This is a genomic window from Streptomyces sp. A1277, from assembly GCF_004795015.1.
GTDB lineage: Bacteria > Actinomycetota > Actinomycetes > Streptomycetales > Streptomycetaceae > Streptomyces.
In genome coordinates this window covers 56780-114260 of the sequence record NZ_SSBI01000022.1, presented here as the reverse complement: position 1 = coordinate 114260, position 57481 = coordinate 56780, and the positions used below count along the sequence as shown (strand labels likewise).

At 70.5% G+C, this 57481-nt stretch carries 43 protein-coding genes, 3 tRNA genes and 6 pseudogenes (1 of these 52 only partly in view); 29 read left to right on the top strand and 23 right to left on the bottom strand.

What is annotated here, in order from left to right; translation table 11 throughout:
• Positions 1-165: 165 nt before the first annotated feature.
• A pseudogene (locus E6R18_RS35385) lies at positions 166-597 on the top strand (Tn3 family transposase); the annotation flags it as partial.
• Between the two features lie 277 nt (positions 598-874).
• On the opposite strand, the gene E6R18_RS17115 reads toward E6R18_RS35385, so the two are convergent.
• Positions 875-1738, bottom strand: coding sequence for a LysR family transcriptional regulator (locus E6R18_RS17115; RefSeq protein ID WP_136317751.1), 864 nt, complete (start codon positions 1736-1738; stop codon positions 875-877).
• 93 nt (positions 1739-1831) lie between these two features.
• Here E6R18_RS17115 and E6R18_RS17110 point away from each other — a divergent pair, with 93 nt between their 5' ends.
• The 4 genes from E6R18_RS17110 to E6R18_RS34900 all read left to right on the top strand — a co-directional run bounded on the left by E6R18_RS17110 (position 1832) and on the right by E6R18_RS34900 (position 6879).
• Positions 1832-2716 (top strand): aldo/keto reductase family oxidoreductase, encoded by an 885-nt coding sequence (locus E6R18_RS17110; RefSeq protein ID WP_136317750.1) that lies wholly within the window; start codon positions 1832-1834, stop codon positions 2714-2716.
• Between the two features lie 465 nt (positions 2717-3181).
• A complete protein-coding gene (locus tag E6R18_RS17105; RefSeq protein WP_136317749.1) occupies positions 3182-4621 on the top strand; it encodes an MDR family MFS transporter in 1440 nt (479 codons plus the stop codon).
• Positions 4622-4746: 125 nt separating this feature from the next.
• Complete coding sequence (locus E6R18_RS17100) at positions 4747-5967, top strand: amidohydrolase family protein (RefSeq protein WP_168712378.1); 1221 nt, start codon at positions 4747-4749, stop codon at positions 5965-5967.
• A 336-nt stretch (positions 5968-6303) separates the two neighbouring features.
• Positions 6304-6879: a hypothetical protein gene (locus E6R18_RS34900; RefSeq protein ID WP_240799765.1), complete on the top strand. Its 576-nt coding sequence runs from the start codon at positions 6304-6306 to the stop codon at positions 6877-6879.
• Between the two features lie 781 nt (positions 6880-7660).
• On the opposite strand, the gene E6R18_RS17090 is transcribed toward E6R18_RS34900, so the two are convergent.
• From E6R18_RS17090 to E6R18_RS17075, 4 genes are all read right to left on the bottom strand, one after another.
• The gene (locus E6R18_RS17090) at positions 7661-9565 is read right to left on the bottom strand and encodes an ABC transporter ATP-binding protein (protein ID WP_136317747.1); all 1905 of its coding nucleotides are present in this window, start codon (positions 9563-9565) and stop codon (positions 7661-7663) included.
• Positions 9562-10089 carry a redoxin domain-containing protein gene (locus E6R18_RS17085; RefSeq protein WP_168712377.1) on the bottom strand — a complete coding sequence of 176 codons (528 nt, stop codon included), beginning with the start codon at positions 10087-10089 and terminating at the stop codon, positions 9562-9564. Before E6R18_RS17085 ends, E6R18_RS17090 begins: the two co-directional genes overlap by 4 nt.
• 55 nt (positions 10090-10144) lie before the next feature.
• Complete coding sequence (locus E6R18_RS17080; protein ID WP_168712376.1) at positions 10145-10693, bottom strand: MauE/DoxX family redox-associated membrane protein; 549 nt, start codon at positions 10691-10693, stop codon at positions 10145-10147.
• A gap of 96 nt (positions 10694-10789) precedes the next feature.
• Positions 10790-11005, bottom strand: coding sequence for a hypothetical protein (locus E6R18_RS17075; RefSeq protein ID WP_136317744.1), 216 nt, complete (start codon positions 11003-11005; stop codon positions 10790-10792).
• A gap of 317 nt (positions 11006-11322) precedes the next feature.
• Here E6R18_RS17075 and E6R18_RS17070 point away from each other — a divergent pair, with 317 nt between their 5' ends.
• The 7 genes and pseudogenes from E6R18_RS17070 to E6R18_RS17040 all read left to right on the top strand — a co-directional run bounded on the left by E6R18_RS17070 (position 11323) and on the right by E6R18_RS17040 (position 19518).
• Positions 11323-14151 carry an FtsX-like permease family protein gene (locus tag E6R18_RS17070; protein WP_136317743.1) on the top strand — a complete coding sequence of 943 codons (2829 nt, stop codon included), beginning with the start codon at positions 11323-11325 and terminating at the stop codon, positions 14149-14151.
• 38 nt (positions 14152-14189) lie between these two features.
• Complete coding sequence (locus E6R18_RS17065) at positions 14190-14963, top strand: ABC transporter ATP-binding protein (RefSeq protein WP_240799764.1); 774 nt, start codon at positions 14190-14192, stop codon at positions 14961-14963.
• Entirely contained in the window at positions 14960-15472 is a 513-nt protein-coding gene (locus E6R18_RS17060; RefSeq protein ID WP_136317741.1) for a S26 family signal peptidase, read from the top strand. Before E6R18_RS17065 ends, E6R18_RS17060 begins: the two co-directional genes overlap by 4 nt.
• A gap of 98 nt (positions 15473-15570) precedes the next feature.
• Positions 15571-15867, top strand: a pseudogene (locus E6R18_RS17055) (transposase); the annotation flags it as partial.
• Positions 15868-17483: 1616 nt separating this feature from the next.
• Positions 17484-17945, top strand: coding sequence for a helix-turn-helix domain-containing protein (locus E6R18_RS17050; protein WP_136317740.1), 462 nt, complete (start codon positions 17484-17486; stop codon positions 17943-17945).
• A 3-nt stretch (positions 17946-17948) separates the two neighbouring features.
• Positions 17949-18506, top strand: coding sequence for a PIN domain-containing protein (locus tag E6R18_RS17045; RefSeq protein WP_136317739.1), 558 nt, complete (start codon positions 17949-17951; stop codon positions 18504-18506).
• 64 nt (positions 18507-18570) lie between these two features.
• Entirely contained in the window at positions 18571-19518 is a 948-nt protein-coding gene (locus E6R18_RS17040; protein WP_168712381.1) for a transposase family protein, read from the top strand.
• A gap of 987 nt (positions 19519-20505) precedes the next feature.
• On the opposite strand, the gene E6R18_RS17035 is transcribed toward E6R18_RS17040, so the two are convergent.
• The 4 genes from E6R18_RS17035 to E6R18_RS17020 all read right to left on the bottom strand — a co-directional run bounded on the left by E6R18_RS17035 (position 20506) and on the right by E6R18_RS17020 (position 21769).
• On the bottom strand, positions 20506-20796 hold the full coding sequence (locus tag E6R18_RS17035) for a hypothetical protein (protein WP_136317738.1): 291 nt from the start codon (positions 20794-20796) through the stop codon (positions 20506-20508).
• 582 nt (positions 20797-21378) lie between these two features.
• Positions 21379-21452 (bottom strand) — tRNA-Ile (locus tag E6R18_RS17030).
• 166 nt (positions 21453-21618) lie between these two features.
• Positions 21619-21691: transfer RNA gene (locus E6R18_RS17025), tRNA-Asn, on the bottom strand.
• 5 nt (positions 21692-21696) lie between these two features.
• Positions 21697-21769 (bottom strand) — tRNA-Asn (locus E6R18_RS17020).
• 180 nt (positions 21770-21949) lie between these two features.
• Between E6R18_RS17020 and E6R18_RS17015 the strand changes: the two genes are divergently transcribed.
• From E6R18_RS17015 to E6R18_RS17000, 4 genes are all read left to right on the top strand, one after another.
• Complete coding sequence (locus E6R18_RS17015) at positions 21950-22249, top strand: YtxH domain-containing protein (protein WP_136317737.1); 300 nt, start codon at positions 21950-21952, stop codon at positions 22247-22249.
• A 69-nt stretch (positions 22250-22318) separates the two neighbouring features.
• Positions 22319-23764, top strand: coding sequence for an FGGY family carbohydrate kinase (locus E6R18_RS17010; protein WP_136317736.1), 1446 nt, complete (start codon positions 22319-22321; stop codon positions 23762-23764).
• Positions 23765-23901: 137 nt separating this feature from the next.
• Positions 23902-25635, top strand: a complete 1734-nt coding sequence (locus tag E6R18_RS17005; protein ID WP_136317735.1) for an ABC transporter ATP-binding protein — start codon at positions 23902-23904, stop codon at positions 25633-25635.
• Complete coding sequence (locus tag E6R18_RS17000) at positions 25635-27566, top strand: ABC transporter ATP-binding protein (RefSeq protein ID WP_136317734.1); 1932 nt, start codon at positions 25635-25637, stop codon at positions 27564-27566. The genes E6R18_RS17005 and E6R18_RS17000 overlap by 1 nt, the downstream gene beginning before the upstream one ends.
• 45 nt (positions 27567-27611) lie before the next feature.
• On the opposite strand, the gene E6R18_RS16995 is transcribed toward E6R18_RS17000, so the two are convergent.
• The 7 genes and pseudogenes from E6R18_RS16995 to E6R18_RS16965 all read right to left on the bottom strand — a co-directional run bounded on the left by E6R18_RS16995 (position 27612) and on the right by E6R18_RS16965 (position 34958).
• Positions 27612-28805, bottom strand: coding sequence for an RNA polymerase sigma factor (locus E6R18_RS16995; protein ID WP_240799763.1), 1194 nt, complete (start codon positions 28803-28805; stop codon positions 27612-27614).
• Between the two features lie 102 nt (positions 28806-28907).
• Positions 28908-30815: a DNA primase gene (gene dnaG, locus E6R18_RS16990; RefSeq protein ID WP_136317733.1), complete on the bottom strand. Its 1908-nt coding sequence runs from the start codon at positions 30813-30815 to the stop codon at positions 28908-28910.
• A gap of 115 nt (positions 30816-30930) precedes the next feature.
• Positions 30931-32190 (bottom strand): FAD-dependent oxidoreductase, encoded by a 1260-nt coding sequence (locus tag E6R18_RS16985; protein ID WP_136317732.1) that lies wholly within the window; start codon positions 32188-32190, stop codon positions 30931-30933.
• A 92-nt stretch (positions 32191-32282) separates the two neighbouring features.
• Positions 32283-33608 carry a deoxyguanosinetriphosphate triphosphohydrolase gene (locus tag E6R18_RS16980; protein ID WP_136317731.1) on the bottom strand — a complete coding sequence of 442 codons (1326 nt, stop codon included), beginning with the start codon at positions 33606-33608 and terminating at the stop codon, positions 32283-32285.
• A gap of 36 nt (positions 33609-33644) precedes the next feature.
• Positions 33645-33890: pseudogene (locus E6R18_RS34895) on the bottom strand (sirohydrochlorin chelatase); the annotation flags it as partial.
• A gap of 33 nt (positions 33891-33923) precedes the next feature.
• Positions 33924-34262: a divalent-cation tolerance protein CutA gene (cutA, locus tag E6R18_RS16970; RefSeq protein ID WP_136317730.1), complete on the bottom strand. Its 339-nt coding sequence runs from the start codon at positions 34260-34262 to the stop codon at positions 33924-33926.
• 72 nt (positions 34263-34334) lie between these two features.
• Complete coding sequence (locus E6R18_RS16965; RefSeq protein WP_136317729.1) at positions 34335-34958, bottom strand: NAD(P)H-dependent oxidoreductase; 624 nt, start codon at positions 34956-34958, stop codon at positions 34335-34337.
• 89 nt (positions 34959-35047) lie between these two features.
• Between E6R18_RS16965 and E6R18_RS16960 the strand changes: the two genes are divergently transcribed.
• The 3 genes from E6R18_RS16960 to E6R18_RS16955 all read left to right on the top strand — a co-directional run bounded on the left by E6R18_RS16960 (position 35048) and on the right by E6R18_RS16955 (position 37552).
• Positions 35048-35542, top strand: coding sequence for a DUF5990 family protein (locus E6R18_RS16960; RefSeq protein ID WP_136317728.1), 495 nt, complete (start codon positions 35048-35050; stop codon positions 35540-35542).
• 371 nt (positions 35543-35913) lie between these two features.
• Positions 35914-36831 (top strand): hypothetical protein, encoded by a 918-nt coding sequence (locus tag E6R18_RS34075; RefSeq protein WP_168712374.1) that lies wholly within the window; start codon positions 35914-35916, stop codon positions 36829-36831.
• A 97-nt stretch (positions 36832-36928) separates the two neighbouring features.
• Positions 36929-37552, top strand: a complete 624-nt coding sequence (locus tag E6R18_RS16955) for a class F sortase (protein WP_136317727.1) — start codon at positions 36929-36931, stop codon at positions 37550-37552.
• Positions 37553-37561: 9 nt separating this feature from the next.
• Here E6R18_RS16955 and E6R18_RS16950 read toward each other — a convergent pair whose 3' ends face one another.
• Positions 37562-38350 carry a TSUP family transporter gene (locus tag E6R18_RS16950; protein WP_136317726.1) on the bottom strand — a complete coding sequence of 263 codons (789 nt, stop codon included), beginning with the start codon at positions 38348-38350 and terminating at the stop codon, positions 37562-37564.
• A gap of 342 nt (positions 38351-38692) precedes the next feature.
• Between E6R18_RS16950 and nirB the strand changes: the two are divergent.
• From nirB to E6R18_RS16935, 3 genes and pseudogenes are all read left to right on the top strand, one after another.
• Positions 38693-40388 (top strand): annotated as a pseudogene (nirB, locus tag E6R18_RS16945) (nitrite reductase large subunit NirB); the annotation flags it as partial.
• Positions 40385-40744, top strand: coding sequence for a nitrite reductase small subunit NirD (gene nirD / locus E6R18_RS16940; RefSeq protein WP_136317725.1), 360 nt, complete (start codon positions 40385-40387; stop codon positions 40742-40744). The pseudogene nirB and the gene nirD, both read left to right, overlap by 4 nt.
• A gap of 89 nt (positions 40745-40833) precedes the next feature.
• A pseudogene (locus E6R18_RS16935) lies at positions 40834-41756 on the top strand (oxidoreductase).
• A 1-nt stretch (position 41757) separates the two neighbouring features.
• On the opposite strand, the pseudogene E6R18_RS16930 reads toward E6R18_RS16935, so the two are convergent.
• The 4 genes and pseudogenes from E6R18_RS16930 to dusB form a co-directional block, all read right to left on the bottom strand.
• A pseudogene (locus tag E6R18_RS16930) lies at positions 41758-42002 on the bottom strand (VOC family protein).
• A gap of 161 nt (positions 42003-42163) precedes the next feature.
• Positions 42164-43156, bottom strand: a complete 993-nt coding sequence (locus E6R18_RS16925; RefSeq protein WP_206308303.1) for a helix-turn-helix domain-containing protein — start codon at positions 43154-43156, stop codon at positions 42164-42166.
• 515 nt (positions 43157-43671) lie between these two features.
• Complete coding sequence (ppdK, locus tag E6R18_RS16920; protein ID WP_136317723.1) at positions 43672-46383, bottom strand: pyruvate, phosphate dikinase; 2712 nt, start codon at positions 46381-46383, stop codon at positions 43672-43674.
• A 549-nt stretch (positions 46384-46932) separates the two neighbouring features.
• Positions 46933-48081, bottom strand: a complete 1149-nt coding sequence (dusB, locus tag E6R18_RS16915) for a tRNA dihydrouridine synthase DusB (protein WP_136317722.1) — start codon at positions 48079-48081, stop codon at positions 46933-46935.
• A 142-nt stretch (positions 48082-48223) separates the two neighbouring features.
• On the opposite strand from dusB, the gene bla reads away from it, so the two are divergent.
• Both bla and E6R18_RS16905 read left to right on the top strand, forming a co-directional pair.
• On the top strand, positions 48224-49180 hold the full coding sequence (gene bla, locus E6R18_RS16910; RefSeq protein WP_136317721.1) for a class A beta-lactamase: 957 nt from the start codon (positions 48224-48226) through the stop codon (positions 49178-49180).
• Between the two features lie 15 nt (positions 49181-49195).
• Complete coding sequence (locus tag E6R18_RS16905; protein ID WP_136317720.1) at positions 49196-50677, top strand: MFS transporter; 1482 nt, start codon at positions 49196-49198, stop codon at positions 50675-50677.
• Between the two features lie 180 nt (positions 50678-50857).
• Here the strand turns inward: E6R18_RS16905 and E6R18_RS16900 are convergent, their stop codons facing one another.
• Positions 50858-51151 (bottom strand): DUF6243 family protein, encoded by a 294-nt coding sequence (locus E6R18_RS16900; RefSeq protein WP_136317719.1) that lies wholly within the window; start codon positions 51149-51151, stop codon positions 50858-50860.
• Positions 51152-51468: 317 nt separating this feature from the next.
• Here E6R18_RS16900 and E6R18_RS16895 point away from each other — a divergent pair, with 317 nt between their 5' ends.
• Both E6R18_RS16895 and E6R18_RS16890 read left to right on the top strand, forming a co-directional pair.
• On the top strand, positions 51469-52482 hold the full coding sequence (locus E6R18_RS16895; protein WP_136317718.1) for an aldo/keto reductase: 1014 nt from the start codon (positions 51469-51471) through the stop codon (positions 52480-52482).
• 83 nt (positions 52483-52565) lie between these two features.
• Entirely contained in the window at positions 52566-53153 is a 588-nt protein-coding gene (locus E6R18_RS16890; RefSeq protein ID WP_136317717.1) for a TetR family transcriptional regulator, read from the top strand.
• A gap of 230 nt (positions 53154-53383) precedes the next feature.
• Here the strand turns inward: E6R18_RS16890 and E6R18_RS16885 are convergent, their stop codons facing one another.
• Positions 53384-54766 (bottom strand): glycine--tRNA ligase, encoded by a 1383-nt coding sequence (locus tag E6R18_RS16885; protein ID WP_136317716.1) that lies wholly within the window; start codon positions 54764-54766, stop codon positions 53384-53386.
• 232 nt (positions 54767-54998) lie between these two features.
• On the opposite strand from E6R18_RS16885, the gene E6R18_RS16880 reads away from it, so the two are divergent.
• The 3 genes in view from E6R18_RS16880 to E6R18_RS16870 are tightly spaced (at most 56 nt apart) and all read left to right on the top strand, a layout consistent with a single transcriptional unit that may run on beyond the window.
• The gene (locus tag E6R18_RS16880; RefSeq protein ID WP_136317715.1) at positions 54999-55967 is read left to right on the top strand and encodes a metal ABC transporter substrate-binding protein; all 969 of its coding nucleotides are present in this window, start codon (positions 54999-55001) and stop codon (positions 55965-55967) included.
• Positions 55968-56023: 56 nt separating this feature from the next.
• Positions 56024-56806 (top strand): metal ABC transporter ATP-binding protein, encoded by a 783-nt coding sequence (locus E6R18_RS16875; protein WP_136317714.1) that lies wholly within the window; start codon positions 56024-56026, stop codon positions 56804-56806.
• 2 nt (positions 56807-56808) lie between these two features.
• Positions 56809-57481: the 5' portion of a metal ABC transporter permease gene (locus E6R18_RS16870; protein ID WP_136317713.1), read on the top strand. 221 nt of this gene lie beyond the right edge of the window; the window shows 673 of its 894 coding nt (coding positions 1-673); its start codon is at positions 56809-56811; its stop codon lies off the right edge, out of view.

Here is a 57481-nt window from a genome sequence, read left to right as displayed (position 1 = left end):
GCATCGCCACCCGCTACGACAAGTCCCCCGAGAGCTACGACGCCGGACTCCACCTCCGGGCCTCCCTGATCTGGATCAACGACCTCTTACCGACGACCGAATGATCACGACCTCACACAGGCCCTAGCCGCGGACACACAGCCAAGCGGTGACCTCGCGACGTCCGCGCACGACGTCATCCGGATCCTGTCGCGGCACGGGCGGCCGGCCCCGCTGGGGGACGCGATCGCCCACTACGGGCGGACCGCCAAGTTTCTGCACATCCTTGCGTCTGGCCGACAAGCCCGGCTGCCGGCGCCAGATCTAGGCGCAGGCCAAGCTCCGGCGGGGCCCACGCGCTCGCCCGGAAAATTGTGGAAGACCAGGTCGGCGCGCTCGGACTCGTACTCAGCGTGGTGCTGTTCAACACACAGTGTTTGGACGCTGCAGTGAACCGGCTGCGCGCTGACGGCTTCAATACCCGCGACGAAGACGTCGCCCGCCTCCCACCGTTCGTACGGCACCACATCAACATCTCGGCCGGTATTCGTTCCAGCTCCCCGAGCGCCGGGCGGCCTGCGCCCGCTGCGCGCCAAGGACGCCACCCAAGACGAGTGATGTGGCAATGCCGTACGGCTCGTCTGCTCGTCGTGGTCGTAGACCAACTAGACCAATGCCTACCTGCTGGTCAGCGACCCAGAAAGGATTCCGAGAGCCGCCTCGCCCGCCGGGGCCGTGACGGCTTCGCGGACCCCCCGTCCCGTGGGCGGCCCGGGGCGCCTTCTGCCGACGCAAAGGCCGACAGCACACGGAGTCACGGTGGCGCCCGTGGGCGACGGCCGGGTGGGGGCCGGCGGTCAGGCTGCGTGTCGCGGCGGTGGAAGGCGAGGGCGGGTCATAGCCGTGTAGCCGTGCGGATCAGCCCGGCGAGGGCGAGGGAGCGGCTGTGCGCGGGCCAGGCGATGTGGGTGACGACGGGGGGCGCGTCGGTCAGGGGGACTGCGGTGTGATCCGCCCACAGCCAGGCGCGGGCTGAGTCGGGGAAGACGGCCACGGTGCGTCCGAGAGCGATCAGCTGCGCCAGCTGCGTCTGGTCGTGGATCTCGGGGCCCGGGCCGGGTGGGTATGTGCCGTGGCGGGACCAGCGGGCGAGCGGAAGATCGGGGATGTCGCTGACGTCGGCCAGGGACAAAGTCCGGCGCGCGGCAAGAGGGTGCCCGGCGGGCAGGACAGCGACCTGCCCCTCGGTCATCAGTTCCTCGCTGTCGAACCCGGCAAGGGAGTTGAACGGGGCGTGCATGAGCGCCACATCAGCGCGGCCATCGCGCAGCATCCCTTCCTGCTCACACGTGCCGCTCGGCAGCACCTCGATCTTGGCGGCGTCAGGCTCGGCCGCATAGGTGTCGAGGAGCTTGTGCAGCAACTCGTGAGACGCGCCGGCTTTCACCACCAGCACCAGGCGGTTGCGGGGGCCGCCCGGACTGTCGGCGCCACCGGCGCGGCGGGTGCGGCGAGCGGCGGCGGTGGTCGCGTCGATGGCCGCGCGGCCTTCGTGCAGCAGCATCTCTCCGGCACCGGTCAGGGAGACGCCGCGGCGGTCGCGTTTCAGCAGGCAGACGCCGAGGCGTCGCTCGAGTTGCTGAATCGCCCGGGACAGCGGCGGCTGGGCCATGCCGAGGCGTTCGGCGGCGCGACCGAAGTGCAGTTCCTCGGCGACGGCCAGGAAGTACCTCAGCTCGCGGATCTCCAAGGCGTCCACGGCCACAGCATAACCCGGTGATACCTACCGGGTATGACAGGGCGCTGTATCGGTATTGGATGCGCCGGTTGTCCGCGAGCGAGTATCGACGGCATGAGCGAAACCATCAACACCCCCTCCGCGTCACTGCCCGGCGGCACCTGGAACCTGGGCGATCTGAACGTCACCCGCTTCGGCTACGGCGCCATGCAACTCGCCGGTCCCGGGGTCATGGGCCCACCCGCCAACCACGACGGCGCGATCGCCGTACTGCGCGAGGCTGCCGGCCTCGGGATCAGCCATATCGACACTGCTGGCGCATACGGACCACGCGTCACCAACCAGCTGATCCGTGAAGCGCTGCACCCCTATACCGAATCGCTGCACATCGTGACCAAGGTCGGCGCGGTCCGCGATCAACAGGGCGGCTGGCTCCCTGCCCGGCAGCCCGAAAACCTGCGCCGCGCCGTCAACGAGAACCTTGCGGACCTCGACCTCGAATCGCTCGACGTGGTCAATCTCCGCCTCGGAGATGCTCAGGGTCCCCGGCCCGGCTCGCTCGCCGAGCCCTTCGAGGCCCTCGTGCAACTCCAGCAGCAGGGCCTGATCCGGCACCTCGGAGTGAGTAACGCGACGGCGGAACAGGTCGCCGAGGCGCAGGCGATCGCACCGATCGTGTGCGTGCAGAACATGTACAACCTCGCATACCGTCAGGACGACGAGCTGATCGACGAACTCGCCGCCAAGAACATCGCCTATGTGCCCTTCTTTCCTCTCGGCGGATTCACCCCGCTGCAGTCCATGACCCTTGACGCCGTGGCCACCCGGCTGAATTCGACACCCATGGCAGTCGCCCTGGCCTGGTTGCTGCGGCGGTCGCCGAACATCCTGCTCATTCCCGGCACCTCGTCGATAGCGCACCTGCGCGAGAACGTCGCCGGCGCGGGACTCTCGTTCTCGGACGAGGAATTCGCCGAGTTGGACAAGGTCGGTCACTAGCAGGACGCCGGCCAGCCCCCAGCAGGACCAAGAGGCAGTGGCGGATGGCGTGATGCATGCCTCATCGTGGGGGACCGAGGAACGTGTTCACCCATGCTGCTGTGCGGTGGCGCCGCCGAGGCGGCTCCACCGCGCCAGGGTTGAAGTTCGGCGATAGGGACGGGCTCCACACGCCGGGCTGGGTCGCGGACGGCGGTCAGGATTTCAGCTGGTCGCACAGGAACGCGACGACGGAGGTACTCAAGCCAGGGCCCCTCGGCGGGGCGCTGTGAAGCAACAACATCGAACGAACTTGTTCGCTGCGAACACGTTCGTTACGCTGATGTGGTGCCTCTCGATGCACGCCCGTTCTCCACGCTTCTGCGAAAGGGGTGATCCGTCGTGCCACCTCCTGCCTCCCGCCAGGCCGCTGAGACCGACGCCATCGCGGTTCCCAAGAACATCCGCTGGGTTCTGCTCGGTGTCATGCTCGCCCTGCTGCTCTCGATGCTCGACAGCCTGATCGTCGGCACCGCGATGCCAACCGTCGTCGCCGACCTCGGCGGCCTCGATCACATGTCCTGGGTGGTGACCGGCTACACCCTGGCCACCGCCTGTTCCACCCCCGTGTGGGGCAAACTCGGCGATCTCCTCAATCGCAAGCACATGTTCCTCAGCTCGATCGCGCTCTTCCTCGTCGCGTCCGTGGCGTGCGGCATGGCCCCCTCGATGAACACGCTGATCATCTTCCGAGTGGTCCAGGGCTTGGGCGCGGGCGGTATGGGCGCCGGCGCCTTCGCGCTGATCGGAGCCCTGCTGCCGCCGCGCGAGCGCGGCAAGTACCAGGGCATGGTCGCCGGAGTGATGGCGGTCGGACAGCTCGGTGGTCCTCTCGTCGGCGGCTTCGTCACCGGCCACCTCGGCTGGCGCTGGGCCTTCTACATCAACGTGCCCATCGGCCTCATCTGCATGATCTGGTGCCAGCTCCTCCTGCACATGCCCGCGCTGAAGCGCCGGGGCAAGGTCTCCATCGACTGGCTTGGCATCACGTTCCTCACCGGGGCGATCTCCGCATTCATCCTGGCCGCGACCTGGGCGGGCAGCACCTACGACTGGGGGTCGTGGCAGATCATCGGCCTGGCCCTCGTCGCCCTCGTCCTGCTGGCCGCTTTCATCGTCACCGAGAGCCGGGCCGAGGAGCCGCTGATGCCGCTGCGCATCTACGGCGGGCACCGCAACTTCCCTCTTTCCGCGATCCTGCTGACCGTCATCGGTGTCGCCACGTTCGGCGCAACCCTCTATCTGCCGCTCTACCAGCAGGTGGTCCAAGGGGCCTCGGCCGCCAACTCCGGCCTGCTGTTGCTGCCGATGATGATCGCCACGCTGATCACGGCAAACATCTCCGGCAAGGTGATGTCGGCGACCGGAAGGTACAAGATCTTCCCTGTGACGGGCTCCGCCCTCCTGGTCGTGGGCCTGGGACTGCTCTCAACCATGGGCACCGACACCACGCGCCTCCTGACGTCGCTCTACATGGCGGTCGTCGGGGCCGGAACCGGGTTCTGCATGCAAATGGCCAACACCATCGCGCAGAACGCTGTCGGACTCCGCGACATCGGATCCGCCTCGGCGGCCACCAACCTCTTCCGCAACCTGGGCGGCTCTGTTGGGATCGCCGTGTTCGCTTCCCTGTTCGCCGGCACCGTCAGCTCCGCGCGCATACCCGGCGAAGGATCCACGACTGCCCACACCACCGAGCAAGCGCCATACCTCCAGGACGTGGCCCATGCCACCCACCTCATCTTCCTGACCGGAGCATGCATCGCTCTCGCGGCACTGATCGCCTCGCTGCTCATCGAGGAGGTGCCGCTGCGCGGCAAACCCGGCGCAGCACCGCTGGCCAAGGCCGAAGCCGAGACCGCCTGACCCACCTCATCCTCCCGACCGACGCACGCGTCTCGCAGCACTGATCCCGCGCGGTCGAGGATGCCTGCGGATCTGGTGGCCTGGCCGGCGCCGCCTCAAACTCCCAAACGAACCTCAAGGAACACGTGATGACCACATACATCGCCCACGCCCGCATCTTCGACGGCGAGAAGCTGCTCGATGCTCAGAGCCTCACCCTCAATGGCGAGATCGTCACAGCTATCGGCGGTGACACGGCACCTGCCGGAGCCGAGATCGTCGATGCCCAGGGTGCCACCCTGATGCCTGGATTCATCGACAGCCACGTGCACACCTCCGTCGAGTCCCTGCGCGAGGCACTGAAGTTCGGTGTCACCACCGAACTGGAAATGCAGGGTTACTGGACCCCGCAGCAGCGCACGGAGGTGAACAACGACGACACGCTCGCCGACGTACGCTCCGCCCTCATCGCACTGATGGCCAAGGGCGGACACCCGAGCGAGCTCATGAAAGATTTGGGCGAACACGACCCCGCCGCCGGAGAGAGCAAGGGCTGGGTCATGCCTTCGGTGAGCACCCCCGACGAAGCCCGCGCCCACGTCAACGCTTTCGTCCAGCAAGGCGCCGATTACATCAAAGTGATGATCGAGGAAGGTACCGTCATGGGCCGCCCCGACCTCCCCCAGATGAATCCACAGACCATCAGAGCCGGCGTAGAGGAAGCTCACGCACTCGGGAAAAGGGTCATCGCCCACGCCATCACCCTCGACGCCACCCGCCAGGCGCTGGAAGCCGGAGTCGACGGCCTGGCTCACCTGTTCATCGACCGGAAGGCCGACGCACAGATCATCGTCGCCCTCGCCGATGCGGATGTCTTCGTCACCCCCTGCCTGGTCATCAGCTCCTCCCTCATGGGGAACGCCGCCACCGCCCTGGCCGACGACCCCCGTGTCAACAGCCGCTTGCCCCAAATATGGCTCGACACCCTGCGCGGCCGCTTCAACACCTACCCCGAGGGCAACTTCCAGCACGTTCTGGACAGCGTCGCCGCCCTGCACTCCGCCGGAGTGGACATCCTCGCCGGCACCGACGCCAGCGTCCCCGTCGCCTCTCACGGCGGTGTCGCACACGGCGCCAGCCTCCACCACGAACTGCAGTACCTGGTTCAAGCGGGGCTGACCCCCTCCGACGCCCTCGCTGCCGCCACGTCCGTGCCCGCCCGCCGCTTCAACCTCATCGACCGCGGCCGCATCGCCCCCGGCCTGCGGGCCGACCTCCTCCTCATCGACGGCGACCCGACCACCAGCATCAACGACACCCTCGACACCCGCGCCATCTGGCGGCGCGGCACCCGACTCGCCGCCTGACCACCACCGACGCCCAGAGCGACCAGAGCGCCCCGGGCGCCGTGCCACTCACGAAGCTGGTGCACGATCACCTGAACGCCGTCGTGTAGACGGCAAGGGCTGCCGCGAGGGAGCCTCCCGCGAGCAAGCCGCGCGGACAGATCGGCTGCGGGACCCCGTGATCTTCTTTGCGGTCCTGCAATGGGGCGCTAGCCTCCGGGCCCAGCATGGCTGTTGCCCCCTGTCGAAAACGTGACCTGAGGGGTGTCATCGGGCCCGGAAGGTGCCGCCTGCGACGCTTCGCCTCATCGCCCTCAACTGCTTCACCGTCTCCTCGGTCCGTTGGTCGGGTGCCTCATGGTCCGCACCACCCCCGGACTGCTCCTGGCCGTCGGCCTCGCCGCGGGCGGCACCGGCGCCCACCTCGTCAACACCTTCGACGCGTCCACCGGTGTCGCCGTCTCCGCCGCGGTCATCGGTGCCCTCGGCATAGGCATCGCCCTGGCCACGGCCCCCATCACCACCATTGCCGTGACCAGCCTGCCCCCCGACTCGCCCCCACCGCTGGCGCCGCCAGCAGCGCCCTGCACCAGATCGGCCGCACACTCGGCCCTGCGGACTTCGGTGTTCCTGAGCACTCTGCCGGGCCATCTCGCGGCCTCGGGCCTCGGCACTCCCGACCGGAGGCACGAACTGAGCATGGTCTCCGACGCCGGCATCCAGGCCGGTGCCTTCCTTCGCCTCTCCACCGGCCCGGCCACGGCCGAGGCCCAGGCTGTCTACGGAGCCAGCTTCACCCACGCGCTGCACACCTGCACGCTCGGGGGCATCGGCATGCTGGGCGCCGCCGCCGTGGCCCTGGTCGCCATCGCGGTGTGCCAGACCGCGCACAACGCCGCCGCCGGCTTCTGGCCGTTCCGGCTCAGTCACTGATCGAGTCGTCGTTGCCTGCACTGGGACCGAAGCCGGTGGCCAGTCGTCCGAGGGCGCCGCGCACCGGCATCCCCCCGCAGCAGCTAATCCGTCCAAGACAGACAGCGAACCGACGACCACAAGCGACGTACAGAGAAACGAAACCAATGGTCTGGGGCATCTCCCCAAACGGTCGCGGGATCATTCCCCGACGTTCCCACGGAGGCGACGCTGCAAAACCCCAGCTCAAAGGAGCTCTAGCTCTCACCCTGCCCTTGAGGCGCAAAGGCTTCCGTTCGCCGCACACCGTGAGGCGTTTCACCGCACGCGAAACACCCCCGGAAAACGCGTTTCCCCAGGTCAGAACGATTTTGCCTGAGGAAACCCGGTGGGGCGGGTGGGACTCGAACCCAAACCGGTGACGCGTCTCACCTGCAGTTTTCTCAGAGAACGGATATACCGCCCTGTTTCCATCCCGCTGGCTCCCCCTCGATCCGGCTCCGGCGGATCTGGTGCAGCGTTCGCTGCACCAGTACGACAGGCGCAGGAAGCCGCGTCCAGCTCATCCGATCAGGAGCTTCCCGGACGATATCGAGCAGGGTCCGCTTGTCGTCGGCGTGTGGGCCTGTCGATCCGAGCAAACGGATCGATCCACAGGCCGCCTGCCGTGACTTTAAGTAGTGAAAATGGCGGGCCCCAGCGCCCCCTGGGGAGTATCCGCAAAGTATCGTCGTCCGCCCGAAGGGCGGGTCCAGCGGTGTCCCGGCCGGGTGGGTTCCCGCCGATAGGGCCTACGCCAGGCCTACGCCGGCTCCGGCGCCGCCCGGTATCCGTCGGCCTGGAGGGTGAAGAGCTCCGCGTAGATCCCCTTGGCAGCCAGCAGGCTCCGGTGGTCGCCCTCTTCGGTGACGCATCCGCCGTCCAGGACGACAATGCGGTCGGCGTCCCGGACCGTGTTGAGGCGGTGAGAGATCAGCAGACTGCTTCGCCCCCTTCGCAGATGCCGAAGACTCCGGTGTATGTCGCTCTCCGCCACCGCGTCGAGACCTGACGACGGCTCATCGAGAATCAGCAGGTCGGCGTCGGTCCGGAGCATGGCGCGGGCGATGGCGAGCCGTTGCCACTGTCCACCGGACAGGAGGACGCCGGTCTCGGGCCGCGTGACGGTCCGGGCCGCTTTCCTGCCCCGCCCGGTGCGGGCTGCCGGCTCCTCGTCGTCAGGGATGAACATGCGGCTCAGGAGGGTGTCATACCCCCGGGGAAGCGCGGACAGCGCCGAATCGACACCTGCCCTTCGTGCGGCTTCGCGCAGACGCTGCGTGTCCCCGGCCCGACGGAGATCACCGACGGCGATATTGTCCGCCGCGGACATCTCGTAGCTCATGTGGTCCTGGAAGACCACGCCGATCCGGGCGCGCAGCCGGGCGATGTCCAGAGTCCGCAGGTCGGCCCCGTCCCAGGTGATGGTGCCCCGAGTGGGTTCGTACAGTCGGCAGAGCAGTTTGGTGAGCGTGGTCTTGCCCGCACCGTTCAGTCCCACCAGGGCGACCGACTCGCCGGGCCGGATGGTCAGGTTCACCCCCTTGAGGATCCAGTCGTGGCCCACGTCGTAACGGAACCACACGTCGGTGAGTACGAGTGCCTCGCGCAGCGGGTCGACTTCGCCCGTGGCGGCGGGCCCAAGCCGCCCGGCCGGGTCGCTCCGCCGGCGAGTGATGCCGATGTAGTGCGAGAACAGGACCAACATCTGTGAGGCGTCCGCGATCTGCGCCAAGGTGCTCGCCACGGTCAGCTGCACGGTGGCGAGCGCGCCGGTCAGCACGCTGATGTCACCCACGTTCCCGTGCCCGCTGTCTATCCGGACGGCCCCCGCGACCAGAACCGCTCCGGAGACCATCGCGGTCAGCAAAGACAGCGAACCCTCGGTGCCCAGCGTCGCCCGGTCCACGCCCCGTTCGCCCCGCTGGGCCGCGTCGAGCTCGTCGAGCATGCGTCCGCGGAAGAAGTCCCCGAGCCCGAAGAGCCGGATCTCCTTGGCAGCGCGTACATCCATCAACAGCATGGCGTAGAAGATCTGCCGTCGCGTACGCGGAGTCGTACGGAGCAGCATGTCGGTCCGAGCGCGGCTGAGCCTGAGCTGTGCCCAGAGCGTGGGGGCCACCGAGAGCAGGACCAGGAAAGCCGCCAGCGGGGAGACCGTGATCAGCACACCGAGGAAGCCGGCCACGGTCAGCGCCGACTGTGCGGTGACCAGGATCGCGCCGACGAGTTGCTGCGGCCCGCCGTGGCTCGACTGCTGGGCGAGGCGCAGCCGGTCCTGAAAGGCCGGATTCTCCAGATCGCCGATGCCCTGCTCGCGGGTGACCGCGGCGAACAGCTCTCCCTGGGTACGCAGCGTGACCCGGCGGCCGATCTCGCCGTCGGCGTAGGTGACCAGGTGCTGCGCGAGGGCTGTCACCGCACCGGTGAGTGCCAGGGCCAGTGCGGTGACCCATACTTCGGGGCCCCGGTGACCGGCCAGCCGGTCGAGCAGCATCTTGGTGAACCACGCGAGGGCGACGGGGGACAAGCCGGAGACGAGCGTCATGGCGATCCGGGCCGCCGCGGCGACCGGGGCGGCCCGCACGTAGAGAGCCACAGCGGCGGCGGCGAGGCGCAGCGGGCCGAGCTGTGGTTCCTCGGCCGGCCGGCCGCTGTCCGGGGTCATACGGCGTGAGCCTGCAGGCACTCGCCGAGGCTGCTTCCGTTGCGCAGGACGCTGCCCTGCGGACCGACCAGGAAGTAGGACGGCGTGCCCTGCACCCGGAACAGCTCCGTGAGTCCCCCCGGTCCCGACTCGTTCATGAGCTGTCCGACGCCTTCCAGCACGGACGAGAGCCCGTCGGGAGTGTCGGGGCCGAGCAGGACCGGGACCACGGCCACTCCTTCGGCCGCGAGAGCGGCGGAGCGGGCGGCGAGTTCCGGAGCCTGGGTCCGGCAGTCCGGGCACGAGGAGGAGTAGAAGGCGAACAGGGTCGTACGTCCCAGCAGGGCTTCCCTGGTGAGCCGGGTGCCGTCGGCCGACTCGACGGTGTAGTCGGGCACGGGAGCTCCTGCCGGGAGCCCGTGATCGGCGGCCGGGCCGGCCGGCGCGGTCAGCCGCGTCATCCTTCGGACCACGGCGGCGAGCACGGCCAGGTTCAGCAGGGTCGCCGCCGCGAGCACGATGACGGCGACAGTGAGCAGAGCCATGAGGGTGTTCCTTCGGAGCAGGGCCCTGCGGGCCTGTACGGAACGGAGGGGGACGTCAGCGGTGGCCGGACGCGGCCGGGGCGAGAAGACCGGCGAACTCGTCCCAGAGCGCGAAGCAGATCGCCAGTGTGAGGGCTGCCCACAGACAGAGCGCCACGCCCGCGACCGGCACCGGCACCGGCCCATGGGGCGGCGCGGTCATTCCGGCCGCCAGCCCGGACAGCGCGATGGTCAGCAGCGCGGCGTTACGGAAGAGCTGCACCCGGCCGACCGGGCGGTTCGAAGGACCGAAACAGCCACAGGGCACAGGCACGGCCCGGCTGACCGCACGCCGCAGGACGACGGTGAACACGGTGAGCAGCAGGATGGCCAGAGCCAGCGAGACCTTCGCGGCCGCCGGCACCAGGAGGCCGCCCGCCAGTGCCGCCTCCGCCGTGACGAGCGCGTGGGGCGCCCAGGAAGACCACGGTCCCGGCACCCTTGCGAGTACCGCGACGGACCGTTTGAGCGTCGTGAACGTCGCAGGTGAGAAGAGCTTCGCCGCTGCCGACCAGGTGAACACGAGGGCCAGCACCAGCTGCGCCTCGAACTGAATCCAGTACACCGCGCCCCTCCTCCGGCCGCGCCACCGAAATGCGAGATGATCCGGGTGACTGTGTGGGGGCGAATTCCAGTCGCCCCCACACAGTTCAACCAACAGCTAGCAGCTGATGGAGTAGATGGAGCCATAGCTGTTGACCCGACACTGCTGAGCACCGTTGCAGCTGTTGGTACGGCGCTGCTTCACGATGTTCCCCTGGTCGGTGACCCAGATGGTCGCCCAGGCGCCCCAGCCGCACGCCTTGGCTTCCTCTGCGGGGAGTACGGCGCGCAGCAGCCGCTCCCCCACACGCTCCAGTGTGGAAATGGAAAGCATTATTCCGGAACCCTTCCTCAAGACGGTCATTCCCATGGCACAGCACTGCGCCCTCTGGTTGACCGATGACTGCAAACTACCTACAAGACTGACGCAAGTACTCAATTTTTCAAGACTTATTTCTGACTCCCCCATAACTACGCAGGTCAGAGCTTCGCCACGAAGAACCTTCATCGAAAGCCTGTTCAGTGCGTTGACACTCTTTGCAGGACCGTGCAAAGGTCCCGCACCGAGGGTGGTCGTGCCTGGCGCTGCGAACGGCAGCACCGCACCGCCGATGCCGACTACAGCCGCCGGGGGGCGCCGTGTGGAATCTGGTGTTGTCTCAACTGCGCTACCGGCCTGGAAGGGCACTGGCCCTGGTTGCCGCACTTCTGGTGGCCGTGACCTCGTTCTCGGTGCTCACCGCCACCGCGCGCACCCAGCGCCTGGACGTCGTCGGCAAGGTGGCAGCCAACGACCGCGGCGCTTACGACCTCCTGGTACGTCCGGCAGGGGCCCGCTCCGCGCTGGAGTCCAGGGCGAATCTGGTCTCGTCCACCGCCCTGGCCGGATTGTCCGGGGGGATCACCTCGCGGCAGTGGCAGCAGGTGCTGCACATCCCGGGCGTGGACGTCGCCGCGCCGGTGGCCGTCGTCGGGTACGCCCTGCAGACCGTGCAGCTGCCGGTCGACCTGACGGAGCATCTGAAGCCCGGAGACGGACCACAGTTGTTCCGCGTCTCCACCACCCAGACATCGGAACGGGGACTGACCGAGATCCCCACCGGTGAGTCGTACGTCTACGTCACCGACCGGCCGCTGCACGACCGGAAGAACCGCAGTGAAGGCGACCCCGTCGCCCAGTCGGCGCCGGACGGTTCCGTCATCCAGATCTGCGGTATGTCGGACAACCCGAACCCGGTCGACCCGAAGACCAACCGGTACGCCCGCCCGGTAGCCACTCTCGCGTGCGGGTCCACCAACCAGGACAACACCTACAACGCGGCAGGGGCCGCCTCCCCCGCCGCGCGTCCCACGAACAAGGGCACCCCGGCAGCGGGGACCACCCTGGTCCCATGGTCCATGCCCTTCCTCGTCCAAGCCGTCGACCCGGTCCAGGAAGCCCGGCTGGCCGGGCTGGACCGGGCCGTCGACAAGGGCCACTACTTCGCCCCCGGGCAAAAGCCGGTGGCGGAGAGCCAGGAAGGTTCCTCGGAGCCGTTCACGAAGATCCCGGTCCTCCTCGCGGGCCGCACCGCCATCGAGGAACAACTGCACGTGAAGGTGAGCGAACTCCCGGCCGCCGCCGCGGCACGCGTGGCAGCCGGCCAGGACACCGAGGTCCTCGGATCGGCCCTTCCCCGCGCAGCGGGCACCCCCGTGTCCCGGACCGCGTTCGCCGCACAGGACGCACATCGCCGGCTGATCGACTCCCTCAACTCGTCCTCGACCGGCACGGCCGGCGGAGCCACCGCGGACACTCAGATCTGGCAGTACCTGAGCGCCCTCCCGGTCCGGTACACCGACGGCGGCGACCGCCTGGCGGCAGGCCCGGTACCCGCTTCCCGGATCCCGGACACCAGCATCCACTTCGGGGCCGGCCTGCTCTCCGACACCGGCGACACGGGCGACACCGCGGTGCGCCCGCTGACCCGGCACCCGGTACAGGAGATCGCCGACGTGTCCCCGCCCGCACCGCAGCTCCAGGTACTGGGCGAGTTCGACCCGGACCGGCTGACCGCCGCGGCGACCGGGCTGGGCGCCGTCCCGATGGAGACCTACTTCCCCGCCACCGCGTCAGGAGCGGACAACGCCTCACGCAAGGCCCTCCGGAACCGTCCCCTGCTGCCCAATGGCAATATCGCGGGCCTGCTGTCCGTGCCGCCGAGCATGATCACGACGCTCTCGTCGCTGGACGTCCTCAACAGCTCCCGGCACTTCCAGAACACCACGCCCGCCCACGGCGTGAACGCCAAGGCGCCGATCAGCGTCGTCCGGGTCCGGCTCACCGGCGCGCTGGGCACCGACGCACTCTCCCGCGAACGGCTCCGGCTGGTCGCCGAGCAGATACACCGGCGCACCGGCCTGGACGTGGACGTCACCGTGGGCTCGTCGCCCTCCCCGGTCACGGTCACCGACCCCGCCGGACGCTACGGACGCCCCGTACTGCACCTGGCCGAGATGTGGTCGCTGAAGGGGGTGGCCACCGTCGCGGTCGCGGCCATCGACCGCAAGGCGCTCCTGCTCTTCCTCCTGATCCTGGGAGTGTGCGTGCTGTTCGTCGCGGGTGCGACCTCGGCGGCGGTCCGGACCCGCCGCGCCGAACTCGCCGTGCTGGCCTGCACCGGATGGCCGGCCCGGCGGCTCTTCGCGCTGATTCTCACCGAGGTCGGCGCGCTCGGCGCGCTCGCGGGCCTGGTCGGCGCCGCGCTGGCCGTCCCGGCAGGAGCGCTGGCGGGGGTGCCGGTATCGCCCGGCCGCGCCCTGCTCGCCGTGCCCGCCGCCCTGGGGCTCGCCACCCTGGCAGCGCTGCGTCCCGGACTGCAGGCCGCCCGCTCCCATCCCGGGAGCGCGGTCGCCCCCGCGGTCCGCGGCCCGCGGCGGGCCGCGCGGCTCTCCGGAATCACCCGCCTCGCACTGACCAACCTGGCCAGGGTTCCCGGGCGGGCCCTGCTCGGTACGGCCGCTCTCGCCGGCGGCGTCGCGGCCCTGGTGGCGCTGGCCGGTATCAGTACCGCCTTCGACGGCGAGGTGGCCGGCTCCCTGCTCGGTGACGCGGTCTCCGTCCAGGTCCGCAGCAGCGACTACGCAGCGGCAGCCGTGGCCGCCCTCCTCGGAGCGGCGACGGTAGCGGACGTCCTCTACCTCAACGTCCGCGAACGCGCCGCCGAGTACGCGCTGCTGCGCGCCACGGGATGGAGCGACGCCGCCCTCCACCGCCTCGTCCTCACCGAAGCCGCGCTGATGGCCGGAGCGGCCTCGGTGCTCGGGGCGGGTGCGGCACTGGGCGCGGACGCGGCGTTCACCGGGCGCCTGCCGATGTCGCTGGTCCTGATCGCCGCCGGCGCAGCCGCAACGGCAACCGTGGTCACGGTACTGGCAGCTGCCGTACCCGTGTTCCTGCTTCGCCGCATTCCCGCCGCCCGGCTCCTCGCCGAGGAATGACATCCGCTCGCCGTATCCGAGATCCTGGAGGTCCAGCCGTGCCCGTACGACGCCGCACCGCGCCCCCCGCTCCGCCGGAGCCCGACGTCCCGGGCGCCCCCGCCACCGCCCGGCAGGGATTCGCCGTGGCCGTCACCGAGCTCGAAAAGACGTTCTCCGCCGGCAGGACCGCCTCCGTCACCGCCGTGGACCGGGTCAGCCTCCAGGTCCGGCCCGGGGACGCGGTGGCGCTCACCGGGCCGAGCGGCTCCGGCAAGTCGACGCTCCTGCACCTCCTGGGAGCCGTCGAGCCGGCCGACAGCGGTGTCATCCGGGTCGGCTCCACCGAGGTCACCGCGGCGGGGCGCGCGGAACTCACACGCTACCGACGCGACGTCGGCTTCGTCTTCCAGCGGTTCCACCTCCTGCCCGCACTCACCGCGATGGACAACGTCATCGCCCCGCTCATCCCCTATCGCAGGCGCACCTCGGCCGTGCCCCGCGCCAAGGAGCTGCTGGCGTCCGTGGGGCTGACCGGCCGGGAGAACGCGCTGCCCTCCCAGCTGTCCGGCGGACAGCAGCAGCGCGTCGCGATAGCCCGGGCACTCATCGGCGAACCCGGACTGCTCCTCGCCGACGAGCCCACCGGGAACCTCGACACGGCCACCGGCGCCGGAGTGATCGACCTGCTGCTGCGGCTCAACGCCGAGCACGGCACGACCCTGCTGATCGCCACGCACGACCACAGTCTGGCCCAGCAGTGCCACCGGACGGTGACGATGCGCGACGGGAAGATCGTTCATGACACCGCGGCCGAGGACTCCGCGCCATGACCCGCAGCGGAACGACCCGCAGCGGAATGACCGCGGTGATCGCCCTCGCCGCCGCGGCACTCGCCGCGCGGAAACTGCTCGTCGTCCTGACCGTGGCCGGATCCAGCATGGAACCCGCCTACCGCTCCGGCGACCGTCTGCTGATGCTGCGCCGGCCGCTCGGCCGCGCACCCGACGGCACGGTGATCGTCCTCCGGGGTCCGCTGGGAGCAGGGGGACCCGAGCCGGACAAGCACGCCGCCGCACCCCTGATCGTCAAACGGCTCGGCGCGGGACCCGGCCGCCCCGTGCCCGGCGCCGTACTCACCGCGGTGGGCGCCTCGCCGGGCACCGTGGTCCCCCCGGGCCTGCTCGTCGCTCTCGCGGACTCCCCCGCCGGCACCGATTCACGCACCTGGGGTTACCTGACCGAGGACACCGTGGCGGGAACGGTCATCTGCCGGCTGAGCCGTGCCACAGCCGGGCCCGCCGCCGCACGGCTGACGGGAGCGATGAGTTCGCATGAGTAACAGGGTTCACACAACTCATTGACAGCACCATTGCGTGCAGGGAACCACCCAGCTCCTAAGGGCAGTTGACAACGTTATCCAACTCCGGAGGCTTCATGAGCGTCGATGACCTGGTCCAGGCGCTCGGCTCGGACACCGGCATATCGAAGAGCGAGGTCTCGAGGATCTGCGGCGATCTCGACGCGTTCCGCACCCGGCCGCTGGACCACACCCGATTCCCCTACGTGCATCTCTACGCGACCTACGTCAAAGCCCGCGTGGACCACCGGATCGTCTCCCAGGCCGTGGTCATCGCCACCGGCGTCACCGAGGACGGCGGCCGCGAGGCCCTGGGCGTCATGGTCGGCGACAGCGAAACCGAAGCCTTCCGGTCCACCTTCCTGCGCTCGCTGCGAGGCGCTCCGGCCGCGATGCGGCAGCCAGGATCGCTTGAAGGAACCGTCTGTAAAAGCAGGGCACTGCCGTGACGGAGGAACGTGGGAGATCCCACCACCCACCCCACAGAGGCCATCACCGAAAATACAGGTCACAGACCTGCATAAGCTCAGAGATTGATGCAACGCTGCACGTTCGCTGCACCGATTCGACGACCCCACGCCTCCGAAAACCGCGTTCCGCAGGTCAGAACGTTTCTCCTGACCTGCGGTCGTGGGGCGGGTGGGACTCGAACCTAAAAGGGAGATGCGTCTCACCTGCGGAAACGCCACACAGGCGGACATTTACATCCTGCTGAGTCCTGCTGCATCCGCCTCGATCCCCGGCAACCGAACTGCCGCGCGGTACGTACCGCACGGCCATGTGGCGGCCCCTGCGCCTGTACTGGGAGACGATCCACCCGGCGCATCTACTGCGAGGCAGGCAATCGCGCGGCTCACCCGCAGCGCATGCCGCGGACTCCGTTGCCACCCCTCCACTTGACAGATGCAGTCACACTCCGTATCGACCGGGCACCGGGAGCCGCAGGAGTATCGGTTCCGGCTTCCCGGCCGAACACGACGGGGCGCTTCGCACTGGCACCCACCTGCACGCCTCAGCGGTCGGGACACGAGCATCACCTTTACTGCTACCGCCAGCGTGGAGTGCAAACCTGGCTTCCGTAGCCGCGTTATGCGTTACAGGGGCAGCTGGGACTGCCGCGCTCGAGACTGTAAAACGTTCGACTCTGTCCCACATTCGGTGGTGCCGGATAGTGCTCGTTGAGCATCTCCACCCCTCGGAAGGTGTGGTCGGCGTCCCGACCTCGCTGTTTTTGTCGGCGGCGGCTGAATTCTGACCCAGTTTTGAGGCGGACGGCACCGTGCCGGGCCCCGGACTCGTCGCGGCGAACTCTCACTGCCAGACGCCAAGAAGACGGCCGGTCTTCTGGAGGAGAGCGGCTATGAGGCGTTGATTTGCGATTTCGTGGCCAATAGCCTGCCTCGCCGCCATAACTCGCTGTCACCACCGAATGCGAGACAGAGCCGCTCGTCGTTTGGCAGACCCCGCCAAGGCCGTAATCGAGCACCTGTCCAGCCGCCACCCGGACTGCTGCGGGTCCTGCGCGAGGCTGATCTGCGATCTCTCAGGCCACGAACCATTCTGCGCTGCCACAGGATTCGTGAGTCTCCACCATCACCACTGATCACGGTGCGCACGTGGTAGCCCTACGTAGCAGAAGACCGCGAGGCGGAAGCATCGAGCGGAGTCGGGCATACCCATCGGCCTGCGTCTCAGCCATACGTCACGAGCCCGGGCACGACGAAAATTGGACAGAAGTAGCTGCCCGCACCCCAGAGCGTCCCGCAGCCGCAGGGGCAACGAAGCAGCCAGAGCGATCCCGGCCGGGACCAGCGAGCCATCGACAGGAGGAGCGGAGGTGAGCCGCCGTGCGCCCGCTCGCAGGGCGGGGTCCGGCGGCAGCTACCTACGTTCGAACCAGCCTGTTTTATTTATTGCGTATGCTGCGAATATTGCGGATACTGGAACACCTCAAGCAATGACGCCCACCCACCACGAAATTTAGGGGCGCACCGTGACGAAGACAGACATCAGGCCCGTGAAGCTTCCGCCCGAGAAGACCGCCACAGCGAACCGTGCCCTCACTCGTGTCCGCGGTTACCTCACCGAACACCCCGACCTCGGACAGATCGCCGTCAAGCCACTCGACGACAACGAGCTTGAGCCCCTCCTTCTGCCCCGCGAAGCCGTCGAGCTCCTCGCCGGTCTCCTCGCCCACCTGGGGGCAGGCCGAGGCGTGTCCATCGTCCCCAGCACCGCGGAGCTCACCACCCAGCAAGCGGCAGACATCCTCAACGTGTCTCGGCCCTTCCTCATCGGCCTCCTGGAAGCCGACGAAATCGAGTGCCGTCTAGTCGGAACGCACCGCAGAATCACAGCGTCGTCGCTCATGGAGTACAAGCAGGCAGACGACCGGCGTCGCCGTGAAGCAGCAGACGAGCTCACTCAGCTCGGCCAGGAAATGGGATTGATGTAGTCGATGGCCTTCGTCGCCGTTTACGACGCGAACGTGCTCTACCCGAATATCATCCGCGACGTGCTCATCCGCGTCGCGGAGGCCGGCCTTGTGCAGGCGAAGTGGACCGAGACAATCCTTGACGAGACGTTTCGCAACCTGAAGGCCGACCGGCCGGATCTGGACCCCGGAGCCCTCGACAGGACACGGCGACTGATGAAGGCAGCCGTACGGGACTGCCTCGTCAAGGGGCACGAGCCGCTCATCGACATACTGGAACTCCCCGACAAGGACGACCGGCACGTCCTGGCCGCGGCGATCCGCGCCAAGGCCCAGGTGATCGTGACCTTCAACCTCAAAGACTTCCCGGCGGAAGCCCTTGCACCATGGGACGTTGAAGCCGTCCACCCGGACGCCTTCCTCGAAGCGCAGATAGATCTGGCGCCGGAGGTCGTGTACGCAGAGATCCAGCGCATCGCCGACAGTTGGAAGAATCCGCCCGGCACGGTTGCCGACGTGATCGAGCGACTCGAGAGGAACCGTCTCGTTTCATCCGCGGCGGCCCTGAGGGCACTCGCCTAACGACCTCGTGCATGGTTAGCGGTGACGTTGGCCCTGCCAGTTCGTTAGGCCGTTCGTGGTGGGGATGCAGGCACGTGGGTTGATCATGTCGGAGCGTCGGGTCACGGGCCTCTCCACGACTGTGATTGCCGATCTGGTCGCGGAGTCGGGTCCGGTCTGGCAGGCCCGCAGGGATGCTGAACTGCTGGACCGACCGCGGCGGCGGGCGGTCGGAGCGGGCGCGAAGTACAAGCTGGTCTTCATCGACCGGCTGCTGGCCACACTCGTGCATCTCAGGCACGGCGTCACCCACGACGTGCTGGCCTGCTGGTTCCAGGTGGACCGGTCGACCATCACCCGTGCGGTCGGCGAGATCCGGCCTCTACTGGCCGACCGCGGCTGCCGCATCGAGGGTGGTCTGCGACTTCGCACGCTTGCCGATGCGATCGCCCATCTTGGCGCCACCGGCCAGACCGCACTGATGGACGCCACCGAGATCCGAGTCCGTCGCCCAAGCGCACACCGCGGCGGACGCGGCCGGTTCATCTCCGGCAAGAGCCGCATCAACGCCATGAAAGCCCTCGTCATCACCGACCAGCGCGGACGACCACTGTTCTGCGGCGAGGCCCGGGCCGGATCCGTCGCCGACATCACCCAAGCCCGTGACGCCGGCCTGGTCGACCTCCTCGCTGACACCATTGACCTGCAGATCCTTGCCGACCCCGGCTATCAATGCCTCGCGGCGCAAACCTACGGCCAGGTCGTCACCCCGCCACGCAAACGCCGCGGCAAACACCTCGAACACCTGCAATGGCTGATGGCACACCACGAGGCCGCCCGCTTCGCCCACTCCTCAGCCAGAATCCCCGTCGAACACGGCATCGCCCACCTCAAGAACTGGAGGACCCTCGCCCGACACCACAACCGACGAGAAAACCTGCCCGACACCATCCGAGCCGTCGCCGGACTCCTGACCGACCAACAAGCCACCCCTCACACGAAGGCACTCGCACTGCCCGCCACACCCGCATGATCAAAACTCCGACCGCAACCTCAACACGCCCTCACCCCAACCATGCACGAGGTCGTAAGTCCGTGTCCTATGTGGTGAGTCGGAGGAGTCGTTCGGTGTCGTCGGTCCTGCGGGGCCACGTTGGGCTCAGCAATGGCCGGGCCGATGTGAACGCTGCAGCACGAAACGACGGTGCCCTCCTCGTCCGAGACGAGGAGGCTCGTCGGTCCTGCAGGGCACCGGGGTCTCAAGGGTGGTGGGCCGCCACATGCCGCCCTCGCCCCGAGCCCGACCGAGGCGATCGAGACTATTCAAGCCGAGGCATTCGTGATTCTCGACGACCGCCGACACGCAGCACCACTCCGGGAAGCACAAGTGACGACGTGAACGTCCAAGTCCTAACCTATCCGTTGGGGAAGCAGTTGTGGGCGCCCCCGCCCTGCCCTGGACAGTTCACGGGCAGACCGCCACACAGGCCCATGAGAGCATCGACACGCTCGCCGACGAGCCGAACTGTTGGGCGAACACAGGAAGCACCAGAAAGTCAGCCGCCCCATCCACATCCCCTTCCGAGGCCGCCGACTCAAACGGTGCAAGCGTCCACGCAACAGTGATCACGTCAAGGTCCGCTGCCTGGGCCAGCAAGCCCACGGCTGTTCTGAAGATCTGGCAGCTCCGCCGTGGCACCAACTTCACCATCACGGTCGTGGCGGTCCAGCCCCGCGCGGAGGAGTTCGCGCGCGGTATGGAACGGGCTGCCCCACCGCGCTACGGCGTAATTGGCGGATCCAGTCGGTATTGACCTCCTGAGGCCCCGTTCCAGCCTCGGCGGGGATGGGCGCCGTCGTCGCTGCGGGCAGCTTGGCGTACTGACAGAAGTTGAAGGCGCCAGCGCCTATACGCCGCGGCCCATCCCTCCGTTTGTGCGCCCGTACTTGCTGGCTGCCGCCCCGCTGTCCGTACCGACCCTGACCGTTTCCTGCACGAACAGCTCGGCATACGGGCCCATCACGACAGCGTCGCCGCCTGCGCGTCAGTCCCCGCACCGGACTCAGGCGTTTCTACGCTGCTCTCGGGCGTTGGCGCAGGGTTGGCGCCGGTTCTGCGGGTGCGCAGCGAGTTGTAGAGCATGGTCCCGCCCACGCCAACGCCGGCGCCGATGATGGCGCCCTGTTGGCGGCCCACCATCTGACCGATCTTGATGCCCTGTTGGCGGCCCGCCAACTGGTAGGCGGCTCGCAGGGCTGCGGGGCCGCCCCGCCTCGCGGCTTCCGCGGAGAGTTTTGCGTAGTCCCACATCTTGGGGCCCCTCGGTTCGTGTCACTGGTCGGGACGGATCAATGATCTCAAGGCGGCGTGACACGGGTGGGCAAGTTCGCAACTTCTCGTCGTCGGCAGCTGCTCCCCCTACCGATGGTGATGTCGAGGTCGCGTGCGCTCCGCAAGCTGCACAGCCTGCCCCGAACGAAGACCAGCGCGCTCAGCGACCCTGCGATGAGTGGATGCGCAAGAGCGTCCAGAAGAACTGTGCCCTGCGGTGAGATGTGGACCGCGGGTGCGGCATGCACCAGGTGCGCCGCCGCATCGCACCGGGGCAAACAAGAGCCTGCCACGCCGGCCTCGCCGATGCAGACGGTGTCTCCTGACTGCCCGGACACAGCACGGAAGCAGAGACGTCATGCGATGTGGCGGAGCGCGACGCTTCCCTCGACGGCCGTGGGACCGCGCCACGACGCTCCCTGGGGCAAGCGCCGCAAAAGGCCAGGTCAGACGCCTCTGAAGTGCGCTGACACGCTGCGGCAACGGGTCAGTACCGCACGGAAAAACGCCACCAAATCCACGTTTCCCCAGGTCAGAACGATTCTGCCCGGGGACGCTCGGTGGGGCGGGTGGGACTCGAACCCACGGCCGACGGATTATGAGTCCGCTGCTCTAACCGGCTGAGCTACCGCCCCGTTTCGGCGTGGCGCGTACATGTGTGCGCACCGTCTGCCGCAGCATAGCCGGTCATACGATCTCCCGCTGCGGATGCCCGGCTGCTGATGACCTTGAAGACGGCGCTGCTCGCCGGGCGGTTCCGGGCATACGAAAAAGGGCCCCGACGGGGCCCTCTTCCGATCGCTCCCCCGACTGGACTCGAACCAGTAACCCTCCGGTTAACAGCCGAATGCTCTGCCAATTGAGCTACAGGGGATCGCGCTCCCCCGACTGGACTCGAACCAGTAACCTGCCGGTTAACAGCCGGCTGCTCTGCCAATTGAGCTACAGGGGATTGCTGCGGTGCCTCGAAACGTACCTGCCTGGCGGATGCCGGGCGGCGCGTGCTCGCTGCGACACATACATTAGCGCAAGCAGGGGGGTGCTTCGCCAATCGGTACCGGCCGGGGTGATCTCGGGCGTCGCGGGTAGGCGGGCAGCACACGTCGCACGGAGCGAAGGAAGGGTGGCAGCCATGCGGTACCGGCTCACGTTCATCGCCGGAGTGGCCCTCGGTTACGTGCTCGGCACGCGGGCCGGGCGCGAGCGTTACGAGCAGCTGAAGAAGTCCGCACGCCAGTTCGCCCAGAACCCGGCCGTGCGCAACACCTGCGAGACCGCGGCCCAGAGCGGCCGGGAGTTCGCGGGGAAGGCGTACCACGCGGTCGGGGAGAAGGTCGGCGACAAGGTGCCGTCGTCCGTGACGGACCGGGTGCGTTCGTTGCGCGGGCGCGGGGCGAGCGGAGAGGACGACTGGGGGACAACCAACACCTGAGTCGGCCCGGATCCACGTCTGCCGCGCCACCGGTACGGGAAACCTCCGGTGGTGCGGCAGAATCTGTGTATGGGCATAGTCGCCGGCTTGGACAGTTCTTCCGCGTTCACACACATCGTGGTCTGCGATACGGACACGGGCGCCGTACTGCGGCAGGGGTACGCCGCGCATCCCGTCGAGGCGAAGGCCACCGAGGTCGATCCGCAGGCGTGGCTGCTCTCCCTCGGTGAGGCCGCCACCGGCGGGCTGCTCGAAGGGGTGCAGGCGATCGGGGTGTCCGCGCAGCAGCACGGGCTCGTACCGCTGGACCACCAGGGCAACCTCGTACGGCCGGCGCTGCTCGGCAACGACAAGCGGGCGCAGGCCGCGGCGGCCGATCTCATCGACGGGCTCGGCGGGCGGCAGGCGTGGGCCGAGGCGGTCGGGGCGGTGCCGCAGGCCGCGCAGCCGGTGTCGAAGCTGCGCTGGCTGGCGCGGACCGAGCCGGAGCAGGCGCAGCGGGTCGCCGCGGTGCTCCAGCCGCACGACTGGCTGGTGTGGCAGTTGCTGGGGCGGCCGGCCCGGCGGACCACCGACCGGGGCGCCGCGTCCGGGACCGGGTACTGGTCGGCGGGCGCGGAGTCCTACCGGCCGGAGCTGGTGGAGCTGGCGCTCGGGCACCCCGCCGCGCTGCCGGAGGTGCTGGGCCCTTCCGAGGCCGCCGGGACGACGCCGGAGGGGCTGCTGATCTCCGCCGGGACCGGCGAGACCATGGCCGCGGCCTTCGGGCTCGGGGTCGGGGTCGGGGACGCGGTCGTGTCGCTGGGGGCGTCGGGTTCGGTGATGGCGGTGCACCACGAGGCACTGGCCGATCCGACCGGCGTGATCACCTCGTTCGCCGACGCGACGGGCATGCACCTGCCGGTGGTACACACGTCGAACGCGGTACGCGCCCTGCGCGGCACCGCCGAGATGCTGGACGTGGAGGGTCTTGACACGCTCTCCGCGCTGGCGCTGAAGTCGACGCCCGGTTCCTCGGGGCTCGTGCTCCTGCCGTATCTGGAGGGTGAGCGCACCCCGTACCTGCCGCACACCGCCGGCACCCTGTGCGGGCTGCGGCGGGAATCGATGAAGCCGGAGCACCTGGCCCGGGCCGCGTTCGAGGGGATGCTCTGCTCGCTGGCCGACGCGCTCGACGTACTGCGCGGCCGGGGCGTGGAGGTGCGGCGGGTCTTCCTGCTGGGGGCGGCGGCCGAACTGCCGGCCGTGCGGCAGCTGGCGCCCGCACTGCTGGGGACGCAGGTGGTCGTGGTGCAGCCGGCGCAGTACGCGGCACTGGGCGCGGCCCGGCAGGCGGCCTGGGCGCTGGGTGTTTCGCAGGGGGCGCTCGACGGGCGCACTCCCCCGGCCTGGCGGGGCGCCGCGGCGCAGGTGCTGGAGCCGGGCGAGGAGCTGCCCGTGGGGCAGGCCGTGCGTCAGCAGTACGTCGCGACGCGGGACCAGATCCACCCGGGAGCATTCGACCCGGTGCGGTGAGTGAGGGCGGGGCCGCGAAATTATGGACCGAGTCTGGTTTTTGACCTGGACTTGAAGAAAAACGTTCGCGGTCCCGGCGAGCGGTGCCGGAAGATGAGTCGGCTCCCCCCGATCTACGCCGACTCCGAGAGACACGCGTGCTCATAAAACTCCTACGGGCCTATCTCGCCCCGTACAAGAAACCGCTCGCGGTGCTGGTCGTCTTCCAGCTGTTGCAGACCTCCGCCACCCTCTACCTCCCGACCCTCAACGCCGACATCATCGACCACGGTGTCGTGGAGGGGGACACGGGCTACATCCTTCAGTACGGCGGCGTGATGCTCGTCGTCAGCATCGCCCAGGTGGTCTGCAACATCGGGGCGGTCTACATCGGTGCCCGTACCGCGTCCGCGCTCGGGCGCGATGTGCGGGCGTCGGTCTTCGACCGGGTGCAGTCGTTCTCCTCGCGCGAGGTCGGGCGGTTCGGCGCTCCCTCGCTGATCACCCGGACGACCAATGACGTCCAGCAGATACAGATGCTGGTGCTGATGTCGTTCACGCTGATGGTGTCGGCCCCGATCATGTGCATCGGCGGCGTCGTCATGGCGCTCGGCCAGGACGTCCCGCTGTCGGCGGTGCTGCTCGCCGTGGTGCCGGTCCTCGGGATCGCGGTCAGCCTCATCGTCCGGAGGATGCGCCCGCTGTTCCGGCTGATGCAGACGAGGCTCGACACGGTGAACCGGGTGCTGCGCGAGCAGATCACCGGCAACCGCGTCATCCGCGCCTTCGTCCGCGACGGCTACGAGGAGGGTCGCTTCCGGGGCGCGAACACCGAGCTGACGGACGTGACACTGTCCACGGGCCGGCTGATGGCCCTGATGTTCCCGACCGTGATGACCGTCGTGAACGTGTCCTCGATCGCCGTCGTCTGGTTCGGTGCGCACCGCATCGACAGCGGCGGGATGGAGATCGGCGCGCTGACCGCGTTCCTCGCCTATCTGATGCAGATCGTCATGTCGGTGATGATGGCCACCTTCATGTTCATCATGGTGCCGCGCGCCGAGGTCTGCGCCGAGCGCATCCAGGAGGTCCTGGAGACCGATTCCAGCGTCGTCCCGCCCATCGACCCGGTGCGGGAGCTGCGCGCCCACGGCCATCTGGAGGTGCGCGGCGCGGACTTCCGCTACCCGGGTGCCGAGGAGCCGGTGCTGCGGTCGGTGGACCTGGTGGCGCGGCCGGGCGAGACGACCGCGATCATCGGGTCGACGGGCAGCGGGAAGTCGACGCTGCTCGGTCTCGTACCCCGGCTGTTCGATGTGTCGGACGGCCAGGTGCTGGTCGACGGGACGGACGTGCGGACGCTGGATCCGGTGCTGCTGGCGAAGACGGTGAGCCTGGTCCCGCAGAAGCCGTACCTGTTCTCGGGGACGGTCGCGACGAACCTGCGGTACGGGAATCCGGACGCGACCGACGAGGAGCTGTGGCACGCGCTGGAGGTCGCCCAGGCGAAGAAGTTCGTCGAGGGCCTGGAGGACGGGCTCGACGCGCCGATCGCGCAGGGCGGCACCAACGTTTCCGGCGGTCAGCGCCAGCGGCTCTCGATCGCGCGGACGCTGGTGCAGCAGCCGGAGATCTACCTCTTCGACGACTCGTTCTCGGCGCTGGACTACGCGACGGACGCGGCGCTGCGGGCGGCGCTGCTGCGGGAGACCGCGCGGGCGACGGTGGTGATCGTGGCCCAGCGGGTGTCCACGATCCGTGACGCCGACCGGATCATCGTGCTGGACGAGGGGCGGGTCGTCGGGACCGGCACCCACCACGAGCTGATGGACGGCAATGACACCTACCGGGAGATCGTGCTCTCCCAGCTGACGGAAGCGGAGGCCGCGTAATGGCCGGGCCTGGCGGACGCATGATGGCGGGCGGGGCGCCGACCGAGCGGTCCATGGACTTCAAGGGTTCCTCGAAGCGGCTGCTGAAACGCTTCGCCGTCGAGAAGAACACGCTGTACGCGATGCTGGTGGGGATCGCGCTGAGCGTCGGGCTCTCCGTGCTCGGCCCGAAGGTCCTCGGCAAGGCGACCGACCTGGTGTTCGCCGGGGTCGTCGGCCGGAGCATGGACCCGGGGACGACGAAGGAGCAGGCCGTGGAGGGCCTGCGCAGGACCAACGGCAGCCTGGCCGACGTGCTGTCCACGGTGGACTTCACGCCGGGCCAGGGCATCGACTTCACCGCGGTGGGCCAGGTGCTGCTCATGGCACTGACGGTGTACCTCGGCGCCGGGCTGCTGATGCTGGTGTCCACGCGGCTGGCGATCCGGGTGATCAACGGGGTCGTGTTCCAGCTGCGCGAGGACATCCAGACGAAGCTGTCGCGGCTGCCGCTTTCGTACTTCGACCGCGCCAAGCGCGGTGACGTGCTGAGCCGGGCGACCAACGACATCGACAACATCTCGCAGACGATGCAGCAGACGATGGGCCAGCTCATCAACTCCCTGCTGACGATCATCGGCGTGCTGGTGATGATGTTCTGGATCTCGCCGCTGCTGGCGCTGGTCGCGCTGGTGACGGTGCCGCTGTCGGTGGTCGTGGCGACGAAGGTCGGCAAGCGCTCGCAGCCGCACTTCGTCCAGCAGTGGAAGGTGACGGGCAAGCTCAACGCCCACATCGAGGAGATGTACACCGGGCACACCCTGGTGAAGGTCTTCGGCCGGCAGGAGGAGTCCGCCCGGGACTTCGCCGAGCAGAACGAGGCGCTGTACGAGGCCGGGTTCAAGGCGCAGTTCAACAGCGGGATCATGCAGCCGCTGATGATGTTCGTCTCGAACCTGAACTATGTGCTGATCGCCGTGGTCGGTGGTCTGCGGGTCGCCTCCGGCACGCTGTCGATCGGTGACGTGCAGGCGTTCATCCAGTACTCGCGGCAGTTCTCGATGCCGCTGACCCAGGTCGCCTCGATGGCGAACCTGGTGCAGTCGGGGGTGGCGTCGGCGGAGCGGATCTTCGAGCTGCTGGACGCCGAGGAGCAGGAGCCCGACCCGGCGAAGGACGAGGGCGAGCACCCCGGCATCCTGCGGGGCAGCGTCGCGCTGGAGAAGGTGGCGTTCCGCTACGACCCGGAGAAGCCGCTCATCGAGGACCTGTCGCTGAACGTCGAGCCGGGCCACACGGTCGCGATCGTCGGCCCGACGGGCGCCGGCAAGACGACGCTGGTCAACCTCCTGATGCGGTTCTACGAGGTGACGGGCGGCCGGATCACGCTGGACGGGGTCGACATCGCGAAGATGTCCCGGGCCGATCTGCGGTCGGGCATCGGCATGGTGCTCCAGGACACCTGGCTGTTCGGCGGGACCATCGCGGAGAACATCGCGTACGGGGCGTCGGGCGAGGTCACCCGGGAGCAGATCGAGGAGGCGGCGAAGGCGGCCCACGCCGACCGCTTCATCCGCACCCTGCCGGACGGCTACGACACGGTGATCGACGACGACGGCGCCGGGGTCAGCGCGGGCGAGAAGCAGCTGATCACCATCGCGCGGGCGTTCCTGTCCGACCCGGTGATACTGGTGCTGGACGAGGCGACGAGCTCCGTCGACACCCGTACCGAGGTGCTGATCCAGAAGGCGATGGCGGGCCTCGCGCACGGCCGTACGAGCTTCGTGATCGCGCACCGGCTCTCCACCATCCGGGACGCCGACGTCATCCTGGTCATGGAGAACGGGTCGATCGTCGAGCAGGGCACGCACGACGAACTGCTGGCGGCCGAGGGCTCGTACGCCCGGCTGTACGCGGCGCAGTTCGCCCAGGCGGTCGTCGAGGTCGACTGAGCCGTACGCGGGTTCCGCGGCTGCCCGGCCGCACGCGCGTGCGCGTCAGTCGAGGTAGCCGCGGAGCTGGTCGGCCGAGGCGTGGTCGCGCAGCTTGTTGAGGGTCTTGGACTCGATCTGGCGGATGCGTTCGCGCGTCACGCCGAAGATGCGGCCGATCTCCTCCAGGGTGCGGGGCCGCCCGTCGGCCAGCCCGTAGCGCAGCTGGACCACCTTGCGTTCGCGCTCGCCCAGGGTGGAGAGCACCGCTTCGAGGTGCTGGCGCAGCAGCAGGAAGGCCGCGGACTCCGCGGGGGAGGCGGCGTCCCCGTCCTCGATGAGGTCGCCGAGCGAGACGTCGTCCTCCTCGCCGACCGGGGCGTGCAGGGAGACGGGCTCCTGGGCGAGGCGCAGGATCTCGCCGACCCGTTCGGGGGTGAGGTCGAGATGGGCGGCGACCTCCTCGGGCGTGGGCTCGTAGCCCCGTTCCTGGAGCATGCGGCGCTGGACCCGGACGACGCGGTTGATCAGCTCCACGACGTGGACCGGGACCCTTATGGTCCGGGCCTGGTCGGCCAGCGCCCGGGACATGGCCTGCCGTATCCACCAGGTGGCGTACGTCGAGAACTTGTAGCCGCGGGCGTAGTCGAACTTCTCGACGGCCCGGATCAGGCCGAGGTTCCCCTCCTGGACGAGGTCGAGCATCGTCAGGCCGCGGCCCACGTAGCGTTTGGCCACCGAGACCACCAGGCGCAGGTTGGCCTCGATGAGGCGGCGCTTGGCGGCCCGGCCCATGACGACGAGGCGGTCCAGGTCGACGGCGAGGCGGGTGTCCGGGTCCGGGGTGCGGGCGAGGCGTTCCTCGGCGAACAGGCCGGCCTCGACGCGACGGGCGAGCTCGACCTCGTCGGCGGCGGTGAGCAGCGGGATGCGGCCGATCTCGCGCAGGTACTGGCGGAACAGGTCGGAGGAGGGCACGGTCTCCGTCCGGCCGCGCGGCTCGGGGGGGTCCTCCGGCTCCGGGGACTCCTCCATGACCGCCTCGGGCGGCTCGGGGTGGTCCTGCGCGTCCCGGGGCCCGGGCGCGGATGCCGGGGGGTGCCCGCCGGCTTCGGGGTGGTACGCGGCCCGGGCCTGTACGGGGATGGCCGGGACGCACTCGGTTTCGGTCACGGTCCGGGTCTGCACGGGGGCGACCTCCAGGTGATCGCTGCCGGACCGCGGGGGTGGGCCGCGCTCCGATGACTCAGGCACCGCCATCCAGTGTGGGGTACGACACACAGCTGCCACGAGGGGCGTGCGGTGACTTTCTGGAACCCCTGGGGGCCGTTCCGTGACCGGGAGGGGGCGGCGGGCCGGAGGTCAGAGGGCGTCGGCGCCGTGGCTGCGCAGGGACTGGGCGTACTGCTGGAGGACCCAGACCTCGTTCTGCGCGGCGGCCAGGTGGTCGGGGGCGACGTTGCTGCCGAGGCGGGCCAGGCTGCTCTGGACGTCGTTGATCCGGCGGTCCACGGCGCGCAGGCGGACGTGGACGAGTTGCTCGCCCGCGTACGTCTCGTCGATGTTCTTGCCGATGAAGACCTCGACCGCCAGCTCGGTGACGAGCTTGCGCACCGTCTCGTTGGGGGTGGCGTCGAGCACCCGGACCAGGTATTCGCGGCTGTCGCCGAGGCCCTGTTCGGCGCCGCCGGCCTCCGCGACGCACTGGCGCACGGCGGCGTAGGGCGGGGCGGTGAACTCGTCGGCCCCGTAGGCGTCGAAGGCGGGCGAGACCAGCTCGGGCCGCTGGAGGGCGAGCTTGAGCAGCTCGCGCTCGGTGCGGTGGGCGGGGCTGCGGAGGTTGAGCGCGGGGCCGGAGGGGACGGGCGGGGCCTGGACCTGCTGGTGGCGGCCGCCGTTGCGGGAGGCGGGGGCCGGGCCGCGCCGGTCGCCGCCCCGGCCGCGGGCCCACTGGGCGAGCTGGTTGACCCGGTGGACGACGTACTCCTGGTCCAGGATGCCGACGAAGCCGGCCAGCTGGACGGCGACCTCGCGCTGGATGCTGCCCGTCTTGATCTTGGCGACGACGGCGGCGGCCTCGTCCAGCGCGGCGGCGCGGCCCGCCGGGGTCTCCAGGTCGTAGCGGGCGACGATCTGGCGCAGCGCGAACTCGAAGAGCGGGGTGCGGGGTTCGACCAGGTCGCGGACGGCGTCGTCGCCCTTGAGCAGGCGCAGGTCGCACGGGTCCATGTTGTCCGGGGCGATGGCGATGTAGGTCTCGGCGGCGAACTTCTGGTCGTCCTCGAAGGCGCGCAGGGCGGCCTTCTGGCCGGCCGCGTCGCCGTCGAAGGTGAAGATCACGCGGGCGCTGCCGTTGTCCATGAGGAGCCGGCGCAGGATCTTGATGTGGTCGCCGCCGAAGGCCGTGCCGCAGGTGGCGATGGCGGTGGTGACCCCGGCGAGGTGGCAGGCCATCACGTCGGTGTAGCCCTCGACGACGACGGCCCGGCTGGACTTGGCGATGTCCTTCTTGGCCAGGTCGATGCCGTAGAGCACCTGGGACTTCTTGTAGATGGGGGTCTCGGGGGTGTTGAGGTACTTCGGGCCGTTGTCGTCGTCGCGCAGCCTGCGGGCGCCGAATCCGACGACGTCCCCGGCGGTGTCGCGGATCGGCCACATCAGGCGGCCCCGGAAGCGGTCGATGGGGCCGCGTCTGCCGTCCTGGGAGAGGCCGGAGGTGATCAGCTCCTTGTCGCTGAAGCCCTTGCCGCGCAGGAAGCGGGTGAGGTGGTCCCAGCCGGCCGGGCTGTAGCCGACGCCGAAGTGGGCGGCGGCCGCCTGGTCGAAGCCCCGGTCGGCGAGGAACTTGCGGCCGATCTCGGCCTCGGGGCCGTTCAGCTGGTCCACGTAGAACTGGGCGGCCGCCTTGTGCGCCTCGACCAGCCTGATCCGCTCGCCGCGCTGATGGGAGGGGTTGTAGCCGCCCTCCTCGTAGCGCAGGGTGATGCCGGCCTTGGCGGCGAGCCGCTCGACCACCTCGGCGAAGGTCAGGTGATCGATCTTCTGCACGAAGGCGATCGTGTCGCCGCCCTCCTGGCAGCCGAAGCAGTGGAAGAGGCCCTTGCTCGGACTGACCTGGAAGGAGGGGGACTTCTCGTCGTGGAAGGGGCACAGTCCCTTGAGGTTTCCCCCGCCGGCGTTGCGCAGCTGGAGGTACTCGGAAACGACGGCGTCGATCGGGACCGCGTCCCGTACCGCCTTCACATCGTCGTCATTGATCCTGCCTGCCACGGGTGAAGTCTACGGGTGGGGTCGGACAGACATGGTGCGGGCGGGTGCGCCGCGGTGGCCCGGCCGGGGCCGGCGCAGGGGCGGATCGGGCTCCCCCGGGCCGGTCCCGGACCGCTCAGACCAGGGATTCCAGGGGCACCGAGGGGTCGGCCAGGGCATCCGGGTCGACCGGCCGGCCGGCCTGGATCAGCTTCTGCAGGGTCTCCGTGACGTCCCACACGTTCACGTTCATCCCGGCGAGGACGGTGCGGTCCTTCAGCCAGAACGCGATGAACCGGCGTTTGCCCGCGTCGCCCCGGATGACGACCTGGTCGTAGCTGCCCGGGGGTGCCCAGCCGGAGTATTCGAGGCCGAGGTCGTACTGGTCGGAGAAGAAGTACGGCACCCGGTCGTAGCTGACGTCCTGGCCGAGCATGGCGCGGGCCGCCGCCGGGCCGCTGTTCAGGGCGTTGGCCCAGTGCTCCACGCGCAGCCGGGAGCCGAGCAGCGGATGGACCGCGCACGCCACGTCGCCGGCGGCGTAGATGTGCGGGTCGCTGGTGCGCAGCGAGGCGTCGACCGCGATGCCGCCGCCCTGTTCGCGCGGGGCGATGTCGAGACCGGCCGCCTCGGCGAGCGCGGTGCGGGGGGCGGCGCCGATCGCGGCGAGCACGTCGTGGGCGGGGTGCTCCTCGCCGTCGTCGGTGCGCACGGCGAGGACCATGCCGTCCTGGCCGACGATCTCGGTGAGCCGGCCGCCGAAGTGGAAGCGGACGCCGTGGTCGCTGTGCAGCTCGGTGAAGATCTGGCCGAGCTCGGGGCCGATGACCCGCAGCAGCGGGGTGGCCTCCGGTTCGACGACGGTGACCTCGGCGCCGTAGCCGCGGGCCGCCGCCGCGACCTCCAGGCCGATCCAGCCGGCCCCGGCGATCACCAGGTGGCCGTTGTCGCGGCCGAGCGCGGCCAGTACGTTGCGCAGCCGGTCGGCGTGGGCGAGGCGGCGCAGGTGGTGGACGCCGGCCAGGTCCGTGCCGGGCACGTCGAGGCGGCGCGGTTCGGCGCCGGTGGCCAGCAGCAGCTTGTCGTAGTGGATGACGGCGCCGTCGCCCAGCTCCACGGACCGGGCCTCGCGGTTCAGCGCGGTGACGGGCTGGCCGAGGTGGAGCTCGATGTCGGCGGAGGCGTACCAGGCGGTCTCGTGGACGAAGACGCTGTCGCGGTCCTCCTTCCCGGCGAGGTACCCCTTGGACAGCGGCGGGCGTTCGTAGGGATGGTCGCGCTCGTCGCCGATCAGGATGACCCGGCCGCTGAAACCCTCCGACCGGAGCGTCTGGGCTGCCTTCGCCCCGGCGAGTCCTCCGCCGACGATGACGAACGTCCGATGTGCGTCGACCACTTGATGCCTCCTCGGTGCTTGCTGCTGCGCGGCGCCAACTGCGAGCGTCCCGCACGCAGCGTAGTGGCGAAAGGGGTTGTGGCCCGATCAGGTCACTCCCGGTGGTGGCCGCTCCCGGGCGCGGTGAGCGAGCGGTGCAGGGCGCGGGCGGAGGCGTCGGTGAGGGCGGCGATCTGGTCGACGAGGACCCGCTTGCGGGCCCGGTCGTCGGGCGCCGCCTCGTACAGCGCGCGCAGCTGCGGCTCCAGGCCCTCGGGGGCGCGGGCGGTCAGCGCGGCGGCCAGCTCGGCGATGACGATCCGCTGGTCGGCGCGGATCTCCTCCTGCTCGGCGCGCTGCATGACGTAGCGGTCGGCGATGGCCTTGAGCACCGCGCACTCGTTGCGCGCGGCGCGCGGGACGACGAGCTCGGCCCCGTACCGGCTGAGGCGTCCGGTGCCGTGCGCCTGGCGGGTGGCGGTCTCGGCGGCGAGGCAGAACCGGCCGATCAGCTGGCTGGTGGCGTCCTTCAGCCGGGCCTGGGCGACGGCGGACCCGTCGTAGCCGTGCGGCCACCACTCCTGGGCGATGAGCCGGTCCAGGGCTTCGGCCAGTTCCCGCGGGTCGGTGTCGGCGGGGACGTACCGTCCGACGGCGACGTCCCAGATCTCCCGGCGCTCCGGCTCGGCCTCCAGGCAGTTGGGGTCGATGTGCCCGGCGTGCAGTCCGTCCTCGAAGTCGTGGACGGAGTACGCCACGTCGTCGGACCAGTCCATGACCTGGGCCTCGAAGCACTTGCGGTCCTGCGGGGCGCCCTTGCGGAACCACTCGAAGACCGGGAGGTCGTCCTCGTAGACGCCGAATTTGGGCGAGCCGGGGTCGGTGGGGTGCGCGCCCCGGGGCCAGGGGTACTTGGTGGCGGCGTCCAGGGCGGCGCGGGTGAGGTTGAGCCCGACGCTGGCCAGGTCGCCGGTGCGGGTGTCGGGGACGAAGCGCTTGGGTTCGAGGCGGGTCAGCAGCCGCAGCGACTGGGCGTTGCCCTCGAAGCCGCCGCAGTCGGAGGCGAAGTCGTTGAGCGCCTGCTCGCCGTTGTGGCCGAAAGGCGGGTGTCCCATGTCGTGGGAGAGGCAGGCCGCCTCGACCAGGTCGGGGTCGCAGCCGAGGGCGGCGCCGAGCTCGCGGCCGACCTGGGCGCACTCCAGGGAGTGGGTGAGCCGGGTGCGCGGGCTGGCGTCCCAGGCCGGGGTGCGGGTGCCCGGCGTGACGACCTGGGTCTTCCCGGCGAGTCTGCGCAGCGCGGCGGAGTGCAGGACGCGGGCGCGGTCGCGCTGGAAGGCGGTGCGGCCGGGGCGTTTGTCCGGCTCGGGATCCCAGCGCTCGGCGTCGGCCGGGCCGTAGGGCGCCGGCCCGGGGTGCTGTGTGCCGTCCGTGCCGTTCATGGCACCGACCCTAATCGGCCGCGCCGACAGGAGGGGTCAGGCGGAGGCCGGGAAACGTGTGTTCATCAGCCTTTCGTACGCCGGCGCGCCACCGGCCCGCGCCTGGTCGTAGCGGTGCAGGAGCAGCCGGGCCATCGCCGGGTGGGCGCCGAGCGGGGCGGCGGCGATCCAGGGCGCCCCGGCCGTCGCGGCGGAGGCGAAGCGCCCGGGTGCGGTGAAGCAGGAGGCGACGGCGATCCGGCGGTGGCCCCGGGCGGAGAGCGCGCGTACGGCGGCCGGGACGGCGGGGCGCGGCGGCCACCGGGGCCGGGGCGCTCAGACCGAGGTGACCGGGGCCGTCTCGGCGGAGACCCAGCCCAGGTAGCGGGCGCTGCCCCGGAGGATCGGCAGGGCGATGATCTCCGGAGTGCCGTAGTCGTGCGCCTCCTGGAGGTGGGCCTCCAGCTCGTCGTACCGTTCGGCCGTCGTCTTGAACAGCAGCTGCCACTCCTCGGTGGACTCGATGGCGTTCTGCCAGCGGTAGACCGAGGTGACGGGCGCGGAGATCTGCACGCAGGCGGCGAGCCGTGCCTCGACCACTCCCCGCGCCAGTTCCCTGGCCTTCTCCTCGCTGTCCGTCGTGGTCAGTACGGTCAGCCATGCCGGCGTCGTCACTTCGCGGTCTCCTCGCAGCGGTGGGCGGTTGCGCTTCCGGCTGATTGTCGGCCCTCCGCCCCCGACACGCCATCAGCCGGCGTACGAATGGGCCTTTCTCGCGGCCCGCAGTGCCCGGCCCCACCAGACCAGCTGGTCGAGCAGCGACTTCGCGGCGGCGTCGGCCCCGGCCGGGTCGCGGTGCGTGCCCTCGTCGTCGAACTGGGCGCCGGCGTTGTGGAAGGAGACCGTGTCGCGGATCGAGACGGCGTGCAGTTCGGCGAAGACCTGCCGCAGGTGCTCGACCGCCCGCAGCCCGCCGGAGACCCCGCCGTAGGAGACGAAGGACACCGGCTGGGCCTGCCACTCGGCGCGGTACCAGTCGATGAGGTTCTTGAGGGGCGCCGGACAGGAGTGGTTGTACTCGGGGGTGACGACGACGAAGGCGTCGGCCCTCGCCGGCCGCGCCCCGACATCGGCCACCACTTCACGGGTGCCGGGCCCCGGGCGGTAGGAGAGGGCGGTGGGCAGGTCGAGCCCGGCGACGTCGATCAGCTCGGTCTCGATCGCCGGGTGGCCGTCGGCGTGGGCGAGGAACCAGTCGGCGATGACCGGCGCGAACCGGCCCTCGCGGTTGCCGGCGAGGATGACGGCCGCCTTCAGGGGAGCGGCTTCGGTCACGGGGGTGGCGGTGGATTGCGCGGTGATGAGGTCCACGGCGAAGACGTTCGTACGTCAACCATGGTTGAGGTCAATCGTGACGGGGAAGGGCCGGAGCCGGCGGCCCGGCGCGGGATCATGGCCCCATGGAGACCCCCGCCGAAGGCCCGCGCCCCGTACCCCTGCAGATCCACATCGAGGGCTCACGGCTGCCCGGCCGCTCGTGCCCGCCGGGCCCCGGCTTCGCCGGCTACGAGAACGTCCACGTGGGCGTGCAGCGCAGGGACTCGCCCGGCGAACTCCTCGGACTGCACCCGGGCGACGCGGCCGGCGCCCGCTGGACCCTGGACTGCACGGCGGCCGCGGAGGCGGACGGTGTCGCGGTCCGGGGGCCGTATGTGCAGAACCGGCTCGGCGGGCGCTTCGTCTACCTCTCCTGGGGCACGGTCGACGGCGACGGCCTGTTCTCCATGTTCCGGCGGGCCAAACTGATGTTCACGGACATCGACGCGGCCGTCCTGGAGGCGGCCGCGTCCTCCGGGCACCTCACCGCACGGCTCCCGCTCTCCGACGCCGAGGGGCGGCCCCGCTGCGCACGCGTCCGGCCGCCAGTCGTCCAGTGGTCGGCCACCGCGCCGTAGCGCCCCACGCAGTCCGCCCCCTCCGGACCCAGGGGGGGTGGGTGCAGGAGGGGGCGGCGACCGGGGGCGGCGGTGCATACCGTCCCGTGGGGGGGGTTGTGTTGCGTGTTCCCGCCCAGAGCCGGGTCACTCATGTGATGTACGACACATTTACCGGCGGGCTCGTCACCCGATCGGCACCGGGGCACGAAGAACCGCCCGTCCCGCCCGCGGCCACCGCCGCGACCTGCGGCGATACCCCATGGCAAGGAGGCCGCGCCGGGCCGTACGGGTGGAAGCTGACTCGTTGTCAGCAGGCATGAGGACTCGTACGGCTGTTGGCTCGGAGCAAGGACACACCCGCCAGCGCCCCTTGCTCGGAGGAAACCCCCATGCGCCGTCCTGCCCGCCTCGTGACCGGCACCGCTGCCGCGGCCCTCGCCGCCGCCGCGCTCGGCCTCAGCGCCGCCGCCCCGTCCGCGTACGGGGACGAGCCGGCACCCCTGCGGATCACCCCGGCGAGCGCCGCCCCGGGCGCCACGGTCACCGTGAACACCACCGCCTGCGGGAGCGACACCGGCGCCACCGGAGACGCGAGCGCGCTGAACGCCCCTCGCTTCCCGCTGGCGCCCGCCACGCTCAAGGAGGTGCTGGCCGGTTCGTTCCGGGTGCCCGGCGGCGTCGAGCCCGGGCCGTACAGCGTCGGCGTGGAATGCGCGAACGGCAAGGAGGCCACCGGCGAGATCGAGGTGAAGGCCGCGGACCGGGCGGCCAGCGCCTCGCGGGACGCCGGCGCCGGCCTCCCCGCCGAGTCCTCCGACGACCCCGCCGAGGACCCCGGCGCCTCCCCCGACTACGACTTCTCCGGCCCGAACGGCCTCGGTGGCCAGGACGGGCAGGGCGGGCAGGACGGGCAGAGCGGCCAGGACGGGCAGAGCGGCCGGGACGGGCAGAGCGGCCTGGACTCCCTCGACGGACTGGACGAGGCGGAGGCCGCCGGTTCCGCCCTCGTGCCGGACGCGCCCGCGGACGCGGGCCCGGCCACGCCCGGCGAGCGCCCGGCCCCTTCCGGCCACCAGAGCGTGCCCGGCCGGGACGAGGCCGGGTCCGGCGGGCGCGAGACCCCCACCGGCCCGCGCACCTCGGCCGCGCCCACCGCCCCCACGGGGCACGTGAAGACCGGAGTCGGCGGCAGCGTCGGACCGGACACCACCCAGATCGCGGCGGGAGCCGGCGTACTCGCCGCTGCCGCCGTCGGCGGAGCCTGGCTCCTGCGTCGCCGGGCGAGCGGCACGCAGGACGCCGGCTGACGGAGGCATCCACCCCTCCGTAACCGCCCGGTATCCGTCCCGGTGGCCCCGCGCCACCGGGACGGGACCGTTCCGTTTCCGTACCCGGAGGACGACCGTGTCCCAGAAGGCCAAGGGCTGGCTGCTCGTCGTCGTGGCGCTCGCCGGTGCCTGGCTGATCCAGAACGGCGCGGACACCCGGCTCACCCCGCCGGGCCCGGCCGCCGCCGAAGCCTTCGCCGCAGGACCCGCCCTGCTGCCCGGGTCGCCGGTCGCCGGACCCCTGCGCCCCTCCGCCCCCGTCCGCATCAGGATTCCCGCCATCCGGGTCGACGCGCCGATGATGCGCCTCGGCCTCGGGGCCGACGGCAGCCTCGACGTACCGCCGGCCGGGAACACCGACATCGTCGGCTGGTACAAGGACGGCACCCCGCCCGGCGCCAAGGGCACGGCGATCGTGGCCGGCCACGTCGACAACGCGCAGGGCCCGTCCGTCTTCTACGACCTGGGCTCCCTGAAGAAGGGCAGCACCGTCGAGGTGGACCGGCAGGACGGCCGCACCGCCGTCTTCACGCTCGACGCGATCGAGGTGTACGAGAGCGAGGACTTCCCCGACCAGCGGGTGTACGGCGCCTCGGAGCACGCCTCGCTGCGGCTGATCACCTGCGGCGGCGGGTTCTCCGAGTCGACCGGCTACCGGGGCAACGTGGTGGCGTACGCCCATCTCACCGGCGTGCGATGAGGACGCCGCTCAGCTCTGCCACTGGTCGAAGGCCAGCTTGGCGACCAGTGAGAAGACGACCACCAGCAGCACCCCGCGCACGAACTCGCTGCCCCTGCGCAGCGCCATCCGCGCTCCGAGCAGCCCGCCCGCCAGGTTGAACACCGCCATCAGCGCGGCCAGCTGCCACAGCACGTTTCCCTGGTGGGCGAACATCGCCAGGGCGCCGGCGTTGGTGCAGACGTTGACGATCTTGGCGGTGGCGGAGGCCGTCACCAGGTCGAGGTGGAGCACCGCGGTCAGCGCCAGCACCAGGAAGGTCCCCGTGCCCGGCCCGAACAGCCCGTCGTACAGGCCGATGCCGCCGCCCACCAGGACGATCGCGGTGACCGTACGGGCCCGGGTGACCCGGGGCGGTACCCCCTCCCCGGCCGCCCGGCCGAACTGGGGCCGCAGCATCACGAACGCGGCGACCGCCAGCAGCACCACCATGATCACCGGGCGCAGCACGTCACTGCTGATCCCGGCGGCGAAGAACGCGCCGGTCATCGATCCGGCCAGGGCCGCGAGCCCGATCCGCACCGCCGTGCCGACCTTCACCGGCGCCTTGCGCGCGTAGGTGACGGCGGCGCCCGAGGTGCCGACGATGGCGACCGCCTTGTTGGTGCCGAGGATCTGCGCGGCCGGCAGGTGCGGCAGGCCCAGCAGCAGCGCGGGCAGCAGGAGCAGCCCGCCGCCGCCGACCACGGCGTCGATCCAGCCGGCCGCCGCTGCGGCGAGGCACAGCACGACGAGTGTGGTCAGGGTGATGTCGGGCATGACCGCGACCCTAAGGAGAAGGCACGTGTGCCGTCCAACGATCTCGGTGGCGGGGCCGGAAAGTTGAGCCAACTCTGAGGTTCCCGCAGCCCACGGTCCCTTTTTCTCTCCCGCCGGCGGCCTCACGCACCCTCCCCACGGGTGCTGAGCGCAAGGTTCCTCCCGGGAAACAGCGGGGAACCGGCCGGGTAACACCGCCGGGCCACGCTCCTGGTCATGAGCGCACAGGCCCAGGGCCTGAAGCCCCCGCTCCATTACCGGACGATCGAGGACCTGCTCGCCATCGAGGCGTACGCACGGACGGCGACGACCGGGGCGGTGGCCGGCGGCGGGCTGCTCGGGCTGGCGTCGGACGGCCGGGTGTACGGGCTCGTGGCGCCCGGGTACGAGACGGCGCTGACGGCCGCCGAGGTGATCGCGGGCGGGCGGGCCGCGTTCACGGGCGCCGACCTGTCCACGAAACTGAAGCTGCTCGGGGAGGACGTGGCCTCGTTCGGCGACGCGCACGGCGCCGAACGAGGGCTGCCTCGACGTCGTGTACGCGGACGCCCGCTCCGGCGTCTACAAGAAGCTGGTGGTCGCGCCGGACGGCACCCTGCTCGGCGGGGTGCCGGTGGGCGACGCCGAGCAGTACGGCACGCTGCGCCCGATGACCGGGACCGTGCTGCCGGTCGCCCCGGGGCAGCTGGTGCTGCCGGCCGGGGCGGGCGGCCCGGTGGCGCTCGGCCCCTCCGCGCTGCCGGACGAGGCGGTGATCTGCTCCTGCCACAACGTCACCAAGGGCGCGATCCGCGAGCACACCACCCTGCCCGAGGTGAAGAAGTGCACCAAGGCGGGCACCGGCTGCGGCAGTTGCGTCAAGGTCATCGGCCAACTGCTCCCGCAGAGCCGGGACGCGGGCCTGTGCGGCTGCTTCGCGTACACCCGCAGCGAGCTGTACGAGATCCGTCCGCACCCTGGGGATCACCTTGTACGCGGACCTCCTCGACTCACACGGGCGCGAGGCGGCGCGCGGCGGTGACGGCTGCGAGGTCTGCAAGCCGACGGCCGGCTCGGTCATCGCCTCTCTGGCGCCGACGGTCGGCGCGAGCGGCTACGTCCTGGACGGTGAGCAGGCGGCCCTCCAGGACACCAACGACCACTTCGTGGCCAACCTCCAGCGCAACGGCTCGTACTCGATCGTGCCGCGCGTCCCCGGTGGCGAGATCACCCCGGAGAAGCTGATCGTGATCGGCGAGGTGGCCCGCGGCTTCGGGCTCTACACCAAGATCACCGGCGGTCAGCGCATCGACCTCTTCGGCGCCCGCGTCGACCAGCTGCCGCTGATCTGGACCCGGCTCGTGGACGCGGGCTTCGAGTCCGGGCACGCGTACGCAAGTCGTTGCGGACGGTCAAGACCTGTGTGGGGCGGACCTGGTGCCGATACGGCGTGCAGGACTCCGTGCGGATGGCGATCGGCCTGGAGCTGCGCTACCGGGGCCCGCGCTCCCCGCCCAAGCTGAAGTCGGCGGTCTCGGGCTGCGCCCGGGAGTGCGCCGGGGCCCGGGGCAAGGACTTCGGGATCATCGCCACGGCCGGCGGCTGGAACCTGTACGTGGGCGGCGACGGCGGCGCCACCCCGCGCCACGCCGACCTGCTCGCACAGGACCTGTCGGACGCCGAACTGGTCCGGCTGATCGACCGGTTCCTGATGTTCTACATCCGCACCGCGGACCGCCTGGAGCGCACCTCGGCCTGGCTGGAGCGCGTCGACGGCGGCCTGGAGCACGTCCGGGACGTCGTCGTGCACGACTCGCTCGGGCTCTGCGACGAGCTGGAGCGGCTGATGGCCGACCATGTGCGCGGCTACCGCGACGAGTGGGCCGAGACCGTCAACGACCCCGAGCGGCTGCGCCGGTTCGTCACCTTCGTCAACGCCCCCGACGCACCCGGCCCGTCGGTGGGGTTCGTCCCGGAACGCGACCAGGTCAAGCCCGATCCGGACATCCTCGCGGGCCCGGTTCTCGCCATCCGCACTCTTGAAGGGACCGCCCCCTGATGCCACAGACGATCGAGACCGCGCAGGACACCCGGACCATCCGGCTCACCGCGGGGAACGGCTGGGTCACGGTCTGCGACCGCTCCCTGCTCACCCCGGGCCGCGGGGCCGCCGCCCTTCTCCCGGACGGCCGGCAGGTCGCGCTGTCCGTGGACCGGGGGGGGCGGACGTACGCGATCGACAACCGCGATCCGTTCACCGGCGCCTACGTCCTCTCGCGGGGCCTGGTCGGTTCGGACGGCGGGCAGCCCTTCGTCGCCTCGCCGCTCCTGAAGCAGCGCTTCGACCTGGCGACGAGCGCCTGCCTGGACGACGACGAGGTCTCCGTACCCGTCTTCGAAGTCCGCGCGGACTGACCGCCGCCCCGGACACACGCACCGATGACCGGGAGAACCCCCGAACGGGTACTTCCGGCCATCCGGGCCCCCGGTCGTACGCTTGATCCATGAACCAGGGCTGGCACGCGCGCGACATACCCGACCAGAGCGGCCGGACGGCCGTGGTGACGGGAGCCAACAGCGGAATCGGGCTGATCACCGCACGGGAACTGGCCCGCAGCGGGGCCCGGGTGCTGCTCGCCTGCCGTGACGAACGGCGCGGCAAGGAAGCGGCGGCCCGCATCCGGTACGCGGTGCGGGGCGCGGACGTGGAGTTCGCCGCACTGGATCTGGCCGATCTCTCCTCCGTACGCGCGTTCGCTGCGGACTACCGGGCGGACCGGCTCGACCTGCTGATCAACAACGCCGGTGTGATGGCCCTGCCGTACGGGCGGACCGCCGACGGTTTCGAGACCCAGTTCGGCGTCAACCACCTGGGGCACTTCGCGCTCACCGGGCTGCTGCTGCCGAAGCTGCTGGCCACCCCGGGCGCCCGGGTGGTGAGCGTGTCCAGCGGGCTGCACGCGCTGGCCGACATCGACGTGGGCGACCTCAACAGCGAGCGGAACTACCGCCGCTGGATCGCCTACGGCCGCTCGAAGACGGCCAATCTGCTCTTCGTCCACGAGCTGGCCCGGCGGGTCGCGGCGGCCGGCGGCGGCCTGGTCGCCGCCGCCGCGCACCCCGGTTACGCGTCGACCAACCTCCAGACGGCGGGCGCCCGGATGGAGAACCGCAGGACGGCGGAGCGGGTCATGGAGCTCGGCAACCGCATCATCGCCCAGCCCGCGTCGGCCGGCGCCCTGCCCACCCTGTACGCGCCACCGCGCCGGGGGTGCGGCCCGACTCGTTCACCGGGCCGCGGCTGCTGGGCTGGCGCGGCGCGCCCCGCCCGTCCTGGCGGGCGGGCTGGACGCGCGGCGACGTGGCGGGCGAGCGCCTGTGGGTGGCCTCGGAGCAGCTGACCGGGGTGACCTTCGCGGGGCTGTAACTCAGCCCTGGTCCTGGACGGCGGACGGGTCCATCCAGACGACCTCCCAGATGTGGTGGTCGGGGTCCTGGAAGGACCGGCCGTACATGAAGCCGAGGTCCTGCGGCTCGTTGGCGGGCGATCCGCCGTTCGCGAGGGCGGCGTCGGCGAGCTCGTCCACCTTCTCGCGGCTGTCCGCGCTGAGCGCGAGTTCTTGGCCGTCTCCAGGTCCTTGACCGGCAGGTTCACGAAGATCATCTGAGCCATGGCTGTCTCACTCTCTCGGTGCGTGTTCCGTGTGCGTCCGGCGTACGCGGTGCGTGTCTGTCGAGCATGTGTCAACAGATAGACGCCGGGGCCGCCCGAAACTCATCGGTGGCGGGCGGCGAATCCTTTCCGCACGGCGCCGGACGGAAAACCCCGGGTGCTCAGGACACCGCGAGCGGCGCCCCGCCCCGCAGCAGCGAGCCGCCGAGCGGGGTCAGGGTGTGCAGGACCGAGCTGCCGTGCCGCAGCGTGTGGACGAGGCCCGCCTCGCGCAGCACGCAGGCGTGCTGGCTGGCCGAGGCGAGGGAGACCCCGGCGCGGCGGGCCAGTTCGCTGGTCGTGCAGCCGTCGCCGATGGCCCGCAGGACCGTGGAGCGGGTCTGGCCGAGGAGCCGGCCGAGCCAGGGGCCCGGTTCGGCGAAGCCGGGGGCCGCGGGGTGGGCGACCGGGTAGACGAGGACGGGCGGGAGCAGGGGGTCGCGCAGGACGACGGGGGCGCCCCGGCAGAAGAACGACGGCTGCAGGAGCAGCCCGCGCCCGTCCAGGTGGAGGTCCCGGTCGACCGGGTAGTCCGCCTCCAGGACGGGCGCCCGCCAGCGGATCACCGGTGGCAGCGAGGCGAGCAGTTCGCCGGTGCCGCCGTCCAGGAGCGCGCGGCCCCGGATCGCCCGGTCTGCCTCGACGGCGGACTGGATGTGCGGCCAGTACGGCTCGACGGCGGCGCGGTGGTAGTCCCGCAGGGCACCGACGAGCCGGCCCAGGGGCTCGGCGCCGCCCTCGCGCAGCGGTGCGAGCCCGGCGCGCCGGGTGCCGGGCGCCCCCCGGTCGTCCACCATCGCGATTTCGGCCCGCAGCCGTTCGGGCGTGGTCGCGCGCACGGCCTCCATTCCGGCGTCGAGGCCGAGCGGTTCGGCGCTTTCCTGAGAAGGCGTCAGGAAGTCGGGGAAATATCCGCGCGGTGGAACGACGGCGGACAGCAGACGTACTTCACCGCTCAGCCGAGGGCGGGTTTCCGTGCGCCATTTTCCGAACACCGCTGAAGCCCTCCGGTCCCTCAGCCGGTGAAAGCTGAGAATGGTCTCCCACAGCGCGTCCGGCCCGGCGGCCATCCGCACCTTGGAAAGGTCCCATCCGGAGACATGGATACGCAGCACCGAACTCCCACCCCTTGCACCTGCAATTCCCCACTCGCAAGAGTATGCGAACCGTAACAGCACGTCACCACGGGGTTTCGGCCAGAGGTGAAACGTCTCGCCCCGACCCACCGCCGGGCGAAAGGCTGTACGGCGTCGGGTGCGATTCCGGAGCCACCGGAAGAGCGAGCGAAGGCCGTGGGGGGTTTTGCTCGTTCGGCGGCGGTTGGCAATGGTGCGGCTCCGCACTCGACGGGGGTAAGCGGGGTGCGGCCCATGGGTGGGGATCCATGGGCCGCACCCTGGTCCGTTCGGGCCGATTCCTTTGCGTATTAAACGAAGCAATGACTGCCGGTAACCCGGCCGGTTAACCGGCGTGGAATTTACTCGTACATGACAACGTCACGAGCCCGGGTACGACAAGGCGGCGGCACCCCCGCACAGGGTGCCGCCGCCGCGGAATTCCGCGGCGGCCGCCGGTTCGGTGAGGGTCGGAAGAACCGGCGGCGCCTGCGGAATCAGTGGGTGGTGCCGCGTCAGCGGCTGTCGCTGCCGCGCGACTCGGCGGCCGCCCGCCCCGCTTCCAGACGGGCCACCGGAATACGGAACGGCGAGCAGGAGACGTAGTCGAGGCCCGCCTCGTGGAAGAAGTGCACCGACTCGGGGTCGCCCCCGTGCTCGCCGCAGACGCCGAGCTTCAGGTCGGGGCGGGTGGCGCGGCCGGCCGCCACGGCGCTGCGCACCAGCGAGCCGACGCCGTCCTTGTCGATCGTCTCGAACGGCGAGACCCCGAAGATGCCCTTCTCCAGGTACGCGGTGAAGAAAGACGCCTCCACGTCGTCGCGGGAGAAGCCCCACACCGTCTGGGTCAGGTCGTTGGTGCCGAAGGAGAAGAACTCCGCCGCCTCCGCGATCTGCCCCGCCGTCAGCGCGGCGCGCGGCAGCTCGATCATCGTGCCGATCTTCAGCTTGAGGTCCGTGCCGGTGGCGGCCTGCACCTCGGCGATGACCCGGTCCGCCTCCTCGCGGACGATCTCCAGCTCCTGGACCGTGCCGACGAGCGGGATCATGATCTCAGCGCGCGGGTCGCCCTTGGCGCTCTTGCGGGCGGCGGCGGCCTCCGCGATGGCCCGCACCTGCATGGCGAACAGACCGGGGATGACCAGGCCGAGCCGGACCCCGCGCAGCCCCAGCATCGGGTTCTGCTCGTGCAGCTTGTGCACGGCCTGGAGCAGCCGCAGGTCGTTCTCGTTGGCGTCCTTGCGGGACTCCGCGAGCGCCACCCGCACCGACAGCTCGGTGATGTCGGGCAGGAACTCGTGCAGCGGCGGGTCCAGCAGCCGTACGGTGACCGGCAGGCCGTCCATCGCCTCGAACAGCTCGATGAAGTCCGCCTTCTGGAGCGGCAGCAGCTGCTCCAGGGCCGTCTCGCGCTCCTGGTCGGTGTCGGCCAGGATCAGCTTCTCGACCATCTCGCGGCGCTCGCCGAGGAACATGTGCTCGGTGCGGCACAGGCCGATGCCCTGGGCCCCGAAGCGGCGGGCCCGCAGGGCGTCCTCGGCGCTGTCGGCGTTGGCCCGCACCCGCAGCCGGCGCACCCGGTCCGCGTACGCCATGATCCGGTGCACGGCGGCGACCAGCTCGTCGGCGTCGTCGGCGCCCGCGTGCATCCGGCCCTCGAAGTACTCCACGACCGGGGACGGCACGACGGGGACCTCACCGAGGTACACCTTGCCGGTGGAGCCGTCGACGGAGACGAGGTCGCCCTCCTCCACCACGGTGTCGCCGACCGTCAGCCGGCGGCGCTTGGTGTCGACCTCGATCTCCTCGGCGCCGCAGACACAGGTCTTGCCCATGCCCCGGGCGACGACGGCGGCGTGCGAGGTCTTGCCGCCGCGCGAGGTAAGGATGCCCTCGGCGGCGATCATGCCGTCCAGGTCGTCCGGGTTGGTCTCGCGGCGGATCAGGATGACCTTCTCGCCGGAGCGGGACCACTTGACGGCGGTGTACGAGTCGAAGACCGCCTTGCCTACCGCCGCGCCCGGGGACGCGGCGATGCCCCGGCCGAGCCGCTGGGTCTTGGCGGTGTCGTCGAAGCGCGGGAACATCAGCTGGGCGAGCTGGGCCCCGGTGACCCGCTGGAGGGCCTCGGCCTCGTCGATGAGCCCCTGGTCCACCAACTGGGTGGCGATCCGGAAGGCGGCACCGGCGGTGCGCTTGCCGACCCGGGTCTGGAGCATCCACAGGTGGCCGCGCTCGATGGTGAACTCGATGTCGCAGAGGTCCTTGTAGTGGGTCTCCAGCGTCTCCATGATCTTCAGCAGCTGGTCGTACGACTGCTTGTCGATCGTCTCCAGCTCGGCGAGCGGCACGGTGTTGCGGATGCCCGCGACGACGTCCTCGCCCTGCGCGTTCTGGAGGTAGTCGCCGTAGACGCCCTGGTGGCCGCTGGCCGGGTCACGGGTGAAGGCGACGCCCGTACCGGAGTCGGGGCCGAGGTTGCCGAAGACCATCGAGCAGACGTTGACGGCGGTGCCGAGGTCGCCGGGGATGCGCTCCTGGCGGCGGTAGAGCTTGGCCCGGTCGGTGTTCCACGAGTCGAAGACCGCCTTTATGGCCAGGTCCATCTGCTCGCGCGCGTCCTGCGGGAAGTCGCGGCCTGCGTCCCGCGCGACGATCTTCTTGAACTGCTTGACCAGCTTCTTCAGGTCGGCCGCGTCGAGGTCCACGTCGACGGTGACGCCCTTGGCCTCCTTCGCGGCCTCCAGCGCCTCCTCGAAGAGGTCGCCGTCGACCCCGAGGACGGTCTTGCCGAACATCTGGATGAGGCGGCGGTAGGAGTCCCACGCGAACCGCTCGTCACCGGCCTGGCCGGCGAGGCCCACGACCGAGGCGTCGGAGAGGCCGATGTTGAGGACGGTGTCCATCATGCCGGGCATCGAGAACTTGGCGCCCGAGCGGACCGAGACCAGCAGCGGGTCGTCGGCCTGGCCGAGCTTCTTGCCCATCCGCGTCTCCAGGGCGTCGAGGTGCGCACTCACCTCGTCGCGGAGCGCCGCCGGCTCCTCACCGCTCTCCAGATAGACCTTGCACGCCTCGGTGGTGATGGTGAACCCGGGGGGGACGGGGAGACCGAGGTTGGTCATCTCGGCGAGGTTGGCCCCCTTCCCGCCGAGCAGGTCCTTCAGATCCTTGTTGCCCTCGGTGAAGTCGTAGACGAACTTCTGCACATCACTGTTTTCCGACACGGTCTCGACTCCTCGAAGACGCGGTGGCTGCCCTGACGGCGAGGAACATACCCAGATCGAAGGTGTGCCGGTACGTCCACTTGCGCGTCTCACGGCCGTAACCACCCGTCCGCCAGCAGATCGAAAGTCACCCGGCCGACAGGCCCGCCGAGCGATGCGTTCAGGACTCGTACACACGATTACGGAGAGCGCCCCAGGACCGGCATTTCGGTGGCTGAAAGTAGCCGAAGCCTCGATCGATCAAAGTAGAGGTACCTGGCACCCAGTGCCATCATTTGAGAAGTGCAGCCCTCATTTTCGCGCTCATCAGAGCACAGTCCCTCTCAAGGTGGCGAGAATCACGCCGGAATGGCCGCTCAGATGTCACCATCCGGACACCCGTTTGGCAACACAGCGCGAGACAACGTTCACACAGAGGCGTGAAAGGAGGCCATAGATGCACGCAGAGCATCGTTTCGTGTCCCGGGGGCCCGATTGACGGCCCGCGAAGCGCTCAAATGAGCAATCAGCTCAGGAGGGCACCGGGTGCCCTCCCCGCGCACGGCTCCCTCAGCCCCCGGAGGTGTCCAGCTCCGCGTCGGCGCCGACGCCCGCGCAGTCGTACGGGTCCTTCAGCCAGCCGTCCGGGAGGGCCACCCGGTTGTTGCCCGAGGTGCGCCCGCGCGGTCCGTCCGCGCCGTCCGGCCAGGGCTGGTCGAGGTCCAGCTCCTGGAGCTGGGAGCCCAGCTCCTCCAGGGACGAGGTGATCGCCAGCTTCTTGCGCATCTCGGAGCCGACCGCGAAGCCCTTGAGGTACCAGGCGACGTGCTTGCGGAAGTCGATCACGCCCCGGGCCTCGTCGCCGATCCACTCCCCCAGCAGCGTCGCGTGGCGCAGCATGACGTCCGCGACGGTGCGCAGCGTGGGCGCCTGCCGCGTCGCGGTGCCCTCGAACGCGCTGACCAGGTCGCCGAACAGCCAGGGGCGGCCCAGGCAGCCGCGCCCCACGACCACGCCGTCGCAGCCGGTCTCGCGCATCATGCGCAGGGCGTCGTCCGCGCACCAGATGTCGCCGTTGCCGAGGACGGGGATCTCCGGGACGTGCTCCTTGAGGCGGGCGATGGCCTCCCAGTCGGCGGTGCCGCCGTAGTGCTGGGCGGTCGTCCGGCCGTGCAGGGCGACCGCCGTGACGCCCTCCTCCACGGCGATCCGGCCGGCGTCGAGGAAGGTGAGGTGGTCGTCGTCGATGCCCTTGCGCATCTTGATGGTGACGGGCAGGTCCCCGGCGCGCGAGACGGCCTCGTGCAGGATCGCGCGCAGCAGCGGCCGCTTGTACGGAAGGGCCGAACCACCGCCCTTGCGGGTGACCTTGGGGACGGGGCAGCCGAAGTTCAGGTCGATGTGGTCGGCCAGGTCCTCGTCCACGATCATGCGGACCGCCTTGCCGACCGTGACCGGGTCCACTCCGTACAGCTGGATGGAGCGCGGGGTCTCGCTCGCGTCGAAGTGGATGAGCTGCATGGTCTTCTCGTTGCGCTCGACCAGGGCCCGCGTCGTGATCATCTCGCTGACGAACAACCCCTTACCGCCCGAGAACTCCCGGCACAGCGTGCGGAAGGGGGCGTTGGTGATGCCGGCCATGGGGGCCAGGACCACCGGCGGCTGCACGGTGTGCGGGCCGATACGGAGCAGCGGGGGCGAGGGGGCGAGCGTGGTCATGGCCCCATTGTCCCGTACCCGGGCCACTGCTCGGCCGGCGGCCGGGGCCCGCCGGTGGGAGGGAAAAGGGCGGGCGTCGTCGGAGCCCGGCCGTAGCGTGGGGCTTCCGGCAAGGAGCCGGCAGACGAAGGAGACGAAGGTCATGACACCTCATTCGCCCTTGACCCGGATCGCCACCGAGCGCGCCACGGCCGCCCCCAGCCGCCGCGTGCTGCTCACGCTCGGCGTCGCGGGCGCCGCCGGCGCGCTGCTCCTGGGCGCGGGCCCCGCCCGGGCGGCGACCGCCCGTACGTCCGCCTCCGCCACGGCCCGGCTGCGCGAGCTGGAGCGGGTGCACGGCGCCCGCGTCGGCGCGTTCGCGTACAACGTGGCCACCGGGGTCGCGGTCCGGCACCGGGCCGAAGAGCGCTTCCCCATGCTGTCCACCTTCAAGACGCTCGCCGCGGCGGCCGTCCTGCGGGATCTGGACCGGGACGGCGAGGTCCTGGACAAGGTGATCCACTACACGGAGGCGGACTGCGTGTCCGATTCGCCGGTCACCGGCACCCCGGAGAACATCGCGAACGGGCTGAGCGTCGCCCGGCTGTGCGACGCGGCCATCGGCGACAGCGACAACACCGCCGCCAATCTGCTGCTGCGCGAACTGGGCGGGCCGGGCGCGGTCACGCGTTTCGCGCGCTCGCTGGGCGACCGGGTGACCCGGCTGGACCGCTGGGAGCCCGAGCTCAACTCCGCCGAGCCGGGCCGGGTCACGGACACGACCAGCCCCGGCGCCCTCGCCCGTGATTACGCGCGGCTCGTCCTGGGGAACGTGCTGGAGCCCCGGGACCGCGAGCGGCTGACCGAGTGGCTGCTGAACTGCCGGACGAGCGGCACCCGCTTCCGGGCCGGCCTGCCACCGGAGTGGACGGTGGCGGACAAGACCGGCGGCGGCTCGTACGCCTCGTGCAACGACGTGGGCGTCGCGTGGACGCCCGAGGGGGCGCCGGTGGTCCTGGCGGTGCTGACGACGAAGCCCGGCGGCGATTCCGCCGCGGAGGGCGACCACCTGCTGGTCCGGGAGGCGGCAGCGGCACTGGCAGCGGAGGTCGTTAGTTAGCCGTACTATCGATGGATGCCTGAACTGAGCCACCGGCGGCGGATGCTGGTGCTGGCGATCTGCTGCATGAGCCTGCTGATCGTCAGCCTCGACACCACCGCCCTGAACGTCGCCCTGCCCGCCATGCGCCGGGAACTGGACGCGAGCGTCGCGGGGATGCAGTGGACGATCGACGCGTACACGCTCGTCCTCGCCTCCCTGCTGATGCTCGCGGGTTCCACCGCCGACCGGATCGGCCGGCGCAGAGTCTTCATGGCCGGGCTCGTGCTGTTCACGCTGGGCTCGGCGCTGTGCTCGCTGGCGCCGAACCTGGAGGCGCTCGTCGCGTTCCGGATGGTGCAGGCCGTCGGCGGCTCCATGCTCAACCCGGTGGCGATGTCGATCATCACCAACACCTTCACCGACCCCCGTGAGCGCGCCCGCGCGATCGGGGTCTGGGGCGGTGTCGTCGGCATCTCGATGGCGGCGGGCCCGGTGGTCGGCGGCGGCCTGGTCGACTCGGTCGGCTGGCGGTCGATCTTCTGGGTCAACCTGCCGGTCGGCATCGCAGCCCTGCTGCTGACCTGGCGTTACGTCCCCGAGTCGCGCGCCCACCGGGCCCGCCGCCCGGACCCGGTGGGCCAACTCCTGGTGATCACGCTGCTGGGCTCGCTGACGTACGCGATCATCGAGGCCCCGCAGAAGGGCTGGGGCTCCACCGAGATCCTGCTGTTCGCCTCGCTCGCGGCGGCCGCCCTGGCCGGCCTGCTGGTGTACGAGCCCCGGCGCGCGGACCCGCTGATCGACCTGCGGTTCTTCCGCAGCGTCCCGTTCAGCGGGGCGACCGTCATCGCGGTGAGCGCCTTCGCCGCGCTGGGCGGTTTCCTCTTCCTCAACACCCTCTACCTCCAGGACGTCCGGGGGCTGAGCGCGTTCGAGGCCGGCCTGTACACGCTGCCGATGGCGGCCGTGGTCTGCGTCCTGTCGCCGCTGTCGGGGCGGCTCGTGGCCAGTCGGGGGCCGCGCATACCGCTGCTGGTCGCGGGCGGCTCGATGGCGGTGAGCGGGCTGATGCTGGCGGCGTTCGACGCGGAGACCGGCACGGTCTCGATGTTCGCCGCCTACGTGCTGTTCGGCCTGGGCTTCGGCTCGGTGAACGCGCCCATCACCAACACCGCCGTCTCCGGCATGCCGCGCTCCCAGGCGGGCGTGGCGGCGGCCGTCGCCTCCACCAGCCGGCAGATCGGCCAGACCCTCGGCGTCGCCGTGATCGGCGCGGTCCTCGCGGCGGGCATGGCGCACCCCGGCGCGGCGGACGGATTCGTGGCGGCGAGCAGGCCCGGCTGGTGGATCGTCACCGGCTGCGGGTTCTGCGTCCTGCTGGTGGGGGCGCTGAGCAGCGGACGCCGGGCGCGGGACACGGCCCGCCGGACCGCCGAACGGCTGGCGGAGCCGGTTGCCGATGCCCCGGCCGCCGGGCCCACCGCTCAGTCCTCGGCGGCGCGCACGGGGTCCTGAGGTGGCTGCCCCGGCGGCCGGACTTCGGCGGTGCGCACCAGTTCCTGAAGCTGTTCCCTGGCGGCGGTCGCCCTGACGACCCTGCTGACCCTGCGGCTGCCGCGCACGGTGGGGTGAGCGGGAGTGCCGGGGCCCGGGCGCGGGCGCGGGTCAGCTCCGCGCGGCGCGCCCCCTGACGGGTCAGCTCCGCGCGGCGCGGCCCTGCTCGCTCTCCTGCTGCGGGGTGTCGCGCTCCTGGACGGCCTGCTGCTGCGGGGTGTCGCGCTCCTGGGCGGCCTCCTGCTCGGCGGCCGGGGTCCGCGGCTCGGCGACACCGGTGGCGCGCTCCCGCATCTTGCGGAGGAGTTCCTGCTTCTGGTCGGCGGCCGTCCTGCGGTCGGCGTCGCGCGCGGATCCTGCGCCCTGCGCCCCGGCGCGGGACAGCTTCTTGCGCTGTCCGCCGACGCCGAGGAGGTTGTTACGGCTCTTGGCCACGGGGTTCTCCCATTCCTGGTCTCAGTGAGGTCTGTCGCGACCTTGGATCGATACGGGGGGCGGCGGGCGGTCGGGCCCGCCGCGCGCTCACTCGTAGATCTGGAAGAACGAATACATGCGCAAGACGGTACCCATGCGGGGCGCCCTCCTCACCCGGTTTTCCGCCGGCGGACCCGATTCCCCCTACCGAGGGAACATGGACTGACAATTATTGAAATCTGTCATCGCACATGCCATGGTCGTTGTGCGGCGCCGCAGCGACTCTTGGGCGCCCCGACACGTCCTCACGCATCCCTCCGGCACCCCAGGAGTCCTCGATGACCGCCCTTCCCACCCGCGCACTCGGATCGACCGGCCCGCAGGTCTCCGCGATCGGCCTCGGCTGCATGGGCATGTCCGCGCTGTACGGCGAGAGCGACCGCGCCGAGTCGATCGCCACCATCCACGCCGCGCTCGAAGCCGGCATCACGCTGCTGGACACCGGCGACTTCTACGGCATGGGCCACAACGAGCTGCTGATCAACGAGGCCCTGCGCACCGCCCCGGCAACCGCCCGCGAACAGGCGCTGACCAGCGTCAAGTTCGGCGCGCTACGAACCGTCGAGGGCGGCTTCACCGGGTACGACGGACGTCCTGCGGCCGTCAAGAACTTCGCGGCGTACTCCCTGCAGCGGCTCGGCACCGACCACATCGACGTCTACCGGATCGCCCGGGTCGATCCCGACGTCCCGATCGAGGAGACCGTCGGAGCCATCGCCGAGCTGGTCGAGGCCGGACACGTCCGCCACATCGGCCTGTCCGAGGTGGGCGCCGACACGATCCGCCGGGCGGCGGCCGTCGCCCCGGTCTCGGACCTGCAGATCGAGTACTCGCTGCTCTCCCGGTCCATCGAGGCGGAGATCCTGCCCGCCTGCCGCGAGCTGGGCATCGGCGTCACCGCGTACGGGGTGCTGTCGCGCGGCCTGATCAGCGGCCACTTCAGCCAGGACCGCGAGCTGCCCCCGGGCGACTTCCGGTCCATGAGCCCCCGCTTCCAGGCGGAGAACCTCCGGCGCAACCTGGACCTGGTCGAGGCGCTGCGCAAGATCGCCGAGCAGAAGGGCGTGACGGTGGCCCAGATCGCCATCGCCTGGGTCCTCGCCCGGGGTACGGACATCGTGCCGCTGGTCGGTGCCCGCCGCCGCGACCGGCTGACCGAGGCCCTCGGCGCCCTGGACGTCCAGCTCGACGCGGTGGCACTCGCCGCGATCGAGGAGGCGGTCCCGGCGGGGTCGGCCGCCGGTGACCGCTACCCGGCCGACCAGATGGCCCACCTGGACAGTGAACGCTGACCCCCGGGTACGGTCGGCGAGGTGCGGGCCCCCGCCCCCTGCCCCCGCCCCGCCCGACGCCCCCGAAAGGCAGCACACCCACGATGACGCCGCCCCCCGACCCGCTGACCCCCGAGCGCATCCTCGAAGCGACCGAGGAGGTCCTGCGCCGCTACGGGCCCGCGAAGGCCACCGTGGTCGACGTGGCGAGGGCGCTGGGCGTCAGCCACGGCAGTGTCTACCGCCACTTCCGGACCAAGACCGCCCTGCGCGAGGCGGTGACCGGGCGCTGGCTGACCCGGACGGAGCTGGCGCTCACCGAGATCCTGGAGGCGACCGCCCAGCCTGCCCCGGACAAGCTGCGGCAGTGGCTGGAGACCCTGTTCGAGGCCAAGCGCCACAAGGCGGGCGACGACCCCGAGCTGTTCGCCACGTACCAGGTGCTGATGGGCGGGAGCACGGTCGTGGAGGACCACATCCGGCACCTGGTCGACCAGTTGCGGGAGATCATCGCGGAGGGGGTCGAGGAGGGGCGGTTCTCGGTCGACGATCCGGGGGCCGCCGCCCAGGCCGTCTTCGACGCGACGGCCCGCTTCCACGACCCGGGGTACGCCGCGGAGTGGCAGAAGCCGGCCATCGGGGCGGAGTTCGCCGCCGTATCGGACCTGCTGCTGCGCGGCCTGCGCGCCTGACCCCGGGCGCGGGAAGGGCCCTGGATGAGGGCCGAGCCCCGGACGAGGGCCGAGCCCCGGGCCCGGGACGTGCCCCTGACAGCGGCCGGCCCCCGGACAGCGGCCGGCCCCCGGGCACCGGCCCGGGCGCGACGGCTTCGGGTACCGGCCCCGGCGCCGCCCCGGACGCACGGAGCCCCCGGTTCCGCGGCGGGCGCGGAAGCGGGGGCTTCGGTCGGCGGGTGCGGCCGTCAGCAGCCGAGCAGACGGGAGCCGAGGTAGCTCTGGATCTGGTCCAGCGAGACGCGCTCCTGCTTCATCGTGTCGCGCTCGCGGACGGTGACCGCGTTGTCGTCCAGGGTGTCGAAGTCGACGGTGACGCAGAACGGCGTGCCGATCTCGTCCTGGCGGCGGTAGCGGCGGCCGATGGCGCCCGCGTCGTCGAACTCGATGTTCCAGTTCTGCCGCAGGTCGGCGGCGAGGCCCTTCGCCTTCGGCGAGAGCTGCGGGTTGCGGGACAGCGGGAGGACCGCGACCTTGACCGGCGCCAGACGCGGGTCGAGGCGCATCACGGCGCGCTTCTCCATGACGCCCTTGGCGTTCGGCGCCTCGTCCTCGCTGTAGGCGTCGAGGAGGAAGGCCAGCATGGCGCGGCCGACACCGGCCGCGGGTTCGATGACGAAGGGGGTGTAGCGCTCGCTCTTCTCCTGGTCGAAGAAGGACAGGTCGGTGCCGGATGCCTTGGAGTGGGCCGTGAGGTCGTAGTCCGTGCGGTTGGCGACGCCCTCCAGCTCGCCCCACTCGCTGCCGCCGAAGCGGAAGCGGTACTCGATGTCAGCGGTGCGCTTGGAGTAGTGGGAGAGCTTCTCCTGCGGGTGCTCGTACCACCGCATGTTCTCCTCGCGCAGGCCGAGACCGGTGTACCAGTTCCAGCGCTGCTCCATCCAGTACTCCTGCCACTGCTCGTCCTCGCCCGGCTTGACGAAGAACTCCATCTCCATCTGCTCGAACTCACGCGTGCGGAAGATGAAGTTGCCCGGAGTGATCTCGTTCCGGAAGGACTTGCCCATCTGCGCGATGCCGAACGGCGGCTTCTTGCGCGAGGTCTGCTGGACCTGGCCGAAGTTGGTGAAGATGCCCTGGGCGGTCTCGGGGCGCAGGTACGCGCCGGAGCCGGAGTCCTGGGTCGGGCCGAGGTGCGTGGAGAGCAGGCCGGAGAACTGCTTGGGCTCGGTGAAGGTGCCCTTGTTGCCGCAGTTGGGGCAGTTGAGGTCGGCCAGGCCGTTGACCGGCGGCTTGCCGTGCTTCTCCTCGTACGCCTCCTCCAGGTGGTCCGCGCGGTAGCGCTTGTGGCAGGAGGTGCACTCGGTCAGCGGGTCCGAGAAGGTGGCGACGTGGCCGGAGGCCACCCACACCTCGGGGGCCAGGATGACCGACGAGTCGATGCCGACCACGTCCTCACGGGAGGTGACCATGTAGCGCCACCACTGGCGCTTGAGGTTCTCCTTGAGCTCGACACCCAGCGGCCCGTAGTCCCAGGCGGCGCGCTGACCACCGTAGATCTCACTGCAGGGGTAGACGAAGCCACGGCGCTTGCTCAGGCTGACGATGGAGTCGATCTTGTCGGCGGCCACGGTGCTCTCTTCATTACGACGACGGAACTGGACAAGGGTGGCCCGGGGCGCCTCAGTGGGGGGTGGTGGTCGGGAGACGAGCGGGCGAATGGCCCAGATTACCGGCGGCCACGCCCCTTCGATCAAATCGGTATCGGAGCCGACGCCTTCGCCCGCCGCTCATCCCTCACCGCGCTCCCCACCTCAACCCGCTTGTTGACAATCGTTTCCACTTTTGTTGAAAATGACTGTCATGAACGTACGCCGCCTCATACCCGCCGCCGCCGTCGCAGGCGCAGCCGTCCTCGGTCTCACCGCCCTCTCCGCCTGCTCGACGTCCGGCACCTCCGGCCACAAGGACGGCGACCGGCTGAACGTGGTGGCGTCCTTCTATCCGATGCAGTTCCTGGCCGAGCGCATAGGCGGCGACCACGTCTCCGTCTCCACCCTGACCAAGCCCGGCATGGAACCCCACGACCTGGAGCTCAGCCCACGGCAGACCGGCGGCCTCAGCGACGCCGACTTCATCCTCTACCTGAAGGGCATCCAGCCCGCCGTGGACGACGCGATCAAGCTCTCCGAATCCCCGAACGCCCTCGACGTCACGACGCTGACCACGCTGGAGGACCACGGCACGGAGGTCGGCGACGAGGAGCACGGCCACGACGAGCACGACCACGATCACGGGGGCGAAGACGCCGGCGCGGACCCGCACATATGGCTGGACCCGGTGAAGTACACCGAGGTCGCCAAGGGAGTCGGCAAGTCCCTGGAGAAGACCGACCCGGACCACGCCGCGGACTACCGCGAGAACACCGCCGCCCTGGTCGAGGAGCTCGGCGCGCTCGACACCGCGTACCGGACGGGGCTGAAGGACACCGCGACCAGGACGTTCATCACCACCCACTCCGCCTTCGGATACCTGGCCGAGCGCTACGGCCTCACCCAGGAGGGCATCGCCGGCATCGACCCCGAGGCCGAGCCCAGCCCCGCCCGCATCAGCGCCCTGCACTCCATCGCGAAGGAGAAGAAGGTCACCACCGTCTTCTTCGAGACCCTCGCCAGCGACAAGACGGCGAAGACCGTCGCCGGCGACACCGGCCTGAAGACCGACGTCCTGGACCCGCTGGAGGGAATTACCGAGAAGTCCAAGGGCGATGACTACATCGAGGTCATGAAGTCCAACCTCGCCGCCCTGCGCACGGCACTCGGCGCGAAGTGAGCGACGACAGCACCGCCCGTATCGGCCCGAACCGCGCAGCAGCACCGGAGGCGCTCATGCCCGAGCCCCAGAACCCCACCCCCGAACCCGTGATCGTCGTCCGCGACGCCACCGCCACCCTCGGAGCACGCCCCGTGCTGCGCGGCATCGACCTGACCGTGCGCCGCGGCGAGGTCGTGGCCCTGCTCGGCGCCAACGGCTCCGGCAAGTCCACCGCCGTCCGCTCCGTCATCGGCCAGGTCCCCCTGAGCGGCGGCACCGTCGAGCTCTTCGGCACCCCGCTGCGCCGCTTCCGCGACTGGGCCCGGGTCGGCTACGTGCCCCAGCGCACCACGGCCGCCGGCGGCGTGCCCGCCACGATCCGCGAGGTCGTCGCCTCCGGGCGGCTGTCCCGCACCCGGCTGGGCCTGCCCCGCAGGGCCGACCGCGCCGCCGTGGACCGGGCCATCGAGCTCGTCGGCCTCGCGGACCGCGCCAAGGACTCGGTCAGCGCCCTCTCCGGCGGCCAGCATCAGCGCGTGCTGATCGCCCGCGCGCTCGCCGCCGAGCCCGAGCTGCTGATCATGGACGAGCCGATGGCGGGCGTCGACCTGGCCAGCCAGGAGATCCTCGCCGACACCCTGCGCGAGCAGGTCGCGGCCGGCGCCACCGTCCTCCTCGTCCTGCACGAGCTGGGCCCGCTGGAGCCCCTGATCGACCGGGCGGTCGTGCTCCGCGACGGCTGTGTGATGCACGACGGGCCGCCCCCGAAGGCCGTCGGGCAGCACGCCCTGCCCGGCCACGACCACGTACACCCCCACGCGGCTTCCGAGCCCGTCCGGACGGGACTGCTGAGCTGACCATGGAATTCCTCAACCCTCCCTTCATGCAGCGGGCCCTGCTCGCCGCCGTACTGGTCGGCGTCATCGCGCCCGCCGTCGGCATCTACCTGGTGCAGCGCCGGCAGGCCCTGATGGGCGACGGCATCGGCCACATCGCCATGACCGGCGTCGGCCTCGGCTTCCTGCTCTCCACCAGCCCGGTCTGGATGGCCACCGCCGTCGCCGTCGCGGGCGCGGTCGTCATGGAGCTGATCCGCTGGTACGGCCGCACCCGCGGCGACATCGCGCTGGCCATGCTCTTCTACGGCGGCATGGCGGGCGGTGTCCTGCTGATCAACCTCTCCGACACCGGCTCCAACGCCAACCTCACCTCGTACCTCTTCGGCTCGCTGTCCACGGTCTCCTCCGAGGACATCACCGCGATCTCGCTGCTGGCCGCGTTCGTACTGCTGGTGACCGTGGGGCTGCGGCGGCAGTTGTTCGCCGTCAGCCAGGACGAGGAGTTCGCCCGGGTGACCGGCCTGCCGGTGCGCGTGCTGAACCTGCTGGTCGCGGTCACCGCCGCGGTCACCGTCACCGTCGCGATGCGGGTCGTCGGGCTGCTGCTGGTCAGCGCCCTGATGGTGGTGCCGGTCGCCGCCGCGCAGCAGATCACCCGGTCCTTCAAGGTGACGTTCGTGCTCTCCGTCGTCA

What these genes read in the sequence shown, in the direction of transcription:
- E6R18_RS17085 (WP_168712377.1), bottom strand. Translation starts at nt 10,089, where the DNA reads ATGGCTCTGCTCACTGTCGCCGTCATCGTGCTCGCGGCGGCGACCCTG.
- E6R18_RS16960 (WP_136317728.1), top strand. Translation starts at nt 35,048, where the DNA reads ATGGAGACCCCCGCCGAAGGCCCGCGCCCCGTACCCCTGCAGATCCAC.
- E6R18_RS17000 (WP_136317734.1), top strand. Translation starts at nt 25,635, where the DNA reads ATGGCCGGGCCTGGCGGACGCATGATGGCGGGCGGGGCGCCGACCGAG.
- E6R18_RS17110 (WP_136317750.1), top strand. Translation starts at nt 1,832, where the DNA reads ATGAGCGAAACCATCAACACCCCCTCCGCGTCACTGCCCGGCGGCACC.
- bla (WP_136317721.1), top strand. Translation starts at nt 48,224, where the DNA reads ATGACACCTCATTCGCCCTTGACCCGGATCGCCACCGAGCGCGCCACG.
- E6R18_RS16895 (WP_136317718.1), top strand. Translation starts at nt 51,469, where the DNA reads ATGACCGCCCTTCCCACCCGCGCACTCGGATCGACCGGCCCGCAGGTC.
- dusB (WP_136317722.1), bottom strand. Translation starts at nt 48,081, where the DNA reads ATGACCACGCTCGCCCCCTCGCCCCCGCTGCTCCGTATCGGCCCGCAC.
- E6R18_RS16995 (WP_240799763.1), bottom strand. Translation starts at nt 28,805, where the DNA reads ATGGCGGTGCCTGAGTCATCGGAGCGCGGCCCACCCCCGCGGTCCGGC.
- E6R18_RS16950 (WP_136317726.1), bottom strand. Translation starts at nt 38,350, where the DNA reads ATGCCCGACATCACCCTGACCACACTCGTCGTGCTGTGCCTCGCCGCA.
- E6R18_RS17060 (WP_136317741.1), top strand. Translation starts at nt 14,960, where the DNA reads ATGACCCGCAGCGGAACGACCCGCAGCGGAATGACCGCGGTGATCGCC.
- E6R18_RS17010 (WP_136317736.1), top strand. Translation starts at nt 22,319, where the DNA reads ATGGGCATAGTCGCCGGCTTGGACAGTTCTTCCGCGTTCACACACATC.
- E6R18_RS17045 (WP_136317739.1), top strand. Translation starts at nt 17,949, where the DNA reads ATGGCCTTCGTCGCCGTTTACGACGCGAACGTGCTCTACCCGAATATC.
- E6R18_RS17035 (WP_136317738.1), bottom strand. Translation starts at nt 20,796, where the DNA reads ATGTGGGACTACGCAAAACTCTCCGCGGAAGCCGCGAGGCGGGGCGGC.
- E6R18_RS16905 (WP_136317720.1), top strand. Translation starts at nt 49,196, where the DNA reads ATGCCTGAACTGAGCCACCGGCGGCGGATGCTGGTGCTGGCGATCTGC.
- E6R18_RS17075 (WP_136317744.1), bottom strand. Translation starts at nt 11,005, where the DNA reads ATGCTTTCCATTTCCACACTGGAGCGTGTGGGGGAGCGGCTGCTGCGC.
- E6R18_RS34075 (WP_168712374.1), top strand. Translation starts at nt 35,914, where the DNA reads ATGCGCCGTCCTGCCCGCCTCGTGACCGGCACCGCTGCCGCGGCCCTC.
- E6R18_RS17090 (WP_136317747.1), bottom strand. Translation starts at nt 9,565, where the DNA reads ATGACCCCGGACAGCGGCCGGCCGGCCGAGGAACCACAGCTCGGCCCG.
- E6R18_RS34900 (WP_240799765.1), top strand. Translation starts at nt 6,304, where the DNA reads ATGGTCCGCACCACCCCCGGACTGCTCCTGGCCGTCGGCCTCGCCGCG.
- E6R18_RS17105 (WP_136317749.1), top strand. Translation starts at nt 3,182, where the DNA reads ATGCTCGCCCTGCTGCTCTCGATGCTCGACAGCCTGATCGTCGGCACC.
- E6R18_RS16980 (WP_136317731.1), bottom strand. Translation starts at nt 33,608, where the DNA reads ATGAACGGCACGGACGGCACACAGCACCCCGGGCCGGCGCCCTACGGC.
- E6R18_RS16890 (WP_136317717.1), top strand. Translation starts at nt 52,566, where the DNA reads ATGACGCCGCCCCCCGACCCGCTGACCCCCGAGCGCATCCTCGAAGCG.
- E6R18_RS16880 (WP_136317715.1), top strand. Translation starts at nt 54,999, where the DNA reads ATGAACGTACGCCGCCTCATACCCGCCGCCGCCGTCGCAGGCGCAGCC.
- E6R18_RS16875 (WP_136317714.1), top strand. Translation starts at nt 56,024, where the DNA reads ATGCCCGAGCCCCAGAACCCCACCCCCGAACCCGTGATCGTCGTCCGC.
- E6R18_RS17015 (WP_136317737.1), top strand. Translation starts at nt 21,950, where the DNA reads ATGCGGTACCGGCTCACGTTCATCGCCGGAGTGGCCCTCGGTTACGTG.
- E6R18_RS17040 (WP_168712381.1), top strand. Translation starts at nt 18,571, where the DNA reads ATGCAGGCACGTGGGTTGATCATGTCGGAGCGTCGGGTCACGGGCCTC.